Source organism: Ruegeria sp. YTSC004 (genome assembly GCF_059609805.1).
Window position 1 is genome coordinate 1 of sequence record NZ_JBXWMJ010000008.1, and the last position, 55169, is coordinate 55169.

The 55169-nt window shown below is 58.1% G+C and carries 59 protein-coding genes (1 of these 59 running past the window's edge); 35 read left to right on the forward strand and 24 right to left on the reverse strand.

The genetic code is table 11. The features are described from left to right. Window positions 1–110 precede the first annotated feature (110 nt). A complete protein-coding gene (locus AC2FFP_RS14670; RefSeq protein ID WP_496844705.1) occupies window positions 111–1310 on the reverse strand; it encodes a cytochrome-c peroxidase in 1200 nt (399 codons plus the stop codon). Window positions 1311–1394: 84 nt separating this feature from the next. On the opposite strand from AC2FFP_RS14670, the gene AC2FFP_RS14675 reads away from it, so the two are divergent. Beyond that, window positions 1395–1865, forward strand: a complete 471-nt coding sequence (locus tag AC2FFP_RS14675; protein ID WP_496844704.1) for a tetratricopeptide repeat protein — start codon at window positions 1395–1397, stop codon at window positions 1863–1865. 34 nt (window positions 1866–1899) lie between these two features. Here AC2FFP_RS14675 and AC2FFP_RS14680 read toward each other — a convergent pair whose 3' ends face one another. Genes AC2FFP_RS14680 through AC2FFP_RS14705 form a run of 6 tightly spaced genes read right to left on the reverse strand, consistent with a single transcriptional unit; the run spans window position 1900 to window position 7475 of the window. Further along, on the reverse strand, window positions 1900–2961 hold the full coding sequence (locus tag AC2FFP_RS14680; RefSeq protein ID WP_058272641.1) for a TRAP transporter substrate-binding protein: 1062 nt from the start codon (window positions 2959–2961) through the stop codon (window positions 1900–1902). A gap of 24 nt (window positions 2962–2985) precedes the next feature. Further along, window positions 2986–4275 (reverse strand): TRAP transporter large permease, encoded by a 1290-nt coding sequence (locus AC2FFP_RS14685; RefSeq protein WP_496768697.1) that lies wholly within the window; start codon window positions 4273–4275, stop codon window positions 2986–2988. Continuing rightward, a complete protein-coding gene (locus tag AC2FFP_RS14690) occupies window positions 4276–4863 on the reverse strand; it encodes a TRAP transporter small permease (RefSeq protein WP_170563750.1) in 588 nt (195 codons plus the stop codon). Window positions 4864–4915: 52 nt separating this feature from the next. After that, window positions 4916–5434 (reverse strand): flavin reductase family protein, encoded by a 519-nt coding sequence (locus AC2FFP_RS14695; protein ID WP_496739315.1) that lies wholly within the window; start codon window positions 5432–5434, stop codon window positions 4916–4918. Further along, window positions 5431–6321 (reverse strand): aldo/keto reductase, encoded by an 891-nt coding sequence (locus AC2FFP_RS14700; RefSeq protein ID WP_496881192.1) that lies wholly within the window; start codon window positions 6319–6321, stop codon window positions 5431–5433. Before AC2FFP_RS14700 ends, AC2FFP_RS14695 begins: the two co-directional genes overlap by 4 nt. Next, on the reverse strand, window positions 6321–7475 hold the full coding sequence (locus AC2FFP_RS14705; protein WP_496779480.1) for an LLM class flavin-dependent oxidoreductase: 1155 nt from the start codon (window positions 7473–7475) through the stop codon (window positions 6321–6323). Before AC2FFP_RS14705 ends, AC2FFP_RS14700 begins: the two co-directional genes overlap by 1 nt. A 106-nt stretch (window positions 7476–7581) precedes the next feature. Here AC2FFP_RS14705 and AC2FFP_RS14710 point away from each other — a divergent pair, with 106 nt between their 5' ends. From AC2FFP_RS14710 to AC2FFP_RS14730, 5 genes are all read left to right on the forward strand, one after another. Continuing rightward, complete coding sequence (locus AC2FFP_RS14710; RefSeq protein ID WP_496768690.1) at window positions 7582–8292, forward strand: GntR family transcriptional regulator; 711 nt, start codon at window positions 7582–7584, stop codon at window positions 8290–8292. 12 nt (window positions 8293–8304) lie between these two features. Next, window positions 8305–9402: a Gfo/Idh/MocA family protein gene (locus AC2FFP_RS14715; protein ID WP_496844702.1), complete on the forward strand. Its 1098-nt coding sequence runs from the start codon at window positions 8305–8307 to the stop codon at window positions 9400–9402. 159 nt (window positions 9403–9561) lie between these two features. Beyond that, complete coding sequence (locus tag AC2FFP_RS14720; RefSeq protein ID WP_496881193.1) at window positions 9562–10716, forward strand: phosphoserine transaminase; 1155 nt, start codon at window positions 9562–9564, stop codon at window positions 10714–10716. Between the two features lie 58 nt (window positions 10717–10774). Next, window positions 10775–12370, forward strand: a complete 1596-nt coding sequence (gene serA, locus AC2FFP_RS14725; RefSeq protein ID WP_496721900.1) for a phosphoglycerate dehydrogenase — start codon at window positions 10775–10777, stop codon at window positions 12368–12370. A 118-nt stretch (window positions 12371–12488) separates the two neighbouring features. After that, complete coding sequence (locus tag AC2FFP_RS14730; protein WP_496768683.1) at window positions 12489–13226, forward strand: metallophosphoesterase family protein; 738 nt, start codon at window positions 12489–12491, stop codon at window positions 13224–13226. Here AC2FFP_RS14730 and AC2FFP_RS14735 read toward each other — a convergent pair. The 3 genes from AC2FFP_RS14735 to AC2FFP_RS14745 all read right to left on the reverse strand — a co-directional run bounded on the left by AC2FFP_RS14735 (window position 13213) and on the right by AC2FFP_RS14745 (window position 16902). Beyond that, the gene (locus tag AC2FFP_RS14735; protein ID WP_496844699.1) at window positions 13213–14730 is read right to left on the reverse strand and encodes a malonate--CoA ligase; all 1518 of its coding nucleotides are present in this window, start codon (window positions 14728–14730) and stop codon (window positions 13213–13215) included. The two genes, AC2FFP_RS14730 and AC2FFP_RS14735, sit on opposite strands and share 14 nt — an antisense overlap. Before the next feature lie 82 nt (window positions 14731–14812). Beyond that, the gene (hutC, locus tag AC2FFP_RS14740) at window positions 14813–15517 is read right to left on the reverse strand and encodes a histidine utilization transcriptional repressor HutC (RefSeq protein ID WP_496768679.1); all 705 of its coding nucleotides are present in this window, start codon (window positions 15515–15517) and stop codon (window positions 14813–14815) included. Window positions 15518–15546: 29 nt separating this feature from the next. Next, window positions 15547–16902: a formimidoylglutamate deiminase gene (locus AC2FFP_RS14745; protein ID WP_496844697.1), complete on the reverse strand. Its 1356-nt coding sequence runs from the start codon at window positions 16900–16902 to the stop codon at window positions 15547–15549. 81 nt (window positions 16903–16983) lie between these two features. On the opposite strand from AC2FFP_RS14745, the gene hutI reads away from it, so the two are divergent. The 8 genes from hutI (at window position 16984) to AC2FFP_RS14785 (ending at window position 24298) form a co-directional block, all read left to right on the forward strand. Then, complete coding sequence (hutI, locus tag AC2FFP_RS14750) at window positions 16984–18189, forward strand: imidazolonepropionase (RefSeq protein ID WP_496768675.1); 1206 nt, start codon at window positions 16984–16986, stop codon at window positions 18187–18189. Next, window positions 18189–19724, forward strand: coding sequence for a histidine ammonia-lyase (hutH, locus tag AC2FFP_RS14755; RefSeq protein WP_496768673.1), 1536 nt, complete (start codon window positions 18189–18191; stop codon window positions 19722–19724). The genes hutI and hutH overlap by 1 nt, the downstream gene beginning before the upstream one ends. Continuing rightward, window positions 19724–20542 carry an N-formylglutamate deformylase gene (gene hutG / locus AC2FFP_RS14760; protein WP_496768671.1) on the forward strand — a complete coding sequence of 273 codons (819 nt, stop codon included), beginning with the start codon at window positions 19724–19726 and terminating at the stop codon, window positions 20540–20542. Before hutH ends, hutG begins: the two co-directional genes overlap by 1 nt. Continuing rightward, complete coding sequence (hutU, locus tag AC2FFP_RS14765; RefSeq protein ID WP_496768667.1) at window positions 20539–22221, forward strand: urocanate hydratase; 1683 nt, start codon at window positions 20539–20541, stop codon at window positions 22219–22221. The genes hutG and hutU overlap by 4 nt, the downstream gene beginning before the upstream one ends. 68 nt (window positions 22222–22289) lie before the next feature. Next, complete coding sequence (gene serB / locus AC2FFP_RS14770) at window positions 22290–23168, forward strand: phosphoserine phosphatase SerB (protein WP_496881194.1); 879 nt, start codon at window positions 22290–22292, stop codon at window positions 23166–23168. Between the two features lie 40 nt (window positions 23169–23208). After that, window positions 23209–23538 carry an ArsR/SmtB family transcription factor gene (locus AC2FFP_RS14775; RefSeq protein ID WP_282120371.1) on the forward strand — a complete coding sequence of 110 codons (330 nt, stop codon included), beginning with the start codon at window positions 23209–23211 and terminating at the stop codon, window positions 23536–23538. Continuing rightward, the gene (locus AC2FFP_RS14780; protein WP_282120370.1) at window positions 23526–23954 is read left to right on the forward strand and encodes an SRPBCC family protein; all 429 of its coding nucleotides are present in this window, start codon (window positions 23526–23528) and stop codon (window positions 23952–23954) included. Before AC2FFP_RS14775 ends, AC2FFP_RS14780 begins: the two co-directional genes overlap by 13 nt. A gap of 23 nt (window positions 23955–23977) precedes the next feature. Then, window positions 23978–24298 (forward strand): YciI family protein, encoded by a 321-nt coding sequence (locus AC2FFP_RS14785; protein ID WP_496768661.1) that lies wholly within the window; start codon window positions 23978–23980, stop codon window positions 24296–24298. A gap of 2 nt (window positions 24299–24300) precedes the next feature. On the opposite strand, the gene AC2FFP_RS14790 is transcribed toward AC2FFP_RS14785, so the two are convergent. Then, window positions 24301–25299: an asparaginase gene (locus AC2FFP_RS14790; RefSeq protein ID WP_496881195.1), complete on the reverse strand. Its 999-nt coding sequence runs from the start codon at window positions 25297–25299 to the stop codon at window positions 24301–24303. A gap of 178 nt (window positions 25300–25477) precedes the next feature. Here AC2FFP_RS14790 and AC2FFP_RS14795 point away from each other — a divergent pair, with 178 nt between their 5' ends. From AC2FFP_RS14795 to AC2FFP_RS14815, 5 genes are all read left to right on the forward strand, one after another. After that, entirely contained in the window at window positions 25478–26011 is a 534-nt protein-coding gene (locus tag AC2FFP_RS14795; protein WP_058272619.1) for an invasion associated locus B family protein, read from the forward strand. Window positions 26012–26184: 173 nt separating this feature from the next. Then, on the forward strand, window positions 26185–26352 hold the full coding sequence (locus AC2FFP_RS14800; RefSeq protein WP_496881196.1) for a hypothetical protein: 168 nt from the start codon (window positions 26185–26187) through the stop codon (window positions 26350–26352). A gap of 147 nt (window positions 26353–26499) precedes the next feature. Beyond that, complete coding sequence (locus AC2FFP_RS14805; RefSeq protein ID WP_496735532.1) at window positions 26500–26877, forward strand: lysozyme inhibitor LprI family protein; 378 nt, start codon at window positions 26500–26502, stop codon at window positions 26875–26877. A gap of 79 nt (window positions 26878–26956) precedes the next feature. Next, window positions 26957–28144, forward strand: a complete 1188-nt coding sequence (rlmN, locus tag AC2FFP_RS14810; RefSeq protein ID WP_496844691.1) for a dual-specificity RNA methyltransferase RlmN — start codon at window positions 26957–26959, stop codon at window positions 28142–28144. 232 nt (window positions 28145–28376) lie between these two features. Next, entirely contained in the window at window positions 28377–29003 is a 627-nt protein-coding gene (locus AC2FFP_RS14815; RefSeq protein WP_496881197.1) for a cytochrome P460 family protein, read from the forward strand. A gap of 7 nt (window positions 29004–29010) precedes the next feature. Here AC2FFP_RS14815 and AC2FFP_RS14820 read toward each other — a convergent pair whose 3' ends face one another. Together AC2FFP_RS14820 and AC2FFP_RS14825 are read right to left on the reverse strand one after the other, a co-directional pair. Further along, window positions 29011–29355, reverse strand: a complete 345-nt coding sequence (locus tag AC2FFP_RS14820; protein ID WP_496844688.1) for a hypothetical protein — start codon at window positions 29353–29355, stop codon at window positions 29011–29013. Continuing rightward, window positions 29352–30269: a DnaJ C-terminal domain-containing protein gene (locus AC2FFP_RS14825; RefSeq protein WP_496881198.1), complete on the reverse strand. Its 918-nt coding sequence runs from the start codon at window positions 30267–30269 to the stop codon at window positions 29352–29354. The genes AC2FFP_RS14820 and AC2FFP_RS14825 overlap by 4 nt, the downstream gene beginning before the upstream one ends. Before the next feature lie 152 nt (window positions 30270–30421). Between AC2FFP_RS14825 and AC2FFP_RS14830 the strand changes: the two genes are divergently transcribed. After that, window positions 30422–30811, forward strand: a complete 390-nt coding sequence (locus tag AC2FFP_RS14830; RefSeq protein ID WP_113791816.1) for a hypothetical protein — start codon at window positions 30422–30424, stop codon at window positions 30809–30811. Here AC2FFP_RS14830 and AC2FFP_RS14835 read toward each other — a convergent pair. Then, entirely contained in the window at window positions 30806–31906 is a 1101-nt protein-coding gene (locus tag AC2FFP_RS14835) for a cystathionine gamma-lyase (RefSeq protein ID WP_496779451.1), read from the reverse strand. The genes AC2FFP_RS14830 and AC2FFP_RS14835 overlap by 6 nt on opposite strands. Before the next feature lie 3 nt (window positions 31907–31909). Then, window positions 31910–32752 carry an LOG family protein gene (locus tag AC2FFP_RS14840; RefSeq protein ID WP_496768644.1) on the reverse strand — a complete coding sequence of 281 codons (843 nt, stop codon included), beginning with the start codon at window positions 32750–32752 and terminating at the stop codon, window positions 31910–31912. Between the two features lie 79 nt (window positions 32753–32831). Between AC2FFP_RS14840 and AC2FFP_RS14845 the strand changes: the two genes are divergently transcribed. From AC2FFP_RS14845 to dapD, 3 genes are all read left to right on the forward strand, one after another. Next, complete coding sequence (locus tag AC2FFP_RS14845) at window positions 32832–33749, forward strand: threonine/serine dehydratase (RefSeq protein ID WP_496881199.1); 918 nt, start codon at window positions 32832–32834, stop codon at window positions 33747–33749. Between the two features lie 44 nt (window positions 33750–33793). After that, window positions 33794–34393, forward strand: a complete 600-nt coding sequence (locus AC2FFP_RS14850) for a GntR family transcriptional regulator (RefSeq protein ID WP_058279708.1) — start codon at window positions 33794–33796, stop codon at window positions 34391–34393. 109 nt (window positions 34394–34502) lie between these two features. Then, window positions 34503–35330 (forward strand): 2,3,4,5-tetrahydropyridine-2,6-dicarboxylate N-succinyltransferase, encoded by an 828-nt coding sequence (gene dapD, locus AC2FFP_RS14855; RefSeq protein ID WP_496768641.1) that lies wholly within the window; start codon window positions 34503–34505, stop codon window positions 35328–35330. A gap of 57 nt (window positions 35331–35387) precedes the next feature. Here dapD and AC2FFP_RS14860 read toward each other — a convergent pair whose 3' ends face one another. After that, window positions 35388–35723 carry a cupin domain-containing protein gene (locus AC2FFP_RS14860; protein ID WP_496881200.1) on the reverse strand — a complete coding sequence of 112 codons (336 nt, stop codon included), beginning with the start codon at window positions 35721–35723 and terminating at the stop codon, window positions 35388–35390. Window positions 35724–35837: 114 nt separating this feature from the next. On the opposite strand from AC2FFP_RS14860, the gene AC2FFP_RS14865 reads away from it, so the two are divergent. Continuing rightward, window positions 35838–36182, forward strand: a complete 345-nt coding sequence (locus AC2FFP_RS14865; RefSeq protein WP_058279829.1) for a DUF8846 family protein — start codon at window positions 35838–35840, stop codon at window positions 36180–36182. Here the strand turns inward: AC2FFP_RS14865 and AC2FFP_RS14870 are convergent. After that, window positions 36179–37237 (reverse strand): transporter substrate-binding domain-containing protein, encoded by a 1059-nt coding sequence (locus AC2FFP_RS14870; RefSeq protein ID WP_496768639.1) that lies wholly within the window; start codon window positions 37235–37237, stop codon window positions 36179–36181. The genes AC2FFP_RS14865 and AC2FFP_RS14870 overlap by 4 nt on opposite strands. A gap of 209 nt (window positions 37238–37446) precedes the next feature. On the opposite strand from AC2FFP_RS14870, the gene dapE reads away from it, so the two are divergent. The 3 genes from dapE to rnr are packed head-to-tail and all read left to right on the forward strand — an operon-like array spanning window position 37447 to window position 41473. Then, entirely contained in the window at window positions 37447–38586 is a 1140-nt protein-coding gene (gene dapE, locus AC2FFP_RS14875) for a succinyl-diaminopimelate desuccinylase (RefSeq protein WP_496881201.1), read from the forward strand. 3 nt (window positions 38587–38589) lie between these two features. Continuing rightward, the gene (locus tag AC2FFP_RS14880) at window positions 38590–39165 is read left to right on the forward strand and encodes a TIGR04282 family arsenosugar biosynthesis glycosyltransferase (RefSeq protein WP_496768635.1); all 576 of its coding nucleotides are present in this window, start codon (window positions 38590–38592) and stop codon (window positions 39163–39165) included. Window positions 39166–39211: 46 nt separating this feature from the next. Then, entirely contained in the window at window positions 39212–41473 is a 2262-nt protein-coding gene (gene rnr / locus AC2FFP_RS14885) for a ribonuclease R (RefSeq protein WP_496844684.1), read from the forward strand. On the opposite strand, the gene AC2FFP_RS14890 is transcribed toward rnr, so the two are convergent. Beyond that, complete coding sequence (locus AC2FFP_RS14890) at window positions 41464–41850, reverse strand: DUF1801 domain-containing protein (protein WP_496881202.1); 387 nt, start codon at window positions 41848–41850, stop codon at window positions 41464–41466. The genes rnr and AC2FFP_RS14890 overlap by 10 nt on opposite strands. Then, complete coding sequence (locus AC2FFP_RS14895) at window positions 41837–42625, reverse strand: glutathione S-transferase family protein (protein WP_496844682.1); 789 nt, start codon at window positions 42623–42625, stop codon at window positions 41837–41839. Before AC2FFP_RS14895 ends, AC2FFP_RS14890 begins: the two co-directional genes overlap by 14 nt. A gap of 1 nt (window position 42626) precedes the next feature. Between AC2FFP_RS14895 and AC2FFP_RS14900 the strand changes: the two genes are divergently transcribed. The 3 genes from AC2FFP_RS14900 to AC2FFP_RS14910 all read left to right on the forward strand — a co-directional run bounded on the left by AC2FFP_RS14900 (window position 42627) and on the right by AC2FFP_RS14910 (window position 44702). Beyond that, a complete protein-coding gene (locus AC2FFP_RS14900; protein WP_496844680.1) occupies window positions 42627–43340 on the forward strand; it encodes a helix-turn-helix transcriptional regulator in 714 nt (237 codons plus the stop codon). A 71-nt stretch (window positions 43341–43411) separates the two neighbouring features. Further along, complete coding sequence (locus AC2FFP_RS14905; protein WP_496844710.1) at window positions 43412–43558, forward strand: hypothetical protein; 147 nt, start codon at window positions 43412–43414, stop codon at window positions 43556–43558. A gap of 10 nt (window positions 43559–43568) precedes the next feature. Then, window positions 43569–44702, forward strand: coding sequence for a lytic murein transglycosylase (locus tag AC2FFP_RS14910; RefSeq protein ID WP_496881203.1), 1134 nt, complete (start codon window positions 43569–43571; stop codon window positions 44700–44702). Between the two features lie 389 nt (window positions 44703–45091). Here AC2FFP_RS14910 and AC2FFP_RS14915 read toward each other — a convergent pair whose 3' ends face one another. Continuing rightward, window positions 45092–46489: an aspartate aminotransferase family protein gene (locus AC2FFP_RS14915; RefSeq protein ID WP_496881204.1), complete on the reverse strand. Its 1398-nt coding sequence runs from the start codon at window positions 46487–46489 to the stop codon at window positions 45092–45094. 76 nt (window positions 46490–46565) lie between these two features. Next, entirely contained in the window at window positions 46566–47249 is a 684-nt protein-coding gene (locus tag AC2FFP_RS14920) for a GntR family transcriptional regulator (RefSeq protein WP_496768621.1), read from the reverse strand. Between the two features lie 140 nt (window positions 47250–47389). Here AC2FFP_RS14920 and AC2FFP_RS14925 point away from each other — a divergent pair, with 140 nt between their 5' ends. From AC2FFP_RS14925 to AC2FFP_RS14945, 5 genes are all read left to right on the forward strand, one after another. Then, complete coding sequence (locus tag AC2FFP_RS14925) at window positions 47390–48475, forward strand: polyamine ABC transporter substrate-binding protein (RefSeq protein WP_113791802.1); 1086 nt, start codon at window positions 47390–47392, stop codon at window positions 48473–48475. Between the two features lie 69 nt (window positions 48476–48544). Continuing rightward, window positions 48545–49672 (forward strand): ABC transporter ATP-binding protein, encoded by a 1128-nt coding sequence (locus tag AC2FFP_RS14930; RefSeq protein WP_496881205.1) that lies wholly within the window; start codon window positions 48545–48547, stop codon window positions 49670–49672. Next, entirely contained in the window at window positions 49672–50562 is an 891-nt protein-coding gene (locus AC2FFP_RS14935) for an ABC transporter permease subunit (RefSeq protein ID WP_496881206.1), read from the forward strand. Before AC2FFP_RS14930 ends, AC2FFP_RS14935 begins: the two co-directional genes overlap by 1 nt. Continuing rightward, window positions 50559–51377, forward strand: coding sequence for an ABC transporter permease (locus tag AC2FFP_RS14940; protein WP_058272596.1), 819 nt, complete (start codon window positions 50559–50561; stop codon window positions 51375–51377). The genes AC2FFP_RS14935 and AC2FFP_RS14940 overlap by 4 nt, the downstream gene beginning before the upstream one ends. After that, entirely contained in the window at window positions 51374–52684 is a 1311-nt protein-coding gene (locus AC2FFP_RS14945) for an NAD(P)/FAD-dependent oxidoreductase (RefSeq protein ID WP_496768616.1), read from the forward strand. Before AC2FFP_RS14940 ends, AC2FFP_RS14945 begins: the two co-directional genes overlap by 4 nt. On the opposite strand, the gene AC2FFP_RS14950 is transcribed toward AC2FFP_RS14945, so the two are convergent. The 3 genes in view from AC2FFP_RS14950 to AC2FFP_RS14960 are tightly spaced (at most 54 nt apart) and all read right to left on the reverse strand, a layout consistent with a single transcriptional unit that may run on beyond the window. Further along, window positions 52681–53547: a phosphotransferase gene (locus tag AC2FFP_RS14950; protein WP_496726533.1), complete on the reverse strand. Its 867-nt coding sequence runs from the start codon at window positions 53545–53547 to the stop codon at window positions 52681–52683. The two genes, AC2FFP_RS14945 and AC2FFP_RS14950, sit on opposite strands and share 4 nt — an antisense overlap. 54 nt (window positions 53548–53601) lie before the next feature. After that, window positions 53602–54273, reverse strand: a complete 672-nt coding sequence (locus AC2FFP_RS14955; protein WP_496768614.1) for a flagellar hook capping FlgD N-terminal domain-containing protein — start codon at window positions 54271–54273, stop codon at window positions 53602–53604. Further along, on the reverse strand, window positions 54270–55169 hold the 3' portion of the coding sequence (locus tag AC2FFP_RS14960; protein WP_496881207.1) for a flagellar hook-length control protein FliK. Its footprint extends 306 nt past the window's final position; the window shows 900 of its 1206 coding nt (coding positions 307–1206); its start codon lies beyond the right edge, outside the window; its stop codon occupies window positions 54270–54272. The genes AC2FFP_RS14955 and AC2FFP_RS14960 overlap by 4 nt, the downstream gene beginning before the upstream one ends.

Genomic DNA, 55169 nt, shown 5'->3' on the forward strand with positions numbered 1-55169 from the left:
CGACAACGCATATGGCGACAGAAACCTAATCTGCACATGCCCCCCAATGGACGCATACGAAGAAGCCGCTGAGTAAATTTGGAGCCCCCGTTTCAAAGCGGGGGTTTATCCTAGGGTGTGAAGCCAACGGGCACGCCAAATGGCGGTGTGTCCACGCTGGTACCGGTAAGGGCATGCAGAAATTCGACGAGGCTGTTGATCTCATCTTCAGACAATTCCAGCGGGGTAATGTCGATTTTGCTGCGTACACGCTGCATTTCAAATCGGTCGTGCCGTACAAGGAAATCTGCCTTTTGTAGCCATGGTACGTTGGGCAGTGCTGCCGTCTCGGGTGTCCAATTTGCGAAACTTGCTACAGGGTCCAAATGATGGCGGATCATGCTTTCGAGATCCGGGAAGGCTCCGTTGTGGCCGTAAGGTGCGGTCAGGGCCACGTTGCGCAGCATCGGAGTGCGGAAGCGATAGGCATCCTCTAGCCGGTCACTTTCGCCCATACGTCCAACGTCCCTGACATAAGGGTCCCACTGCCGGGTGCGGCCGGGACCAAAGGGCGGCAGGGCCAGAGCGTGAAACTCCTGATCGGACATCAGCGGGCCAGAATGGCAGGCCGAACAACGGGCTTTGCCGTAGAATAAATCCATCCCATTCACTTGTTCCGGCGACAGGGCATTGGTGTCCCCGGCTAAATATCGATCAAACGGGCTGTCAGTGCTGCGCCATTCAATGGCCATGAAGGCGGCCAACGCGTTGGCGATCTGTGTGATCGAGATGTCTTCGGTCGTTTCAACATCATCATACGCGGCCATGATGGCCGGGCCGTAACGAGGATCGGTACGGACGCGTTTGGCCAATATTGGCCAGCCTTTGTCGATCCGGTCATGCACGGCCCCAGTGACCTGGTTCTCGGCCACGTTACCCGCCATTTCGAACTGCGAAGTCAGCGGGAAAAGCGCCTGCGCGGCCAGCAGTGAATTCAGCCCCTCGGGCAACCATTCCTGTGCAGGCGAGTTGAAGCCATTGCCATAATCATCCGAAATACTCAGGCGGCCATCGTGGAACAGGGTGTGAATGTCCTTTGCCCCAAGATTCCAAAGGCCCGGAGAATTTCGGGGGATACGTTTTCGAATCTTGTCGGCTCCGGTGCCCGGAGTGCGGTCGGGTCCCAAGCCTTGACCGCCTTCGCCAATGCCCAGCGACAATCCATCGGACGTGCCGAAATTCGGGTGATGGCAATGGGCGCAGGTGATGTTCCGATTGCCGGACAGGATCGGATCGTAAAACAGTTGATGACCGATGGTGGCCTGTTCCATATCAAAGGGGATGAAATCATCATCGGTCAGCGGGCGCGGTAAGTCCTGCGCCGCCGCCGCACCGACGAAAAGGAAAGCAGCCCCATGCGCGAGTTTGTATTTGCCCTTTGCTGTCTTGCGACCCCGGCGCTGGCCGAACTGGAGCAGGCCCGTGATATGATGGAGGCCGGCGCGTTCGAGGCCGCGCGCGAGGAGCTTTGGCCAGCCGCCCGATCGGGCAATGCCGAGGCAGAGGAACTGATTGGCGTGATGTACGGCCTTGGGCTGGGCGTCGAGCAAGACTATGAAAGGGCGTTTGAATGGTATTTGCGCGCCTCGATGAAAGGGCATCCGGGGGCGCAGTCCGGCGTTGGCTGGTACTATGAGTTGGGCCTTGGCATGCCCGCGCCTGATTTGGTGCGGGCTTATATGTGGTACACACTCAGCGCCATTGGCGGCGATCCCGATGCGGCAATCAGCCTTGAGGAAGTAGTCAAGAAAATGTCGCCGGAGCAGATCGAAAAAGCGCATGTTCTGGTCAACGACTACAAAGGGTGGATGTACCCGTTTCGGTAAAAGGGCCGGGCCATAAGGCCCGACCCACAATCGATTAATTCAGGTCCGCATCGCGCGACGCATTGATCTCGCCTTCGGCGATGGACACGGCCTCGGTCAGCGCGGCAAAGATCTCATCCCCACGGGCCACGTTGGACTGGAACCACTCGTAAACCGGTGTTGCTGCGTCTTTGAACGCGGCTTTCTGTTCGGGAGTTGGAACGTACAGATCACCACCACCTGCGACGAAATCTTCATAGGCCTGGATCGACTTGCGCTTGGGCGATGCAAAGGTCGCTTGCTGCAGGGCATAGAACCCATCCACCACAACACGGCGCAGTTCTTCGGGCATCTCCTGGAACTTGGCATTATTCATCCACCACAGTGCACCCATGTAGGCGTGGCCGTCCAGCGTGACGTATTGCAGGCCCGCATCCGGGAACTTCATGCCCATGATGTCGGTGATGCCGTTCTTGGATCCCTCAACAACGCCAGTCTGGAAACTGGTGAACAGTTCCGGCCACGGGATCGGGGTGGGCGACGCGCCCAGAGCCTTGACCAGTTCCTGAGGCAGGTCGGCGACCACGGTGCGGATTTTCAGGCCTTCCATGTCGGCAGGTTCTGCGATCCGGCGTTGCGTGTTCGCGAAGTTCCGCCAGCCACCGGTATTGCCGATGGTCATCAGGCGGATCGCACCGCCGGAATCCTCCAGCGCCATCTCGCGCATTGTGCGGGTGAAATCACCAGATAGTACACGCTCGGCCACGCGGTCATCCGCCATCAGGTAGGGCAGGTCGAGAACCTGCACATATGGGAAGATGCCCGACGCGCCACCAGAGGTGGAGATGTAGATGTCGATTGTGCCATCAGCCACACCCTGCAGGCATTCGGCGCCATTCGAACAGAGTTGCGTACCAATGAACAGCTCCACCTCGATCGCGCCGTTTGAGGCCGCTTCGACATAGTTCTTGAAGACGATCAGGCCGTCATAATCTTCATCGTTTTCATTAGAGTTTGCAGTCGCGCGCAGCGTGTAGTCAGCTGCAGTTGCCGCGATGGCGGTTGCGGCAACCAGCGATGTCGCTAAGGCTGCTGTTTTGATAAATCTTCCGAGCATGCGTTTCCTCCCTGTGATACTCAGTCAGTTTGCAAATCCCGTTATGCGTGGGATCGTCATGGATAGTGCGGGGATATAGGTGATCAGAAAGATCACTATGATTTCGACGGCCAGGAATGGCAGGATTGCCTTGGCGATGGTTTCAACTTTTTCGCGCGACACGGCGGCGGCCACAAACAGGACCAACCCCATAGGCGGTGTCGCAAGGCCCACGGTCAGGTTGACGCTCATGATGATGGCAAAGTGGATCGGATCGACGCCAAGGCTGGTAAAGATCGGGGCCAGGATCGGGCCAAGGATGATGATCGCGGGACCTGCGTCCAGGAACATGCCGACGACAAACAGCAACAGGTTGATCAGGAACAGAAGGATCAGTGGGTTTTCCGAAAGGCTGAGGATCAACTCGGCCAGTTGTTCAGGCGCATGGCTGAGGCTGACCACGGTTTTGAAGGCCATCGCCGCGCCGACCAGCAACAAAACGACGGCCGAGGTCAGACCCGCATTGCTGAGAATTTCAGGCACCTCTTTCAGCGTCAGCGTGCGCAGGACAAAAAAGCCGATGAGGAACGCATAGCCGACGGCGACCGCCGCGGCCTCGGTTGGGGTGAAGATACCACCCAGAATACCGCCCAGAATGATGACAGGCGTCAGCAGGGGGAAGAACGCTTTAAGGCTGGCCTGTCGGCGCTCGCCCCACGTGTATTTCCGGCTGGCGACGGGAAAGTCGTACTTGTCAGCCATAACCTTGATCATCAGCATCAGGCCGACGCCGACCATCACGCCGGGCACGATGCCGGCCAGAAACAGAGCGGCAACGCTTTCACCCATGACATAGGCATAGATGATCATAATACCCGAGGGCGGGATGATCGGGCCGATCACCGAACTGGCCGCCGTGATCGCGGCGGCGAACTTGCGGGTATAGCCCTGTTTTTCCATCGCTGGGATCAGCATTGAACCCAGCGCCGACGTATCGGCCACGGCTGAGCCTGACAGCCCGGCAAACAGGATCGAACTCAGCACATTTACATGCGCCAGACCGCCCCGAAAATGGCCCATCAGGGCTTGGCTGAACTCAACCAGACGGATTGTGATGCCGCCGCGGTTCATCAACTCTCCGGCCAGCATGAAGAAGGGGATGGCCATCAGCGGAAAGCTGTCCATGCCGTTATAGACATTGCGATAGAGCAGCGTGATGTCGTTGGTCTGACCGTTCAGCCATAGCAGAATGCCGGGCGCGGCCAGCAAAGCGAAAAAGACCGGCAGGCCGATCAGCAGGAACACCAGAAATGTGGGTAGGAACCATATCAACATTTATTCGGCCCCCACGGGTGCATCGGCAATCTCTGGCAGCAGATGTCCGCCGCCCAACAGGGTTACGACGGCGCGCAAGATCAGCTCGATATTGACTGAGATCAGCAGGATGACGCCAACCAGCAGCGATGCCATCATCCAGCTGCGCGGGATGCGATACCACTCGTCAAATCCAAAGGACGTTGGCAGATACAGCGCCGCTGTCGCGAATTTGCCGCCAAACCCGGTCACCTCGGACCAACCGATATTGACGGCGACCAGCAGTACGGCCAGCGAAACCAAAAGAAGCAGGATATTCAGGGTTTGCCCGATCCCACGCGGCAACATCAGGGGCACCATGTCGATGGCGACGAACCCGCCACGCCGAAATGCCGTAGGGGCCATCAGGCCAGTCATCCATAACATACAGAACCGCGCAGCCTCATCCGGCCAGGGCAGCGCGTTGCCCAGAACGTATCTGAAAAACACCTGGATCAGGATCGCGATCACCATAAGCGCAATCGCAACGACTCCAACCGCGCGGCCCAATCGCAGCACGGTTTCATTCACAAACGCGATCGGCGCAAGCACCGACGTCAATCCGCCCATGCGGATCCTCCCTTTTCAGCCGCGGGTTTCCACCGCGACAGTTATTCCGCGCTTACTGGTGCGCGAATTGGCCGAGCTTTCCGGCGTAGAAGGTCAATGCGTCTCCTTCCGCCATACTGGCACGCAGGACCTTTCCAATAACGATAACGTGGTCGCCAGCGTCGTGATAAGCGTGTTGCTCACATTCGAAACGGGCCAGACAATCGGGCAGTAGCGGGGTTCCGTTTTCACAGCGCTCGTGGTCGATGTCCTGAAGTGCGAACGCGTCTTTCGAGCATCCAAAGCAAAGCTCGGCCTGTTCTGCTGAAAGGACGTGAACACTGAAATGCCGTGCTTCTTGGAAATAACGGAACCGGCGCGAGTTGCGATCGCCTGCCCACATGACAAGTGGTGGGTCCAGCGAAAGGGACGAGAAACTGTTGGCGGTGATGCAGACCGGCCCGTCTGTGCTGTCGCAGGTGACAACGGTGACACCGGTGGCAAAACGACCAAATGCGTCGCGCAAGGTTCGGGTATCGTCCCTGTGGGGAACGAATGTGCGGGTCATGTCCTTTGAGATTGCATTCATCATGGTACCTCATGCCCCAGTGCCGCCTCATACAGGCGGTACCAGCTCTCGCGATCCAGATTGATTTTCAGCGCGTCAGAGATGCGCTTGATCCGGTCCAGATTGTTGGTGCCCAAGACCGGAAGAATGCCTGCAGGGTGGGCCAGAAGAAACGCCACCGCCACGGCGGCGCGATCCACGCCGAATTCCTCGGCGACTTCGTCCGCTACAACCCCGACCGGAGGGTTTCCAGCCATCAGCAACCCGCCACCCAAGGGTGACCACGCCATCACAGGCTGGCCATGCTGCTGATGAAACGCCAGATCACCGTTGGTGAAGGGGCCGATTTCGCCCAGAGAAATCTCGATCTGGTTGGTCACCAATTGGGTTTTCATCGCCGATTGCAGCAAGTTCCAGTCCCAAGGGCGGAAATTGGACACGCCAACCGCGCCGACCTTGCCATTGGCGACAACTTCGTCCAGCGCGGCACCTGTTTCGTGATGATCCATGAATGGATCGGGGCGGTGAATCAGCAGCAGGTCGATATGATTGATGGCCATTTCGGACAGCGATGTCTCAACCGATTTCAGGATATGCGCGCGCGAGGTGTCATAGTATTTGCACTTGGCGTCCGCATACCGACCCATCGGCGCGACGATGTCACATTTGGTGACGATTTCCATCCGCTGGCGTAGGCCTGGATTTGCGCGTAAGGCGTTGCCCAGAACAGCCTCGGCCGCGTAGCCGCCATAGATATCGGCCTGATCGAAGGTGGTGATGCCCTGATCCAGACAGGCCTGAATCTTGGCTTCGACATGACCCGTCGAAGTGTCGTCGTCGTCGCCCAGTCGCCACATGCCATAGACAAGGCGGCTCATATCCAGCGAGTCAGATAGTTTCACACGTTGCATCAGCGACGAACTCCGTTGCCCAGCGGCGTGGCCGGGGTATTTGCAGGGACCCTTCCGTAGGCTTCGGGAAGGGAACAGGTTTTCAGATTAGGCATAACACGGCTGCCAAAATGGCGAGCTTCGTCCATGTGTGGGTATCCCGAGAAGATGAAGGCGCGGATGCCCATCTTTTGATATTCCTCGATCTTGGACATGACCTGATCGGTCGATCCGACAAGAGCGGCACCGCACCCGGATCGCGCGCGGCCAACGCCGGTCCAAAGGCCGGGTTCGACATAGCCATACTCATCCGCCAGATCGCGGTTCTTGGCCTGATGCGCGACGCCCAGTGATGTCGAATCCAAAGCACGCTCACGGATGGCGCGACCGTATTCGTCATCCAGTTTCGAGACGATGTAGTCGGCGTATTCCTGCGCTTCGACCTCGGTATCGCGGACGATCATGTGCACGCGCAGGCCGTAATCGAGTGTGCGGTTGTAGTTCTCGGCAACCGCGTGGACGGCTTTCATCCGTTCGGCCAGTTGATCCTTGGTTTCGGGCCACATCAGGTAGACGTCGCAATGCTCGCCACACAGATCCAGAGCGGATGGGGAATAACCACCGAAATACAGCAGTGGGCCACCTGTCTGATATGGCTTCGCCGGGTCGGTTGTGAGCCCTGAGAAGTTATAGACCTCACCGGCATGATTGATCTCGTCCTGTGTCCACGCCTGTTTCAGGATTTCCACCACTTCGCGCGAACGCTGATAGCGATAGGCGCTGTCGGCTTTCTCGCCGGGGAAATCGGACGAGATGATATTGACCGTTAGCCGTCCCTGCAGCATGTGATCCAGTGTCGCGATAGTGCGGGCCAGCATGATGGGTTGCATCTCGCCGCAACGCACAGCGGCCAACATGTTGATCTTGTCGGTGATCGGCGCGCAGCCGGCGACAAAGCTCAACGTGTCTTGCCCCACCTGATAGGACGACGGGCAGAGGATATTTCTGAACCCTTGCGCCTCGGCCTCTTTCACGATGCCCGAGCAGTGGTCCCAGCTGGATCGCAGATCACCGTCGGGCATTCCAAGAAACTGGTAGTCGTCCGAGCACAGCGCCGCAAACCACGAAACCTCGGCCGCATCCAGATCGGGTGAGGTGATGGGGACGATGGTCATCTGATTCGTTCTCCAAGCGACTGTGACTTTCCTCTTGCGTAGCAATCACATTGATGTAGATCAATGGTGTATCAATTTTTCCTGCGACCGAGTGAAGCGCCAAAAGATGTCGTCAGCCAACCGAAACCCGAACGCCCTGCCGGTTTATGTTCAGATTGCCGAGCTTTTGATCCGCGACATCGCTGCCGGTCGCCTGATCGATGGCGAGCGCTTGCCGCCCGAACGAGACCTTGCTGCGGAATTGAAAGTTTCAGTCGGTACTCTGCGAAAATCGCTCGCCGAGCTTGAGAAAAAGGGGATGCTGGAGCGTATTCAGGGTTCGGGCAATTATGTACGCGAGACCGGAACGCAGAACAGCGTCTATGCAATGTTTCGTTTGGAATTGCCCGAGGGTGGCGGGTTGCCGCGGGCGGATATCCTGTCAGTTGACCATCTGAACAAGCCCGCAGATTTGCCGCGATTTGGTTCGTCGGACATGGGCTCGCGGGTGCGCCGAATGCGCTACCTGAATGATACAATTATCGCGGTTGAAGAAATCTGGCTGGATGAGTCTGCTGGTTTGATTGATCGACAGCTGCTGTCTGACTCGCTTTATCGGTACTACCAGCACCAGTTGGGGTTCTGGATCACGCGTGCTGAAGACAGGGTTTCCCTCGGGACGTTGCCGGGTTGGACGCCGCCTGATTTCACCAGGCCAGCCGGAGATACGGTTGGCTACATCGAACGGTTCAGCTGGTCGGAAAAACCCGAACCGGTTGAGTTTTCAAAAACATGGTTCGACCCGGATCGAGCCACCTATGTCCAACGACTGAAGTAAAAGGAACTGCGCATGACCCGGACCATTCACTACGGGCTGATCGGATGCGGTATGATGGGGCAGGAACACCTGCACAATATTGCCCTGCTGGACGACACGCGCGTTTCAGCGATCTTTGAGCCTGACGCTGAGATGGCGAAGGCTGCTCAGGCGATTGCGCCTGACGCGATGATGGTGTCTTCGGTCGAAGAATTGCTTGCGGTCGACGATCTGGACTGCGTCGTCATCGTTAGCCCCAACCACCTGCATGTGGATCAGATCGAAGAGATTGCCCGGACGCGCCCGTTGCCGTTGTTGGTAGAGAAACCTCTTTTCACAGATCCGGTGGATGCGGTGCGGCTTGAGGCGCTGCAGCGTGATTATCCGCACCCGATCTGGGTTGCGATGGAATACCGCTATATGCCGCCCATTGCTGCGCTGATTGCAGAGGCTGAGGCCACGGGCGGCGTTAAGATGCTGTCGATCCGCGAGCATCGGTTTCCGTTTCTGGAAAAAGTCGGGAACTGGAACCGGTTCAACCGGAATACCGGCGGAACATTTGTCGAGAAGTGCTGCCATTTCTTCGACCTGATGCGTTTGATCCTGCAATCCGATCCGGTTCGCGTTACAGCCAGCGGCGGGCAGGCGGTTAACCATCTGGATGAGGATTATGAGGGCGAAACGCCCGATATCCTTGACCATGGCTATGTCATCGTGGACTTCGCCTCGGGCGCGCGTGCGATGCTAGAGCTGTGCATGTTTGCGGAAGGGTCCCGATATCAGGAGGAAATCTCGGCCGTTGGGCCGGACGCCAAGATCGAAGCGTTGGTGCCAGGGCCGGGGCGGTTCTGGCCGGAACATCTTGGCACGCCGCCGGTCCCGCAGATCATCGTCAGCCCACGTGCCCCAAAAGGTCCGGTCACCAAAGAGATCCCCGTCGATCCGCGCCTGTTGGCCGCCGGGGACCACAATGGTTCGACTTTCTACCAACATCAGGGGTTCTTAGCTGTGCTACGAGGCGAAAAGGCACAACCTGACGTGACTCTGAACGATGGCCTTTGGGCCGTGCGCATCGGTTTGGCAGCGCAACAGGCATTGGAAACCGGAGAAACAGTGCGCCTCTCGTCTTGATGCCGATAGGAAACCTGCGTTCCAGATACGCACATAATCGGGTGTCGTTTTTGGCACCCGATGCGTCTTTTCCGCTTGCTGAGCGTTTTGCGACGCAATAGCTCTGTCCGTGGGACACCCCTCCCCAACGAGGGGCGTGTATCTGGAAGGGTAATACACATGAGCACTGAACAACCGGCGACGCGGCCGGCCAATCCGCGTTTTTCCTCGGGCCCCTGCGCCAAACCCCCCACATTTGATCTGACCAAATTGGCCGATGCCGCGCTGGGCCGGTCGCACCGTGCCGCCGTCGGCAAGGACAAGCTGAAGGCGGCCATCGAAGGCACGCGCGAAGTGCTGGGCATTCCGGCAGACTACAAGATCGGTATCGTTCCCGCTTCGGACACTGGTGCGGTTGAGATGGCTCTGTGGTCGTTGCTGGGCGAACGCAAGGTTGAGATGCTGGCCTGGGAAAGCTTTGGCTCTGGCTGGGTGACCGACGTAGTCAAGCAGCTGAAGATCGACGCCGAGGTGAAGACGGCGGATTATGGTCAGCTCGTTGATCTGGCCTCGGTTGATTTTGCCAATGACGTTGTCTTTACATGGAACGGCACCACCTCGGGCGTCCGGGTTCCCAATGGCGACTGGATCGCGGATGATCGTCAGGGCCTGACGATCTGTGACGCAACCTCGGCCGCGTTTGCGATGGACCTACCGTGGGATAAGCTGGATGTGACTACGTTCAGCTGGCAAAAAGTGTTGGGTGGTGAAGCGGCGCACGGGATGTTGATCCTGAGCCCCCGCGCGGTGGAGCGGCTGGAGAGCTACACCCCCTCATGGCCGCTGCCCAAGATTTTCCGCCTGACCAAGGGCGGCAAGCTGATCGACGGTATCTTTACCGGTGCAACGATCAACACGCCCTCGATGTTGGCGGTTGAAGATTACCTTTTTGCGCTGGACTGGGCACGTTCGGTTGGTGGCCTGCAGGGCCTGATCGCCCGTGCGAATGCCAATGCCGGTGCGGTTCACGCGTTCTGCGACCAAAACGACTGGATCGCCAATCTGGCAGAGGATGCGGCGACACAGTCGAACACTTCGGTCTGCCTGAAGTTCACCGACACACGCATTCAGGACGGTGCGACATTCGCCAAAGCTGTGGCCAAGCGGCTTGAGGCTGAGAATATCGCATTGGATATCGGCGCCTACCGAGACGCACCCGCAGGCCTGCGCATCTGGTGCGGTGGCACGGTTGAAACCTCGGATATCGAGGCGATGTTGCCCTGGCTGGCATGGGCCTTTGAGGCCGAGATCGCGGCGCAGACAGAAGCCGCCTGACCCTTTTTACCGGGCCGTCTCAGGCCCGGATTTTTCATGACATTCAAGGACCACAAACATGGCCCCCAAAGTACTCGTATCCGACAAACTCAGCGAAACCGCCGTGCAGATATTCCGCGACCGCGGCATCGACGTGGATTTCATGCCCGATCTGGGCAAGGACAAGGACAAGCTGGCCGAGCTGATTGGCCAATATGATGGTCTGGCTATCCGCTCGGCCACAAAGGTCACGCCGACGCTGTTGGAAAAAGCCGACAATCTGAAGGTCATCGGCCGCGCCGGTATCGGCACCGACAATGTCGATAAGGATGCCGCGTCGAAAAAGGGTGTGATCGTCATGAACACGCCGTTTGGCAACATGATCACCACCGCCGAACACGCAATTGCGATGATGTTCGCCGTTGCGCGTCAAATCCCCGAGGCCAGCACGTCGACCCATGCAGGCAAATGGGAAAAGTCCAAATTCATGGGCATTGAGCTGACCAACAAGACCCTCGGCGTTATTGGCGCGGGCAACATTGGCGGTATTGTCTGTGAACGCGCGCTGGGCCTGAAAATGAAGGTCGTCGCCTACGATCCCTTTCTTGGCGAAGAGAAAGCCGCCAAGATGGGCGTCGAAAAGGTCGAGCTGGACGAATTGCTGGCCCGCGCCGATTTCATCACACTGCACGTGCCGCTGACCGACCAGACGCGCAATATCCTGAGCCGTGAAAATCTGGCCAAGACCAAGCCAGGTGTGCGCATCGTCAACTGCGCCCGTGGTGGTCTGGTCGACGAAGAGGCGCTGGCCGAGATGCTGCAATCCGGCCATGTCGCAGGGGCCGCGTTTGATGTGTTCAAAGAAGAACCGGCAAAGGACAACCCGCTGTTCAACTTGCCGAACGTCGTTTGCACGCCACACCTTGGCGCAGCAACGACCGAGGCACAGGAAAATGTTGCCCTGCAGGTGGCTGAACAGATCTCGAACTATCTGCTGACTGGCGCGGTGGAAAACGCGCTGAACATGCCCAGCGTCACTGCCGAAGAGGCCAAGGTCATGGGTCCATGGATCAAGCTGGCCGGTCACCTTGGCAGCTTCATTGGTCAGATGACCGATGAGCCGGTCAAAGCCATCAACATCCTGTATGACGGTGTCGCGGCTGAGATGAACCTGGCTGCCCTGAACTGCGCCGTGGTTGCCGGGATCATGAAAAAGTTCAACCCGGAAGTGAACATGGTGTCGGCCCCGGTTGTAGCGAAAGAGCGCGGGATTCAGCTATCGACCACCAATCAGGACAAGACCGGTGTCTTTGACGGCTACATCAAGGTGACTGTGGTAACCGACAAGCGCGAACGCTCAATCGGGGGTACGGTTTTCAGCGATGGGAAACCACGCTTTATCCAGATCAAAGGCATCAATATCGACGCAGAGGTCGGTGCCCATATGCTCTATACCACCAACGAAGACGTTCCGGGTATCATCGGCGCGCTGGGTCAGACCATGGGCGAGAACAACGTAAACATCGCTAACTTTACGCTGGGCCGAGCCGAGGCTGGTGGCGAGGCGATTGCGCTCCTTTATGTGGATGAACCGGTTCCCGCCGAAGCGCGCGCGAAACTGGCGGAAACTGGGTTGTTCACTCAGATCAAGCCGCTGGAATTTGACGTGGCCTGAGTTTTGGCCCGAAGATTGTGACCATAGCGATGCCCGTGCAAAATTTGTGCGGGCATTGTCTTTTTTCTGCAACCGAGTTGTTGCACAAAGTGTCTGACATATTCCAAGAGGCAACGTTTTGAGCATCCCAATTTACGCGGTCGGCGATATCCATGGGCAACTGGGCATGCTGCAAAACGCGCTATCCCTTATCGAGGCGGATGGCGGGCCGGGTGCGCGGGTTGTCTTTCTGGGGGACTACGTGGATCGTGGCCCGAACAGCCGCGAGGTGCTGGATCTGCTGATCGAAGGCCAACGCGCCGGGCGAAACTGGGTTATGGTCAAAGGCAACCACGACCGAATGATGGTCCGTTTCGTGCAGGATTGCGAGATTGCAGACAAGCAGTTGCCGATTACTTTGAACTGGCTGAATCCCCGGCTTGGTGGTCAGGAGACGCTGGCATCTTACGGTGTCGAGGTCACGGACAATGACCGGATCTTTCAGGTTCACGAACGGGCCTGCGCCGCTGTGCCGCCGGCACATCTAGACTTTATCAATGCTCTGCCGACCTTTCATCAAGAGGGCGAGCTTTTGTTCGTTCACGCTGGCATCCGGCCTGGTGTCCCTTTGGCGCAGCAATCCGAGGATGATCTGGTTTGGATACGCCAGGAGTTCCTGCACGATGCACGTACGTACCCCTGGCTGATTGTGCATGGGCATACTCCGGTGGACCGGGCCGAGCATTGCGGAAATCGAGTCAATCTGGACGCAGGGGCCGGTTATTGTCGACCACTGGCCACAGCTGTGTTCGAAGGGCGTCAGTGCTGGTTGCTGACGGACGCCGGTCGGGTCCTGTTAGAGCCTAATCCGCAGTAAACATATCTTTGTAAAGCTCGCGCAAGGCGTTCTTTTGCACTTTCCCCATGGTGTTTCGGGGCAGTTCATTCAGCACAATCAGTTTGCTGGGATGTTTGAACCGCGCCAGTTGGTTCTGAACGCTGGCCATGATGGCATCAAGGTCAAGCGCTCGGCCCGGTTCTGCAACCAGAATACCCAGAACGGTTTCGCCGAAGTCAGCGTGTGGTACGCCAATCACGGCGCTTTCAAGCACGCCGGGCTGGCCATCCAGAACCAGCTCGACCTCCTTGGGGTAGATGTTGAACCCGCCCGAAATGATCAGGTCCTTGCAGCGACCCACGATGTGTACGTAACCATCCACGTCCACGCGTCCGAGATCACCGGTGATAAAGAACCCGTCTTCGCGCAATTCCGCAGCGGTTTTTTCGGGCATTTGCCAATAACCTTCGAAGACGTTTGGTCCGCGCACTTCGATCATTCCTATCTCGTCTTGCGGTAATGCCTCGCCGGTTTCAGGGTTGGTTACCTTTAGTTCGACACCCGGCAGCGGGAACCCGACAGTTCCTGCGCGACGTTCACCGTCATACGGGTTCGAGGTGTTCATATTGGTTTCCGTCATACCATAGCGTTCAAGGATGCGGTGTCCGGTTCGGTCTTCGAACCGTTCATGCGTTTCGGCCAGCAGCGGGGCTGAACCCGAGATGAACAGCCTCATGTGCTGCGCCAGATCACCGGTGAACCGATCATCCGCCAGCAATCGGGTATAGAAGGTCGGCACGCCCATTATCGAGGTCGCATTGGGCATCAGGCGCAGAATGTCATCCAGATCAAACTTCGGCAAAAAGATCATCGATCCGCCCGAGGCCAGAATAACGTTCGTCGCTACAAACAGCCCATGGGTATGAAAGATCGGCAAGGCGTGCAGCAGCACATCATCCTGCGTAAACCGCCATTCGTCCACCAGGGTCTCGGCGTTGGACAGCAGGTTGGCTTGAGTCAGCATCGCACCTTTGGAGCGCCCGGTCGTGCCAGACGTATATAGGAACGCGGCAAGATCATTCTCTGTCCGCTTAACCGGTCCGAAAGCAGGAAGCATGCCCAAAGCCCGCCGCATCAGACTGCCCGAGCCGTCAGCGTTGAGCGTCTCTAACCTTGCGTTTTGCGCCTCGGCGATGGGCGTCAGTTCCGCTTGTTTGGCGGCATCGCAAACCACCAGCGCAGCCCCACTGTTTTCGATGAAATAGCTAAGCTCGCCGGATGTGTAGGCCGTGTTCAACGGCAAAAAAATCAATCCGGTTTGGGCGCAAGCCGCGTAGAGCGCCAGCGCTTCTGGTGACTTTTCCACCTGAACAGCAACTCGGTCTCCGGGCTCAAGCTCGTACCCGTTCAACGCGTTTGCTATGCGCGACGCCATGTCCAGAAAGGCTGCATGGGTAATGGTTTGGCCGTCAGGCAGGTGAAGAAACGGCGTATCCTTGCCCGCATGGATACCAAACAACCGATCATAGAGCGGGTTACCCATCCCATACTTCCTTCTCGCAGGACCAGATTGCCCCGAATCTGGCGTGGATTAGAGGCACGGTAAAGCGGAAATCGTGGTCAACTCAGAACTGAGTGGTCATTCGGTACCCCGCGGCGAAGTACATCTTTGCAAAGGTGACAGGCTGGCCCTCAAGCCATGTGATCCGCTCGCCCGTAAACACCGGCTCACCTATGGGCAGGTCCAGGAACGCGGCCACCGATTCATCGGCGCGACTGGCCAGGAAGCTCAGCTCGACATTGGTGAAGGGAACGGTCTGTATAAGCCATTCATTCGGGCCTATTGAGGCGAAGTCCGCATTCACCACCTGCGGAACCGAGTCTATGACGATCCATCTGTCTTCGTACTGAAAAGGTGTGTTGCCGTTAAAGTGCATGCAGCGCACGTGCATCACGTGTTGGTCCGGTTTTAGCGCCAGTCTTGCGGACAGCCAATCGGGCGCTTGCCCGGCAACTGACGAGACCAGCGCGTAACGATAGACTCCGCCCAACGCCTCAACCTCGTCCCGCACTTTGGGGATCGTGAATCGGGCCTGCCTTTGCGGCGCGCTTAGAACCCGTGTACCGGCTTTGCGGCGACGCTCCAGAAATCCTTCGTCCGCCAGCTCTCGCATTGCGCGGTTCACGGTCGTTCTGGTGCACGAGAATTCGACGGCAAGATCCTGTTCGTTGGGCAGCAGCGTATCCGGCTGCCACTCACCAGACCGAATGCGCGCCAGTACGGTTTCCTTGATGTCCCTGTAGCTGGTGGTTTCGTTCGGTTGGGTCATGGTGCCTCTGGTTACCTGAATAGGTTCGTTTAGACGTCGGCCAATAGATCAGCAATCGCCGACCGGTACGAGGGAACGATCCGGTCCCGATCGATGTGGAGGCCTTGTTGCACCATGTGACGCCCCGCTGACCAAAGATCCGTCACCAACCCGTCCGGGGCTGCAAAGCACAGCCCGTCAAGCACCTGTTCGTCAGTCAGTGCGCAGATCGTGGGGTGAGATCGGTCGATCGCAACAAGGTCGGCCAGCTTGCCGACTGCGATTTCCCCGGCATTTCGTCCCAATGCCTGCGCGCCCCCTTGTGCGGCCCCTGTATACAACGCCTGACCGACTGAGCCTTCATTTTTGACCAAAACCGTCCGCGCATGGTCCCGCAGGCGTTGGGAATATTCCAAAGTCCGCAGTTCCTCAGGCAGAGAAATCCTCACGTTAGAGTCTGATCCCACGCCAAAGCGACCACCTTCTTCGACATAAACTGCACCGTTGAAAATACCGTCGCCTAAATTCGCCTCGGTAATCGGGCACAACCCGGCTACGGCGCCCGAGCGCGCAACGGCGCGCGTTTCGGCATCGGTCATATGAGTTGCGTGGATAAGGCACCACCGGTCATCGACGTCGACATGGTCCAGCAGCCACTCGACCGGCCGCTGTCCCAGCGCGGCCTCAACATCGGCCACTTCCTTTAGCTGTTCGGCGATGTGGATGTGGACGGGACCATCAGAAGTGGCATTCAGAAGCTCGCGCAAATCGTCAGGCGATGTTGCCCGCAGAGAATGCGGGGCGATACCGATCACAGAATCCGCATGCGGTAGGGCCAAACGGCATTCCTCGACCAGGTTCAGAAACTGATCCACAGAATTGCCAAAGCGCAGCTGACCGCCAGCCAAGGGTTGTTGTTCGACACCGCCGTAGGTGTAGAGAACCGGAAGGTGCGTCAGCCCGATTCCAGTTTGGGTGGCTGCGGCAAATATGCGCTGGCTCAGTTCCGACACGTGGTCGTAGCGCCCGCCGCCCGGCTGATGATGGACATAGTGAAACTCACCGACCGAGGAATATCCGGCCTCTTGCATCTCCAAATAGACCAAAGCGGCAATGGCCTCTACGTGATCCGGCGTCAATCTGTCCAGGAACCGGTACATCAAGGTGCGCCAGGTCCAAAAGCTCTCGCGCCCGGCGGCGCGCACTTCTGTCATACCGGCCATCGCGCGCTGAAAGGCGTGGCTGTGCAGGTTTCCCAAGGCTGGCAGCAAGACATCAACCTGTGTGTCTCCGGATCGCGCGGTCGCTTGTGTTTCCAGGCTTTGGATCTGACCGCGCGCGATTTCTACCCGCAAGTTACTGACCCAATGAGAGCCTAATAACGCCGTTTTTGCGTGGATGGTCATCGCATTTCCATTTTGTGTAGACTTTAAACTTTTATACGTATACGAAAAATCTAACGACAAAGGGAGCCCAAAAGAATCGATATGGCCAAAAAATCTGTCCTTTTGGGCACGCGGGTGGCGACCATGGACGATGGTGCCGAGCGCTATGGAATGGTTCAGGACGCGGCCCTTGCCGTTGAAGGTGAGAAAATTACCTGGATTGGACCACGGAATGCGCTGCCTGCCGACTATTCTGACTGGCCGACCGTGGACTATGGCGACCGGCTGATAACGCCGGCGCCAATCGACGCCCACACCCATGTCGTCTTTGGTGGCAACAGGGCGGTCGAGTTCGAAATGCGTCTGAATGGTGCCTCATATGAAGAGATCGCGCGCGCAGGTGGTGGAATTCTGTCGACGGTCACAGCGACCCGTTCGGCCAGCGAAGAGGCCCTGTTAGAGGATGCCCTGACCCGAGTGGACGCCCTGTTGGCCGAGGGCGTGTCGTGCATCGAGGTCAAGTCGGGCTATGGTCTGGACACCGACACAGAACTCAAGATGCTGCGCGCCGCGCGCCGGATCGGCGAAGTGCGCCCGGTGCGAGTGAAAACAAGTTTTCTAGGAGCACATGCGGTACCGCCTGAGTTTCAGGGTCGCGCCGATGCCTACCTTCGCGATGTGTGCATTCCGACTCTGCGTTTGGCGCATGACGAGGGCCTGGTGGATGCCGTTGATGGCTTTTGCGAGGGGATCGCCTTTGATCCGTCTCAGATCGCTAAGGTCTTTGATGTGGCGAAAGAATTGAACCTTCCTGTCAAGTTGCATGCAGAGCAGCTTTCGAACCTCGGAGGGGCAGCCCTGGCGGCTTCGTACGGGGCGTTGTCGGCAGATCATATCGAATATCTGGACGAGGCTGGCGTGGCCGCCATGGCACAAGCCGGAACCGTGGGCGTGCTGCTGCCGGGGGCGTTCTATACGCTGCACGAAACGCAGGCGCCGCCGGTTGAACTGCTGCGCCAGTATGGGGTGCCGATTGCGCTGGCGACGGATTGCAACCCCGGCTCGTCCCCTCTGACGTCGCTTCTGCTGACCATGAATATGGCGTGCACCTTGTTCCGCCTGACGCCGGAAGAGGCATTGGCTGGCGTGACCCGCAATGCGGCGCAAGCCTTGGGCCTGACCGACACTGGCACAATAACTGAAGGCAAACGCGCGGACCTGACGGTATGGGACATCACGCACCCAGCCGAGCTGTCCTATCGGATCGGCTTCAACCCCCTGCACACTCGTATTTTCGGAGGTTTGTGATGAAGACCCTGTCGCTTGTGCCCGGTCAGGTTACGCTGTCGGATCTGTCCGAAGTGTATTGGTCGCAGCCCGCAGTATCGCTGGATGACGGGTGCAAACCCAAGGTGGAGGCTGCAGCCAATCGCATTCTCGAAGCTGCGGCCGGGGAAGACCCGGTTTATGGTGTTAACACCGGGTTCGGAAAGCTGGCCAGCCACAAGATCGCGGCCAAGGATACTTCGACCCTTCAGCGCAACCTGATCCTTAGCCATTGCTGCGGCGTTGGTTCGGCCGTGCCACGCCGTGTAACCCGGCTGATGATGACGCTAAAGCTGTTGTCTTTCGGACGCGGAGCATCGGGCGTGCGTTGGGAGCTGATCGACCTGTTGCAGCAGATGCTGGCCAAGGGCGTGACCCCGGTTATTCCCGCGCAGGGGTCGGTCGGGGCCTCGGGCGATCTTGCGCCCCTGGCACATATGACAGCCGTAGTCATCGGCGAAGGTGAAGCCGAGGTTGACGGAACCATCCTGCCGGGAGGGAAAGCGCTAAAATCAGTTGGATTAGAGCCTGTTCAACTCGGTCCAAAGGAAGGGCTTGCCTTCATCAACGGCACGCAATTCTCGACTGCTTTTGCGCTGGCCGGTTTGTTCGAAGCCTGGCGTGCAGCGCAAAGCGCGCTGGTCATCTCGGCCCTGTCGACGGATGCGATCATGGGGTCGACCGCGCCCTTGCAGCCCGAAATCCATACCCTGCGTGGGCACCGCGGCCAGACCGAAGCCGCCAGCGCCATGCGTGCCACACTGGCCGGGTCCGAGATCCGCGAAAGCCACCGGGACGGCGATACGCGCGTTCAGGACCCATATTGCATCCGATGCCAGCCGCAGGTCACCGGTGCGGCCATGGACGTCATGCGCCAAGCAGCCACCACGCTTGAGATCGAGGCGAACGCGGCCACCGATAACCCGCTGGTTCTGACTGAGGCGGGTGCCATCGTTTCAGGCGGAAATTTTCATGCCGAACCTGTCGGCTTTTCTGCAGACATGATTGCGCTGGCAGTGTCCGAGGTCGGCGCGATTGCGCAGCGGCGCATTGCCTTGATGGTCGACCCGACGCTCAGCTTTGATCTGCCGCCGTTCCTGACGCCTGATCCCGGATTGAACTCGGGCCTGATGATTGCCGAAGTCACGACCGCCGCCTTGATGAGCGAGAACAAACACCTTGCCAATCCTTGCGTGACCGACAGCACACCGACCTCGGCCAACCAGGAGGATCACGTGTCGATGGCTGCACATGGTGCGCGGCGTCTGACGCGGATGGTCGAAAACCTGAACTACATTCTTGGTGTTGAGTTGCTTTGCGCCGCTCAGGGGGTGGAGTTCCGCGCACCGCTGGCAACCAGCGGACCATTGCAACGCGTCATGCACAGAGTACGGGCAGAGATACCAACACTGAACGAAGACCGCTATTTGGCACCCGATCTGGAAACATCCAAGTGCTTGGTGGCTGAGGGTGACATCCTTGGGGCAGTGGGTGCCCAGATGCCGGGGCTGTTCTGATGCAGGTGTTCAGCGTGCAGCGCGGGGACGGTCCCATTGTGCTGGGCCAGCCTCATGGCGGAACTTATGTGCCAGACGAAATAAAGGCCCGCCTGAATGACAACGGGCGCGGTTTGGCCGATACCGACTGGCACATAAACAGGCTCTATGAAGGAATATTGGACGATATCACGGTCGTGCAGTCGCATGTTCATCGCTATGTCATCGACGCCAATCGTGATCCATTCGGAGCCTCGCTATATCCCGGCCAGAATACCACCACCCTTGTGCCTCTGACCGATTTCGATGGGCAGCAGATCTGGAATGACGGGCAATCTCCGTCCGAGGATGAAGTCGAAGATCGACGGCGCAAATATCACGCACCTTATCACGCTGCCCTGCTGGACGAACTGAGCCGCGTTCGGGATCGGCACGGTGTGGCGATTCTGTTTGACTGCCACTCGATCCGGTCACTGATCCCGTTTCTGTTCGAAGGCGAATTGCCGGTGTTCAACACTGGAACCAATGATGGGCTGACGTGCGACACGGCCATTGAGCAAGCCGTGCACGACGTGGCGAGCAAGGCCGAAGGTTTCACTTCGGTCCTGAATGGCCGGTTTCGCGGTGGATGGACCACCCGCCACTATGGTCGCCCTTCTGATGGCATACACGCCATCCAGATGGAGATCGCGCAGCGGGCTTACATGGACGAGACACCCCCGTGGACATGGCGCGAGGACCGCGCTGCGAACTTGCGCCCTCATTTGACAACTATGCTGACCCGCCTCAACGATCTTGCCCACTCGGGCGCATTGACCAGACAAGGAGCCCAGAAATGAGCGATCCGCGCAAAAACACCCGCGACATCTATCCACCGACCGGCCCCGAGTTGAACGCCAAAAGCTGGGTGACCGAGGCCCCGCTGCGGATGCTGATGAACAATCTGCACCCAGATGTGGCCGAGAACCCGCATGAGCTGGTCGTCTATGGTGGCATCGGACGCGCGGCCCGCACGTGGGAAGATTTCGACACTATTGTTGACGGTCTGAAGGATTTGGAGGAAGACGAAACGCTGATCGTCCAGTCCGGCAAACCGGTCGCGATCATCCGCACGCACAAGGATGCGCCGCGGGTGCTAATCGCCAATTCCAACCTCGTCCCACATTGGGCGACCTGGGATCACTTCAACGAGCTCGATAAGAAGGGCCTGATGATGTACGGCCAGATGACCGCTGGCTCGTGGATCTATATTGGGACGCAGGGTATCGTTCAGGGCACCTATGAGACCTTTGCCGAAGCGGGGCGTCAGCACTACGACGGTGACCTGACGGGCAAGTGGATTCTGACCGGAGGTCTGGGTGGAATGGGCGGCGCGCAACCGTTGGCGGCTGTGTTTGCAGGGGCCAGTTGTTTGGCAGTTGAGTGCAACCCGGACAGCATCGATTTCCGTCTGCGGACAAAATACCTCGACGAGAAAGCCGAGACGCTGGACGAAGCGTTGGAGATGATCGACCGCTGGACCAAGGCGGGCGAAGCGAAGTCGGTTGGTCTGCTGGGCAATGCGGCAGAGGTTTTCCCCGAGATCTATGCTCGGATGCAGGCGGGCGGGATGCGTCCTGATATCGTCACCGACCAAACCAGCGCGCATGATCCGATTAACGGTTATCTGCCATTGGGCTGGACCATGGGAGAGTGGCGCGAGAAGCGTGAAACAGACCCTAAAGAAGTAGAAAAGGCCGCTCGTGCCTCGATGAAGCAGCATGTCGCGGCGATGGTGGATTTCTGGAACGCGGACGTTCCGACGCTGGATTACGGCAATAACATCCGGCAGGTCGCTCAGGATGAGGGGCTTGAGAACGCCTTTGCTTTCCCCGGCTTTGTACCCGCCTATATCCGCCCGCTGTTTTGTAAAGGCATCGGCCCGTTCCGCTGGTGTGCTCTGTCGGGCGACCCCGAGGACATCTACAAAACCGATGCCAAGATGAAGGAACTGTTCCCCGAGAATGAGCACCTGCATCGCTGGATCGACATGGCGCAAGAGCGGATCGCGTTTCAGGGTCTACCTGCGCGTATCTGCTGGATAGGGCTTGGCGACCGACACCGCGCTGGGCTGGCGTTCAATGAGATGGTCGCCAATGGCGAGCTGAAGGCGCCGGTCGTGATTGGACGTGACCATCTGGACTCGGGATCGGTGGCCAGCCCCAACCGCGAGACTGAAGCGATGCTTGACGGCTCGGACGCCGTGAGCGACTGGCCGTTGCTGAATGCGCTGATCAACACAGCCAGTGGGGCGACGTGGGTCTCGCTGCACCATGGCGGCGGTGTCGGAATGGGCTTCAGCCAACACGCGGGTGTGGTGATCTGTGCTGATGGCACCGAAGATGCCGCCCGGCGGTTGGAGCGGGTTCTTTGGAATGACCCGGCCTCGGGCGTTTGGCGTCACGCGGATGCGGGGTACGACATTGCCAAGGATTGCGCGCGGGCCAATGGGCTGCGCCTGCCGGGTATTTTGGGCTAGTTCGAAACTGTGTCTGGCGAAAATGCTGCACCTGCGATATTCGCAGGTGAGCTTGCCGGAGATCAAACATGTACGTTGCCACCCTGTTGACCAACCCCAACGCGCCGACGCTGGAGTTGTCGCTGGTCGAGTCATTGCGGAATGCATGGGGCGGCGACGAAATCGTGTGGCTCAGCCCGGATGAAACTGCAGAGTTTTCCCTGACCGAAATGCCGGGCAACCGGTGGGATGTCTGGGTGGACCTTCAGAAAATGGGCGTGGATATGGTTGTCCAACAGTCTGAGGGCCGCCGTAAGAAGATGCTGTTGGCCGATATGGACAGCACCATGATCCAACAGGAATGCATCGACGAACTTGCGGATGAGGCCGGCGTCGGCGAACGCGTCAAGGACATTACCGCACGTGCGATGAATGGCGAGTTGGACTTTGAAGGCGCGCTGACCGAGCGGGTTGGCCTGCTGAAAGGTCTGGATGAGGCGGTGATCGGCAAAGTACTGGACGAACGCATCACTCTGATGCCGGGCGGCAAGGAACTGGTCGCGACGATGCGCCAGAACGGAGGCTATGCCGCCTTGGTCTCGGGCGGGTTCACGGCGTTTACCGCGAAAGTGGCCGAGGTGCTGGGCTTTCATGAGAACCGCGCCAACACTCTGCTGGCCCAAGACGGAAAACTGACCGGGGATGTGGCGCGACCCATTCTGGGGCGACAAGCCAAGGTGGATGCCTTGGAGCAGATCACCGCGCGACTGGGCTTGCGTGAAGAAGACGTTATTGCCATAGGCGACGGGGCCAACGATCTGGGGATGCTGCAACGCGCGGGAACAGGGGTGGCCCTGCATGCCAAGCCCACGGTTGCCGAGCAATGCGAGGTTCGGATCAACCATGGCGATCTGACGGCATTGCTGTACGTTCAGGGCTATAGCCGCTCGGAACTTGTGTCCGGTTAAAGGTCTTCCCTTTATTTAACGTACATGTTAAATAAAGGCTATGAACACTCTGATAAACGCTTTTTCTGCTTTGTCCGATTCCACTCGGTTTTCGATCGTTGAGCAACTGATGCAGGACGGAGAGTTGCCTGCCGGTGACCTGATCCAAGGGCGCGGAATGTCGGGCGCAGCGATTTCGCGCCATCTGAAAGTGCTGCGCGAGGCCGGATTGGTGCAACAGCGCGTCCACGGCACCCAGCGGATGTATTCTATCCAGCCCGACGGGCTGCGGGCGATTGCGGAATGGACGATCTCAAAACGTCAGTTCTGGGAAAACAGCCTCGATCGTCTGGGCGACCTGATTGAAAGGGAAAACTCATGGCCGACCTGAAACTGGAACGTGAATTCCCGACCACACCAGAAAACCTGTTTGCCTGGATCAGCGATGGGGCGAAACTGTTGCAGTGGTGGGGGCCCGAAGGGGTGCATGTGCCCGAGCATGACCTGAATTTCTCACGCACGGGGCCTTGGTATTCAATAATGAAGAATGCAGAAGGCCAGACATTCAAAGTGTCCGGTCATGTCACCCATGTTGATCCGCCCAATTCGGTTGGGTTCACTTGGGCCTGGCATGACGATCAGGACCAGCGCGGGCCGGAAAGTCACGTGACGTTTTCGGTCGTTGCGACCGAAAACGGGGCGCGGTTGGTTCTGGACCACCGCGAACTGGCAGATGCCGAGGCCGCAGCAAACCACAACATGGGCTGGACATCATCGCTGGCCAAGCTTGAGGCGCAGTTTGGATAAGTTTTCATTAGGGAGGAAATAAAATGCCACAATATTTGTTTGTCTATCACGGCGGAACTACACCAACCGACCCTGCCGAAGTCGAAGCAACTATGGCCGCCTGGGGCGCATGGTTTCAAGGCATGGGTGAGGCGCTGGACATACCCGGCAATCCGGTTGGTCAATCCTATACGGTCAGCAACGGAAGCGTCGTCGACAATGGCGGCGCAAACCCGGCATCCGGCTTTACGGTTGTAAAGGCCGAGAGCATTGATGCTGCGACCGAAATGGCCAAGGGCTGTCCCATGGTGGTCAACGGTTCAGGCTCGGTCGAGGTGGCCGAGGTGCATGAAATCGAAATGTAACCTTAGCCGGGGAACCCCGGCGCAGGCCTGATTACGCCGCATTCCAGCCCGCGACGGCTGTATTGCGTGGCATTCATGAATTTGCGGGTGGCCGGGTGATCGGCCTCCAGCACACCAAGGCTTACCAGAATCGCGGCGATTGCGCATTCGCTGGCGCGGGTGGTGCCATCAGTGATTTTCAGCGCAACACCCATTCGTTTTTCCGGGATGATGGCAATGAACACCGCCTCAGCCCCTGTTTTGATTGCAGCGCGGCCATCCATAGCGCGCATCAGTTCTGTACAGGCGCGGCTTTCGCCCGCCACCAGTTCGGGGTGCTTGATCATGGCCGCCGTAAGCTGTTGCGCTGCGTCGCTGGCACGGTCCGACCGGTCAGCGGCCGAGGCAAACCACGCCATCGAACGCGCCAGTCCCACCAGTGATGTCGCAAAGTTCGGGGCCGAACATCCATCGATTCCATAGGCAGGACTGGTTTCTCCAGTGGTATCTTCCAGCGCGGACAGGCAGGCTTGCTGTACGGGGTGGTCGATCTCAAGGTATTCCGGTCCCGCGCCCATGTGCAGTGCGACCGTCAGAAACCCGCAATGTTTGCCCGAGCAATTGTTGTGGATCTGGCAGGGCGTGTCATCGGCAATTATCAGCCCGTCGCGCGCGGCCATGTCTTGCGGTTCTTGCGGACCGCAGCGCAGATCGTGTTCGGTCAAGCCCAAGTGATCCAGCCAGGCAGTAACCCTGTCGGTATGGATATGTGCGCCGCTATGCGAGGCACAGGCGAGGGCCAGATGCTCGGAGTTCAGGCCATATTTGGCGGCTGCACCCGATGTGATCAGCGGCAGCCCCTGGATCATTTTTGCAGAAGACCGAGGGTAAATCACCGCGTCCGGATCGCCCCAACTGCGTACGATATGACCGCTGTCGTCGCAGATCACTGCGTGGCCCAGATGCAGGCTTTCCAACAAGGGGCCTCGCCATAGTTCTGTCATTGGTACCGGCTGCGTCATCTGGCCCCTCCATTATATGCGCAAAAATCTGCCAATCGCCCTTTCGCCTGTGGCGAAACCTGCGTTAGTGTGTGTATGTCGACAATCATCGGAATACGCAACTTACAGACGAACCGACAGAGTTCGTATGCGGTCTCGATGGGTATGAGGTATTAGGTCGAGCTAGGAGGCTGGACAGATGGGATTAAAACTCGTCCGCACAATTGCGGGTCTGTGCGTGGCAGGAATGGCCACAACCGCAATCGCTCAGCAGGCGACCAGCACCAATCGGGTTGCTGCGAAGACCGACTGGAGCGTTTTTGTGGAGAAAGATCCCACAGAGTGCTGGAGCGTATCCGCGCCCAAAGAGACTGTGAACACCAAAGGCGGACGCGTGGTTTCGGTGCGCCGCAGCGACATCCTGTTGTTCGTGTTCTACCGCCCGAATGCCGAAGTCAAAGGTCAGGTGACCTTTACCGGCGGCTATCCTTTCGCGGCAGGATCGACGGTCACCCTTGAGATTGACGGCACCGAGTTCGCTTTGATCACCGAAGGTGAATGGGCCTGGCCGGCAACCGAAGGCGAAGACCTGAAGGTCGTCGCAGCGATGAAGCGCGGCACCGAGGCCGTTCTGACCGCCCGGTCCGAGCGCGGAACCCAGACCAAAGACACGTTCTCGCTGTTGGGTTTCAGTGCTGCGATCGAAGACGCCGAAAAGCGCTGCACCCAATAAGCAAGGACAACAGGTTTACGCAGCCCCGTCATTTGGCGGGGCTTTTTCGTGGGCGATCATACGTGTGATCTGAAATTTACGCTACGTCCACCCCTCCCCAATTTGATCCGCATCAAGGCAAGCGATCCATTTTTCTGAACCAATTAGTTCAAATATATGGAAGGAGCTTATCCATGCTGAACAAACCTCTTGCTGCCATGTTGGTGGTCGCCGCCGTATTTCTGAGCGCATGTGAAAAAAACAACGAAACCTATCCGGTTTCTGGCGAGCAATGCGGCCCGAAAGATCCCGTGCAAACTTTGGACGCGGATGATTGCGACATCCTGCCAGCAGGGATCTGATATGTTTACCTGATCTGATTCCTCGCAATCGCAATGCAGATAGTTCGGTCGCATCGGTTTGGCCTTTGCGGCCGACTTGCAATTGGGACTATGGCGCAACGCGTGCTACGGTGGCCTCATACAAGGATTCATATGTGGAAACGGATAATGCGTTACGTCTTGATTGCAGTGCTTTTCTCTTCGACCGCGTGGGCAGATCCCAGCCTGGAATGTTTCGACGCAGGTTCGCAGGTCGAAATCGGAGCCTGCGTTGGGGAGATGGAGAAACGCGTGAATATGGCTGTTGAGGCAAGCTATGGCTTCGCCATGCAGTCCGCAGTTGAGTTGGACGAGGTCACAGACCGTGTGGTCGCACAACCGGCACTTGAGGCGGCACAAGAGGCTTGGGGCAGGTATCGCGACGCGCAATGTGAAGCAGTGGGTGCTTCATACGGCGGCGGCTCTGGCACCGGTATCGCCATTGCATCCTGCCGCGTCGATCTGGGCCGGGCGCGCGCGGATGAATTGCTGCGCATGGCAAATTAAATGATACGAATTCTTTTGATCTTTGCGCGCGATCCTATATAGAGGCGCATCCCAAGCCCGAATTCGTTGAGATAGCAACATGTCGCCCAAAGCGCCGATCACTCAAGATGTCATGACCATCCCCCGCAAATTGCCCGAGGGGAAGATCAACCTTGTCGGGTTGACCCGTGATCAGTTGCGTGACGCTCTGATCGAACATGGCACGCCGGAAAAGCAGGCCAAGATGCGGACCGGGCAGATCTGGCAGTGGATCTATCAATGGGGCGTGCGCGATTTTGCCGAGATGACCAACCTCGCCAAAGCGTATCGTGCGCAACTGGCTGAGAAATTCGTTGTGGAAATCCCCGAAGTCGTGACACGGCAGGTGTCCGAAGACGGCACGCGCAAGTACCTGTGCCGCATCGCGGGTGGCCATGAGGTCGAGGTTGTCTACATCCCCGAAGAGGATCGCGGGACGCTGTGTATCTCGTCTCAGGTTGGCTGCACGCTTACCTGTTCCTTCTGCCATACGGGCACGCAGAAACTGGTGCGCAACCTGACGGCGGCGGAAATCGTCGGTCAGGTGATGATGGCCCGCGACGATCTGGACGAATGGCCGACCCCTGGTGCGCCAAAGGACGAAACACGCCTGCTGTCGAACATCGTTCTGATGGGCATGGGTGAGCCGCTTTATAACTTCGAAAACGTGCGCGACGCGATGAAGATCGCCATGGATCCCGAAGGGATTTCCCTGTCGCGCCGTCGGATCACCCTGTCGACGTCCGGCGTGGTGCCGGAAATTGCGCGCACAGCTGACGAGATCGGCTGTTTGCTGGCGATCTCGTTCCACGCGACAACGGATGAAACCCGCGATTTTCTGGTGCCCATCAACAAGCGCTGGAACATCCAAGAACTGCTGCAGGCATTGGCAAATTATCCCAAGGTGTCCAATTCCGAGCGGATTACTTTTGAATACGTGATGCTGGATGGTGTGAATGATAGCGACGAAGATGCGCATCGCCTGATCGACCACATCAAAAGCCACAACATTCCCGCCAAGATCAACCTGATTCCGTTCAACGAATGGCCCGGCGCGCCTTACAAGCGCAGCTCGAATAACCGCATTCGGGCGTTTGCGAACATTATTTATCAGGCAGGCTATGCCTCTCCCATTCGCAAAACACGTGGCGAGGACATCATGGCGGCATGTGGTCAGTTGAAATCGGCCACAGAGCGCGCGCGCAAGTCGCGGAAGCAGATCGAAGCCGAAGCGGGATTGCAAAGCTAACACACCCAGCTTTCGTGCAAACTACGCCAAGAAATTAATGTTCTGGCCGCTGTTATTTGTATGCAAAATTTGATATGTTTTGGGGGCTGAAACCGGCTGCCTAGGCTTCACACTTGCGCACAAAGCAGTGAGAGTCGCATTCCGGTCGTGGCGCGTTTGTTCATGGCCGCTATCATTTTAGACGAAACTTGCGGCGTTCAGGCGAACCTTTTGAACCAGGTGGGCCAAATAAATGTTTGTACGATTTTCAAGACTGTTTCCGACATCTCTTGCGGCTTTGTTTGTGGTGGGGCTTGCTGCGCATCAGGTTGGCGCTCAATCCAGTGGTGAGGATGCTCACCTTGCCATTGAAAATCCTGCCGAGCTGTCCAAAGAAGAAGCCTTGGGCATCTACAAGTCCCTGCAGCGCCGGATGGAGCGTGGCTATGCCGCCGCGCAGTTGGATTTGTTGATGAATTATCAGGCATGGCCGCTGTTCAACGACGCGCCTTACATCTCGGCAACCCATGGGCAGCGCTATGTGAACAGCTATGCCAACCGCATGGCGCACAACTATGGCACTTTGGCCGAGGGTGAAAAGCTGCCGAAGGGGTCAGTGCTGGCCAAGGACAGTGTCACGGTCACCGACGAGGGCAACGTCCATCCCGGTGCCCTGTTCGTGATGGAAAAACTGGCACAAGGTACCAGCCCGGAAACAGCGGACTGGCGTTACATCATGGTGATGCCGGATGGGTCCCTGTTTGGTGACACGATGGGCGCGCGTTCGGACGCTGTCGTCTATTGCCATGATTGTCACGAAGCGGTGGCTGATCGGGATTACACGTTCTTTGTTCCCGAAGAGTATGTCGTCGGCAACTAAGCGCGGGTCACTTGCGACCGAACCGCGCCGCACCGATCACCTCGATCAATGTCTGACGCACCGGCTCCGGTTGCGTTTCTACCGCATTCAGAACCTCGCGTAACTCGGCCCGAAGGCCGTGCATCTGGTCGATCAGTGAGATCATCATCGACAGCGCATCAGGCTCCATCTCGTATTGGTCGTGCAGCTCGCATGCCAGCTCCAGCCGCGCAACGTCAAGGGTGTGATACACCAGTCCCTGCTCGGTTTGCTCGGGAATGACGATCTCGGCAGCCAGGTATTCGGTCAGGCGGGTCGAGGTCAGGCGGGTGACGGTTGCGATCAGCTGCTCCTCGGTCAGGGTGCGGGTCATGACGGCATTCCTTTCCGCGGATCATAGCTGTGGGTTTCGCGCCATGTCTCCATGAATTGCTTCAGATCATCATCAATTTGGTCCGGCATGTACACGGTCAGTTCGATCAACTGATCCCCGCGATCAGACGAGCCGCGCTTCTTAACTCCCTTGCCACGCAAGCGCAGGGTTTTACCGCTGCTGGTTCCAGCCGGGACACTGACATTGACGCCACCGTCAATCGTGGGGGCAGGAACCTTGCCACCCAGAATGGCCTCATCGATCGTGATCGGTAGTGTGATATGAATATCGTCGCCCTTGCGATCAAAGACCGGATGCTTTGCCACTGACACAGTGACCAAAGCATCGCCGGGCGGGCCTTCGCCAAAACCCGGATCGCCTTTGCCGCGCAGGCGGATGGTTTGTCCATCGGTGATGCCCGCAGGAATCTTCACCTCGATCCGGTCACCATCTGGCAGCGTCAGCTTTTGGCTGGCGCCGAACACCGCGTCCAGAAAACTGATCTGCAGATTGTAAGCGCGATTGTGCCCCGGTGCGTGAAATTCGTGCGTGCGCTGCTGGTATCCTCCGCGGCCCCGCATGAATTCGGCAAAGATGTCTGACATGTCATCGGGGTCTGCTGCGCGCCCACGATAAGGATTCCCGGCGGCCTCGGCATATTCGCGATAATACTGCTGCTGGGGACGTTCCTGACCCGAGGCATCAATCTCACCACTATCGTACCGCGCGCGCGTGTCCGGGTCTTTCAATAGGTCATAGGCCGACGCCGCGTCTTTGAACTTGGCCTCTGCCTCGGCATCCCCGGGCTTGAGATCCGGGTGGCATTCTTTTGCAATGCGCCGATATGCCTTTTTGATCTCGGCGGCGCTGGCGTCTTTGGCGACGCCAAGGATGGTATAGGGATCGTCGCTCATCTCACCTCTCGCGGGTCGGTCTGAACAGGATGAATGTGTTTTATCATGCGATTTCAATGACCCAAAAGGAAGTGGCTTTTGAAACCGCTCGCAAATTCCTTCGGGTCTGTTAACATCTGCATGTTTCTAACTGATCACTCACGGAGAACCCCATGACGCGCAGAATAAAATCCGCACTGGCCCTGTTGGCCGGGAATGCCATCGGGTTGTTGCTTGCAACGCTGTTGTTGTCGGGGTTTGCGATCAAGCCGATTTCATTCATCGTCGTGGTGATCGTGTTCACACTGGTGCAGGTGGTGGCCGAGCCGCTGATCCTGAAACTGGGTGAGAAAAAAGCCCCCTCGATCAAAGGTGGGATTGCCTTGATCGTGACGTTCGTCGGCCTGTTGGTGACCGATCTGATTACGGCCGGGTTGACCGTTGGCGGCGTTGCCAACCTGTTGGCGGCGACTCTGCTGGTTTGGCTAGGCGCACTGATCGCCAGCATTGTGCTGCCGATCTATGTGTTCACCGAACTGCGCGAGCCTAAGAAGAAATCATAACGCGTTCAGGCAGGTTTCCATCGCCTGCCACAGTTCATCCGTTGGTTCGCAACCTATTGAAAGACGAATAAAGGCTGGATCGACATCATCGCCCCAGCGTGCGCGTCGTTCGGCAGAACTGTGAACACCGCCGAACGATGTGGCCGGTCGCAGCATCGGGCAGGTGTTGATGAAAGTTTCGGCCTTTTCCTCGGTCTCTAACGTGATCGACAACAAGAACCCGAACCGGGACGTCTGCGCTTTGGCCAGAGCATAGGACGGGTCATCCGACAGGCCGGGATAGCGGATCTGTTTCACGGCCTCATGTTCTGCCAACCGTTCCGCGAGCACTTGCGCCGATGCACACATCCGGTCGAAACGAACGTCCAGCGTTTCCAACCCGCGATGCAGCAGCCATGCCTCATGCGGGCCGGGGATCGCGCCGGAAACGCGCCGCCATTCTTCGACCCGTTCCATGATCTGCGCGTTGCGGCTGGCGACATGACCCATTAGCAGGTCCGAATGTCCGCCCATTGCCTTGGTATCCGAAGCGACCACCACGTCGATGCCCAAATCCAACGGGCGTTGACCCAATGGGGTCATCGTTGTGTTGTCGGCAATCGTGAGACCGCCCGCCGCGCGAACGGCAGTGGCGATCGCGGGCAGGTCCATCATATCCAGACCGGGGTTCGAGGGGCTTTCCAAAAAGACCACGTCAAACCCGTCGAACCCGCCTTCTGCGAACGCCGTCGTCGGACGCTCAGTAACGGAGACGCTCAGATTGGATAGGAACCGATCGGCCAGCAATCGTGTGACATAATACCCGTCCGAGGGGATCAGGATATGGGACCCGGCTTTGACCGTCGCGAACAAAGCGGCAGAAATCGCCCCCATGCCTGACGGAAAGGACAGACAGGGCGCGTCTTCCAGATGCGCCAACACATGTTCCAGATGCACCCATGTCGGGTTGTCGACCCGTCCATAAGTCGGATGCCCGTCCGGTGCGCCGGGCAGATGGTACATGCTGCTTTGCGTCAGCGGCAGGGCCACCGGATCGCCCTTGTTCAGCGCGTTCCCGCGCAGGTGCAACATCTCACCGGTCTTTGGCGGCTTCATGTCTCAGCGCCCCGGAATTTCATCGCGGGGTGGGGCCGGTTCCCAGTTTTCAATAATATCGACCGCCTCTTGCGCGGTATCCACGAAGCGGAACAGGTCGAGATCCTCGTCCGAGATCGTGCCCGCATCGGCCAGCGCCTCCCAGTTGATGACTTTCTCCCAGAACTCACGGCCAAACAGCAGGAAGGGCACACGCTCCATCCGGCCAGTCTGGATCAGGGTCAGGGATTCGAACAACTCGTCCATGGTGCCGAACCCGCCGGGGAAGATCGTGATCGCGCGGGCGCGCATCAGGAAATGCATCTTGCGAATGGCGAAATAGTGGAAGTTGAAGCTGAGATCCGGCGTCACATATTCATTGGGCGCCTGCTCATGCGGCAACACGATGTTCAGACCTATCGAGCAACCGCCCGCATCCTGCGCGCCACGGTTTCCAGCCTCCATCACGCCGGGGCCACCACCGGTGACAATAACGTTTTCCCGGCAACCGGTTTCGTTGGACTTTTCGGTCATCAGGCGGGCAAACTCACGCGCTTCGTCATAGTATTTTGACAATCCCGCCAATGTATCCGTCCGCGCGGTGTGTTTTTGCGCGGGTTCCGGAATGCGCGCGCCACCGAACATGACGATGGTCGAGGTGATCTCGCGCTCGGTCATGATCATCTCGGGCTTCAGCAATTCCAGCTGCAAACGCACGGGGCGCAGCTCATCCCGGCACAGGAAATCATCGTCGGCAAAGGCAAGGCGATAGGCGGGTGAGCGCGTCTGCGGCGTGTCCGGCACCTCGCTCGCGGTCGAGCGGTCAGTCTGGGCGTCGCGGAAAGGGCTGAGGCGGTCTTCTCTCATGGGTGATGGTTCCCTGCTTGCGTGTTCATAAAACAGCTATAGGGTTCGCGGGCAGAGTGCCAGTCACGGAAGAACAAGAATGAATTGGAAGAGTGAAGTTTCAGCCGCAGCCAACCGGATCGATGGCTATGCGCAGGTGACACCGGTGATTGAAATCCGCGTGCCCGGATTGGATCATTCGGTCGAAATGAAGCTGGAGCACATGCAGCATACTGGCAGCTTCAAGGCGCGTGGGGCGTTCAATACGCTGCTCAGTTTGGACGTGCCCGAGGCTGGCGTTGTGGCAGCATCTGGCGGCAATCACGGTGCGGCGGCGGCGTATGCGGCACAAACGTTGGGATATCCGGCCAAGATTTTCGTGCCAGACCTTGCCGGACCATCCAAGATCGCCCTGATTGAACAGACGGGCGCAGATCTGACAGTTGTACAGGGTGAATACGCTAACGCGCTGAGCGAGGCCAAAGCGCATGAGGCAGCAACCGGGGCGATGCAAATCCACGCCTATGATGCACCGGCAACCGTAGCAGGGCAGGGCACGTGTTTTGCCGAATGGGAGGCACAGGGACTGCAGGCTGACACCATTCTGGTTGCTGTGGGCGGCGGTGGCTTGATTGGCGGGGCTTTGGGTTGGTTTGATGGCGCTCGGAAAGTCGTAGCAGTCGAACCGGAAACCTCCTGCGCGCTGAACGCGGCGCTGCAGGCGGGTGAACCGGTGGATGTCTCGGTCTCGGGGATAGCAGCCAACGCGCTGGGCGCGCGGCGGATCGGAGGGATTTGTTTCGATCTTGCGCAGGGAATGACATCTGTTCTTGTCTCAGACGAGGCGATTGCAGCCGCGCAAAAGGCGCTGTGGCGGAACCATCGCGTATTGGTCGAACCGGCCGGTGCGACCGCGTTGGCGGCTTTGACCTCAGGTGTTTACAAGCCAGAACCGGACGAACGCGTGGCGGTTCTGGTTTGCGGGGGAAATATTGCCCCGGACCCGCTGATGGGGTGAATTATCGACTTGTGGAAGGTGGTTAAGGATTTTATCGATAATCTATGACCACTACGATCGCCGACACAATTTACCAAAATCTTAGACAGAAGATTATCACCGGTGAACTGCTTGCCGGTGAAAAGTTGCGTCAGGATCACATCGCGCGAGCCTTTGAGACCAGTCATGTACCGGTGCGTGAGGCTTTGCTACGTCTGGAAGCGCACGGGTTGGCCCAAAGTGAGCCGCGCCGCGGTATGCGTGTTTCGGCGCTGGACCCGGCAGAAGTGCGCGAAGTGGTTGAAATGCGTGTCGCGCTTGAATCCCTGGCCTTGCAGCATTCGGTACAGAATATGACGCCTGGCGCGCTCAAAGAGGCGGATGACGCTCGGATCGCCTGTGATGCTGCGCAAACGATGCCCGAGTGGGAAGCGTGCAACCGTACCTTTCATCGCTCGATCCTGACGCCGTGCGGGTTGCCACGCCTGCTGCATGCAATCGATGACCTTCATATCGCCGGCGCGCGCCACCTGTTTGCCCATTGGCGTCCCAAGTGGGTACACCGTGCGGATGGTGATCACGCAGCCATCGTTCAGGCGCTCAAGCGCAAGGACGCGGCCACGGCGACGGCCATTCTGACCCGCCATATCCGCCGCGCCAGCTGAACACAGGTCAAGCTAGCCGCAAATCGTACCTTCTGCGTCGCATTGCACCGCGAGATGCAGTTGCGTATAGGCCAAACAAACGTGAACAGATTCTGCAGGGAGCCATCCGATGTCCAACGCGCAACTGGAAACCGCTATCGAAGCCGCCTGGGAGGCGCGCGACACCATCACGCCCGCCACCACCGGCGAACAACGTGAAGCGATCGAAGACACACTGAACGCGCTGGACAGCGGCACGTTGCGGGTTGCTGAAAAGCTGGAGAGCGGCGATTGGCATGTGAACCAGTGGGCCAAGAAGGCGGTTCTGCTTGGCTTCCGCATCAAGGATATGGAAATCCAGACCGGTGGTCCGCAGGACGGCGGCTGGTGGGACAAGGTGGACAGCAAGTTCGCCGGTTGGGGTGAAAACCAGTGGCGTGCCGCTGGTTTCCGCGCGGTGCCGAACTGTGTCGTCCGTAAATCCGCCTATGTCGCACCCGGCGTGGTTCTGATGCCGTCCTTCGTGAACCTGGGCGCCTATGTCGACGAAGGCACCATGGTCGACACTTGGGCCACCGTTGGTTCCTGCGCGCAGATTGGTAAAAACGTACACCTGTCAGGCGGTGTTGGCATCGGCGGAGTTTTGGAGCCAATGCAAGCTGGCCCGACCATCATCGAAGACAATTGCTTTATCGGCGCACGCTCGGAAGTGGTCGAAGGCTGCATCGTGCGCGAAGGCTCGGTTTTGGGAATGGGCGTCTTTATCGGCAAATCCACAAAGATCGTGGATCGCGAAACCGGCGAAGTCACTTATGGCGAAGTGCCGCCCTATTCGGTTGTTGTCGCGGGCTCGATGCCATCCAAGAACAACGTCAACCTGTATTGCGCCGTGATCGTAAAGCGCGTGGACGAGAAGACCCGTTCGAAAACCGGGATCAACGAACTGCTGCGCGACTAAATCAAGTGCGGATTTGAAACGGGGCTGTAGCGTATCTCGCTGCAGCCCTTTTTTTGTTTATCCTTTGACTGGATAGCGGTCGGGTTCCTCAAACACGTCGATCACGCGGCTTCCGGCTTTGATTTTCCCGCCGTGTTCAACACCAGACGGGATCGAGTAACTGTCGCCGGGGCGATAGGTCTTAGTTTCTCCGCCTATTGTCAGTTCAACCTCGCCCTCGACCACCGTGCCCCATTGCGCCTTGTGTGAATGCGGTGGCAGTTCGAAATCTTTTAGGAAGGAGAAGAACGCAACCAAACCCGCATCTGATCGGACGACGGCGGTCTGAACCACATCCTCGGGGAATGGCACGTCGAGGCTTGGGAAGTCTGTGATGAAATCTGGGTAGGCCATGAAAAATCCTTTGCATTTTTAAATGGGTTTTCGCGGGTACTATGGACGCGCTTGCAGCTTCCCGCAATTCCCGGCTGCTTGACCGCGGACAGACGCGCAGCTATGGCCCCCTGCATGGAAAAGCAAAAGAAACCGTCCCGTCAGCAAGTTTATACATTGCTCGTTCAGATTGGCCGCAAAGAAGGCGACGGCTTGCCCGAAGGCGCGACCGGAGCGGCGCTGATGTGTTTTGCCAGCGGTGTGGATGAGGCCGAGGCCGTGCGTGAAACCGTTGCGATTCTGAAGCAGGCCGACACCGCGCCACTGGACGTCACCGGCTATGGAACTCTGGCCGAGCGTGAGGCGCAGGGGCACGACATCGACCCGGACGAACGCGACCTGATGCAGCGGGCCTTGGACGAAAACGCCGTTATCGTGGCGCAAATGACGCCGTTTTTCGGGGATGAAGAACCGGCTTAGTTCCGGACCCCGAACCATTTGCGATAAATCTCGTCATAGGTGCCGTCTTCGCGCAGCGCCAACAGGGCCTGGTTCACGTCCTCGACCAATGGTGATCCGGTCGGGAACGCGATCCCGTAATTCTCTCGCAGAAAAACACCGCCAGTCATCGATGCGATCCGACGTCCTTCATGCGCCGCGTAATAGGACAGGATCGGCGCGTCAAAGACAACGGCGTCCAACTCCTTATCTTGGAATGCGGTCAGCACATCATCCAGGTTTTCATAACCGGAAAACTCGATCTCGCGTCGGTTCAGGAAGTTTGCGGCAGTCGAGTTCGAGATTGTGCCCACCTGTTTGCCATAAAGATCGTTGACCGAGTTCACGTTGCCGCTGATGGCATCCACGGTCATGACCGACGTGATCCGCGCCGTGAAAACCGATACGATGAACAGTGAGGACACAACCAGAACCACGCCCAGCAACCGTCCGAACGGAGTGCGCGGCATGCGTTCCTCGAACCCGCCGTTGACCACAAGATTCAGCGCCCACCAGAATGACGGGAACCATGCCTCATTCAGCTTACGGTCGAAATAGGGCTGGGCCCGACGCTCAAACCCCCACATCAGCATCCCGCCGCCAAGCAGGATCGCAAAGGCCAGTCCGATGGCGATGAACAATTCAACGGACAGCAAAGCGTGCAGCAGCGATGGTCTGCGCGCTGCATCCGATGGCACCATGATCTGCAGACCGGCCTCGAATATGGGCTGGCTGAAATCCATCTGCGTTTCACGCGCAGCCGTGATCGAGATGTTGGCCACAGCCAGGTCCGCGGTTCCATCCTGCACAGCACCCAGCATATCGCTGAAGGCCTCGACCCTGGTGACCGAGTAGTCCCAATTCAGTGCCTCGGACAAGGCTTGTAGCAGGTCCATTGAAAAACCGGTTTGAGCCCCGTCCTCGACATAGGAAAACGGGGGGCGGGTCACGGTCGTGACCGAAAGCGTCTGCGCCTGGCTTTGCTGTGCAAGAACGGCGAAAGTCAGGCAGATCCAAACGAGAAGCGCACGTATCATCGTCAATTCACCTGTTTCGCGGCCCTCTAACGCAGATTTGAAAGGCACGGCAAGGTGGCCGCAAGGTAAACCGCCATGTTTTATTGGGGTGTCATTTCAAGACTCGCGAAAAAAAGCGCCCGGAATCCGGTGGCGAGGGGTTGGCAATTGGTCCAATTCGTTGAATCTGTGCACGATCCCGCGATTGAACCAACCAAAAGGGCCCAGAAATGACAGATCCGGTGAAGTTGACGGCGGACCTGATCCGTTGCCCATCAGTCACACCTGAGGAAGGTGGCGCGCTTGTGTTGTTGGAGAAGCTTCTGTCCGACGCAGGCTTCGACTGCACCCGCGCGGACCGGGGCGATGTCAGCAATTTGTACGCGCGCTGGGGGCCGATAGCCCATCCGCGCAGCTTTGGGTTCAACGGGCATACTGACGTTGTCCCAGTGGGTGACGAAGCAGCCTGGACGATGCCCCCGTTCGGTGCAGAAATCCGCGAAGGTGTGATGTATGGGCGCGGGGCCACAGACATGAAATCCGGCGTGGCGGCCTTTGCGGCGGCCGCTGTGGATTTCGTGCGCGACTCCCCCCCGAACGGGGCGATTATTCTTGCGATCACGGGCGATGAAGAGGCGGACGCAGTGGATGGCACTACGGCACTGCTTGATTACATGTCCAAGGCCGGAGAACGCATGTCTGCCTGTTTGGTGGGTGAGCCGACATGCCCAAACACAATGGGCGAGATGATGAAAATCGGGCGGCGTGGTTCGATGACCGCCTGGTTCACGGCGACCGGTGAGCAGGGGCATTCGGCCTATCCGCACCGGGCCAAAAACCCTCTGCCCGCCATGGCGCGTTTGATGCATCAGCTGGCCAGCCACGAACTGGATCAGGGATCGGACCATTTCGATGCCTCAACCCTGGCCGTTGTGAGTATTGACACGGGCAACGCAGCTACCAACGTGATCCCGGCGCAATGTACCGGCGCCGTGAATATCCGCTTTAACGATCTGCACTCGGGCGCCAGCATCAGTGAGTGGTTGCAGGCCGAAGCCAAAGCCGTGGCTGAAACCTACGATGTCGCGATCGACGTCCGGATCAAGATCTCAGGCGAGAGCTTTTTGACCCCGCCCGGCCCCCTGTCTGATCTGGTCGCGAAAGCGGTCGAGACCGAAATCGGTGTGCGCCCCGAGATGTCGACAACAGGTGGCACATCTGATGCGCGGTTTGTCAAAGACCATTGCCCAGTGGTTGAGTTCGGCCTTGTTGGCCGAACGATGCATCAGGTCGATGAATGCGTCGAGGTGGCGCAGATTGAACAGCTCAAGGCGATCTACACGCGTATCCTTCAGGACTATTTCGCCTGAACCATGCAGCGCACATTGGTCATCATGGTGAAAGAACCCCGCCCGGGTCGGGTCAAGACACGGTTGGGGCGCGACATCGGCATGGTTGGTGCCGCGTGGTGGTTCCGCCATCAGACACGCGCGCTGATCCGGCGATTGCGGGACCCACGCTGGCAGATTGTGCTTGCCGTTGCCCCGGATCGCGAAGGTCTGACCAGCCGCATCTGGCCTGTTGACCTGCCCCGCGCGGCGCAAGGGCACGGCGATCTGGGCGATCGTATGGGGCGTATGCTACGCGGGATGCCACATGGACCGGTCTGTCTGATCGGCGCTGATATTCCCGGGATCACATCGCAGCATGTCGCACGGGCCTTCAAGGAATTGGGGCGTTCGCAATTCGTTTTTGGCCCTGCGCCGGACGGAGGCTATTGGCTGGTAGGGGCCCAACGATACGGGGCGTTGCCGAACAACTTGTTTCGCAATGTGCGCTGGTCTACCGAAACCGCCCTGGCCGACACTCTGGCTTCGGTTCCGGGGTGTCGTGTCGGATTGCTGGACCATCTGCGCGATGTTGACACGGTGGCAGACCTGAACCCCTGAGCTTTTTGATCATGACGCCGTCGCATACCCATGATAGGCCGGAAGTATGACTCGGATACCCACCAAGCAGGAGGTCCTCGATTGGATCTCGGCGAACCCCACCCTGACCTCGAAACGCGATATCGCTAAAGCCTTTGGTATCAAGGGCGCGGACCGGATCGATCTGAAACGCATTCTGAAAGAGCTAGAGGCCGAGGGGCATCTGGAAAAGCGCAAGCGCAGCTATCGCGACCCGGACCGCCTGCCACCGGTCAGCGTGCTGCAGGTGAAGGCTCCGAATGCGGATGGCGACCTGTTCGCGCGGCCCTTGGAATGGCATGGCGAAGGGGTCGAGCCGATCATTCTGCTCATCACCCGTGCCAGCGATCCTGCGCTGGGCGAGGGCGACCGCATTCTGGCCCGCCTCACGGTTGTGCATGAAGAAGACCACAATTACGAAGCACGCCTGATCCGACGTGTCGGGACGAACCCGCGCAAGATCGTGGGCATCTTTCGCAAAGGTGCGGAAGGCGGACGGATCGTGCCCATCGACAAAGCCGGTCAGACCGAATGGCTGGTTGCTGATGGGGCCGTATTGGGTGCCAAGGATGGAGAATTGGTCGAGGCTGAACAGGCTGGGCCAAAGAACCGAATGGGCCTGCCGCGCGCGCGCATTGTGGAACGGCTGGGCGATCCGTCTGCACCCAAGGCCGTTTCGCTGATCGCCATCCACCAGCATGGCATTCCGGATGATTTCCCCGACAAGGTGATTGACGAAGCTGACAAGGCCAAACCCGTGGGGCTGAAAGGCCGCGAAGATCTGCGGGACATGCCGCTGCTGACCATCGATCCGTCAGATGCGCGGGATCATGACGATGCCTGTTACGCCCATGCCGACGATGACCCCAAGAACCCTGGCGGGCATGTGATCTGGGTCGCCATCGCCGACGTCGCCGCCTATGTGCAGCCCGGTACCGCGCTGGATCGTGAGGCGCGCAAGCGCGGCAACTCCAGCTACTTCCCGGATCGGGTGGTGCCAATGCTGCCGGATCGCCTCTCTGGAGACCTGTGTTCGCTGCACGAAGGCGTTCCGCGCGCCTGTATCGCTGTTCGAATGCAGATCGATGCGGATGGAAACAAGATTGGTCATCGCTTTGTACGTGGTCTGATGCGCTCGGCCGCGTCGCTGCACTATGCCGAGGTGCAAGACGCAATAGACGGCAATATCAACGACCGCACAGGACCTTTGTTAGAGCCTGTCTTGAAACCGCTCTATTCCGCTTATGCCTCGCTCAAGAAAGCGCGGGCGGAACGGCAACCGCTGGAGCTGGATTTGCCCGAACGCAAGATCGTTCTCAGCGACACGGGCGAGGTTCAAAGTGTGGCCTTCCGTGACCGGCTAGATGCGCACAAGCTGATCGAGGAGTTTATGATCCTCGCCAATGTCGCCGCCGCCGAGACCCTGATCGCCAAACGCCGCCCGCTGCTGTTCCGCGTCCATGAAGAGCCGGCACCTGAGAAACTGGAAAGCCTTCGTGAAACAGCTCAGGCCGCCGGTCTGAACTTGGCCAAAGGGCAGGTGCTGCAGACACGCCACCTGAATGCGCTGTTGAACGCGGCCGCCGGGACCGAGGATGCAGAGCTGATCAACCTGACCACCCTTAGGTCGATGGCGCAGGCCTATTACAACCCCGAGAATTTTGGCCATTTCGGGTTGGCATTGCGCAACTACGCGCATTTCACCTCTCCAATCCGCCGCTATGCCGATTTGATCGTGCACCGAGCGCTGATCACGGCGCATGGCTGGGGTGACGACGGGTTGACCGAGGATGAAATCGCGCGCCTGGATGAAACGGCCACGCATATCTCGGACACCGAACGCCGCTCAATGATGGCCGAGCGAGATACGACGGATCGCTACCTTGCCGCCTATCTGAGCGAGCGTGTGGGCAATGAATTCTCAGGCCGTATCAGTGGCATTGCCCGGTTTGGCGCATTTGTGAAGATGGATGAAACCGGTGCGGATGGGCTGGTCCCCGTCCGATCACTGGGGCGCGAGTTTTTCCATTTCGACCGCGAAGCGGGAACACTGATGGGATCAGACACCGGTTTGATCATCGCCATCGGCCAGCGTGTCACCGTGCGCCTGACCGAAGCCACGCCGGTTACCGGAGGGCTAGAGCTGGAGCTGCTGTCTATCGATGATCAGGCCCTACCGCGGGGACGGGGCGGACCCACCAAGCGGGGTGCACGGCGCAAGGCAGTCAGCACCAAGCGCAAGAAGGACAAGATCAAGCGCAAGGTCGAGCGCAAACGCCGTCAAAGGTGATACGTTAGCGCCCGAGCAATCAGCCAGCCGTGGCGGGTTTCGTCGATCTGATCCGGGTCATCAAACAAGATGGCCCGATTGCCATCGATCCGATCTTCGCCCGGAAAGGCGGTGCTGAAATCGCCCATCAGCCGGCTTTGACAATGCACGAACAGTGCAAAGGATGCCGCTTTGTGCCCGCCCAGCCGGATGGTTGACCCTTTGGGCGCCAGGTAGGCGGGTTGACCCCACCGCAGTACTTCATTCAATGGCTGGGCTTTAGGCAAAGTCCCGGCTGTTGAAAACACCAGTTCACGCAAAGCAATCACGCCCGAACGCGTATATTCGGGGAATGCTTCAAAGGCGGCCTGAACGGCGGGATCATTAAATGGTGTCATGCAGCGGTATCGCCTGTTCCATTCGGTCGATGTAATCGTTGAGCAGCCTATCCTGTTTGATCCGCCGGGTCAGCGGGGTTTCCGCTGGTGTCGCGCGCATTGCGGCCAGCATTGGCCCAACGCTCATATCTGCCGAGGTCGGCTTGTCACCCAGAAGGTAGGGTGATTGCCACAGATAGGCGGATACCGCTTCAAGGTCCCGCTCTAGCCGATCCCGTCGCTCGACAGGTGAGAAACGGGCGACACCCTGGAACCCCAGGCCCTGAACAACCTTTTTCCGGATGGAGTTCGAAACAGGTGTGCGGATCAAAGCGGGAATGACCGAAAAGAAAGTGTCGCGCAGAATTGGCCAGACCTCGTCATTGGCCCATCTGTCCATCACGACCTGAAAATAGATATGTTCCTCTGCCATGCGGATCAGCGTCCGTGCCTGCGCCTTTTGTATGTCGCTTAGCCCAGCGTCGAAGTTTGCGCCCTGCGCCTCAAGCCAATCGCGGATCAGGTCGCTGTCCGGGACAAGACGCTCTGGCGTGCGCAGAACCGGCAGTTTCTGATGGGGCATCTTGCGGGGGTCCAACATATCAGACCGCTGCCAACGCTGGCCCGCGTGTTCCAGCATGTAAGCAGCCTTGACGCAAAAGGGGCTGGCGCTGAACAGGCCAAAGGCCGAAGGGTAAATCATAAGGGTCAACATCGGAGGCTCCAAATTCGGGATGCCCGAGGAATAGCTTTGCCTGATGACAGTTTCTGTCATCAGGTTTAGATTAATCTGCACTATGTCCCGAACCGCCCGCCTGTTCCAATTGATGCAAGCCTTGCGCTCTGGTCCTTCGCCGAAGACGTCCCGGCAACTGGCGCAGGATCTGGGCGTCTCGCCGCGCACCGTCCATCGCGACATTGAGTCGTTACGCGGGCTTGGGGCGGTGATCGACGGTGAGGCCGGTTTTGGCTTTACCCTGATCGAAGACGCAACACTGCCGCCGCTTGGATTCACAGATGATGAGCTTGAAGCGCTGGTGTTGGGGTTGCGAGAGGTTCAGGCCATTGGCGACCCCGGTTTAGCGGATGCGGCGGGCAATGCGTTACGAAAACTTCAGGGACGCCTACCCCAGCGTCAGTCGCACCGCCTGACCCATGCCGTGTTGACAGCGACGCGGTTTGATCGCCCGGCCAAGCCCACCATCACGGTCGGGGACTTGCGACAAGCCACGTGGGATGAGCGCACGATCGAGTTCGCCTACACGGACGCCAAGGGCGATGACACCCGTCGTAAGGTGAACCCACTGAGTATCGTCTATATGGATCGCTCCAACGTTCTGATTTCCTGGTGCCATCTGAGGCAGGATTTCCGCGTCTTTCGGCTGGACCGGATACGCGAAATGTCCGTGACAGATGAAAGCTTTAGGCCGAACCGTATCCCTTTGTTACGCGAGGCCCTTGCCAAGATCCGCGCACAGCACAAAGCAAAAGATCGCGAAGGGTCAAGCTGAACGCTTTGGAAAATTCCAATTCTGCGGTATTCTGAGGTTGAGCAGAAACCAGGAAAATTCGGAATGCGTAAATGCATAAGTGGCGTTATGACCGCCGCATTATGGGCATCCATCGTGCAGGCGGAATCTATCAATACTCTGGGCGGATCACAGGCCATACAGCTGGCGTCAGCTGGCGTGGCGATATCCATCCGGCCAGTTTTACGACCCTCAGCTAAGGAGTACCGGGTGTCGACGGAAGGAAACGCGCGGTTCCAGGCGTGGCTTGGAGCATTTCGTGAACGGGCGTCCGAGCAGGGGATATCAGCCTCAACACTGGACAGGTCGCTGGCAGGTTTGACCTACGATAAGGACGTGATCAGGCGCGACCGCAACCAGGCAGAGTTTTCGAAACCCCTTTGGGAGTATTTGGATTCTGCCGTCTCGGACACGCGCATCAGAAACGGCCGGGCGGGGTTGGAGAGCCATCGCGACGCACTAACCCGCATCGAAGCCATGTACGGCGTCGAAAAAGAGGTTGTGACAGCGATTTGGGGGCTTGAGACCTCGTTCGGGACCTATCGGGGCAGTGATCACACGATCCGATCACTGGCGACATTGGCGTTTGACGCACGACGCGCGCAGTTTTTCGAAACCCAGTTGATCGCCGCATTGCAGATCATTCAGGCGGGCGACGTCAGCCCGCGCAATATGGTGGGTAGCTGGGCTGGGGCGATGGGGCATACGCAGTTCATGCCAACCTCATTTCTGGACCACGCAGTTGATTTCGACGGGGATGGGCGTCGCGATATCTGGTCGGACGATCCAACCGATGCGCTGGCCTCGGCCGCCGCCTATCTGGCGCGGCATGGGTGGACCAAGGGGCAGCCGTGGGGCGTTGAGGTGACCCTGCCCAAAGGGTTCGACTATTCCACCGCAAGGCGGGATCACACATTGATGCCCTCACAATGGACCGCACGTGGCGTGGTGGCGGCGAGTGGCGCCCACATTTCGGATCACGGACAAGCGGCAATTCTGTTACCCGCCGGAGGGCGGGGCGTCGCGCTGATGATCTTCGACAATTTCAAGGTGATTGAGGAATACAACGGTGCCGACGCCTATGTGATCGGGATAGGACACCTGTCTGACCGTCTTGCAGGACGGGGGGCGTTCCAAACCGAATGGCCGCGTGGTGACCGGGTGTTGAGTTTCACCGAGAAAAAGGAATTGCAATCCCGCCTGACCGAGGCTGGCTTTGATACCCAAGGCGTCGACGGGCGCACAGGGCCAAACACAGTCAAAGCTGTTCGGGCTTATCAATTGGCGCAGGGGTTGCTGCCAGACGGATACGCCAGTCTGAACCTCTTGGAAGCGTTGCGGTGACAATGTAGGGGCGTTGATCTATTGCCTGGGTATGCACTGCGGATACTCTCTCAGGTATTGGCTGTGCAACCTCCCGACTACCGGCACTCACTACGATAGACGGGAGGTGGACCCAGCAGAAGAGCGGGTCGCGACGCCGGTAGAGGTAATACAATTAACCGAGTCGCATTCGCATACTTGAATCTGAATTACATCAAATCAAGATATTTATCGCGCGATAAATTTTTGGTTGTCGCGCGATACAAAATTACTTCTTTTTACCGCTCGATTTGATCGAAACTAGTTGTGTTCAGGAATTGAGCTGTATCGATTGACGGGCAATTGCGACTCAGAAAGTGGGAAGGGGCGCATCCAGTGCGCCCCTTAAACCTGAATAGTAGCAATTTGGGCTATGACGCCGCCTTCATCAGACCCTGCGCGATGATCTCGGCCTGCGCCTCGTCCAGTGACTTGTGAATCCGCACGAACATCTCGTCGATTTCCGCAGGGGTCAGGACCAGCGGGGGTGAGATGATCATCCGGTCACCCACATGGCGCATGATCAGGTTGTTGGCAAAACAGCGGTCGCGGCAGATGTAGCCGACCGTACCGGGCTCGGACGCGAATTTGGCGCGGCTGGCCTTGTCCGGCGTCAACGCGATCGAGGCCATCATGCCGACGATCTTGGCCTCACCGACGAGTGGATGATCAGCCAGGGCCTCCCACTTCTCTTTCAGATAGGGGGCGGCCACGTCGCGGACGTGGTCGACGATGCCTTCTTCTTCGAGGATGCGCAGATTCTCTAGCGCGACAGCCGCCGCAACCGGGTGGCCGGAATAGGTATAGCCGTGATTGAACTCGGTGCCGCCGATCACCTCGGCAATCTCGTCATTCACGATGGATCCACCGATGGGCGCGTAACCCGAGCTGAGTCCCTTGGCGATTGTCATGATATGCGGTTTGATACCAACGGTTTCGGACCCGAACCAGTTGCCTGTGCGTCCAAAGCCGCAGATCACCTCATCGGCGATCAACAGGATATCGTATTTGTCGCAAATGCGCTGGATCTCGGGCCAGTAGGTATCGGGGGCAACGATCACCCCGCCCGCACCCTGCACGGGTTCGGCAATAAAGGCTGCGACACGGTCTTCGCCCAGTTCCAGAATGGCTTCTTCCAGCTCACGCGCGCGGGCTAGGCCAAATTCTTCCGGCGCCATGTCGCCGCCTTCGGCCCACCAGTTCGGCTGGTTGATGTGGTGGATGTTCGGGATTGGGATGCCGCCTTGCGCATGCATGCCCGCCATACCGCCTAGCGAGGCGGAACCGACAGAGGACCCGTGATAGGCATTGTGGCGGCTGATGATGATGTTCTTGTCGGGCTGACCCTTCTCAGCCCAATAGGTGCGAACCAGACGAATGTTGGTGTCATTTGCCTCGGACCCGCCCGCCGCGAAGAACACGTGGTTCAGATCCCCCGGCGCCAGTTCCGCAATCTTGGCAGCCAAAGCGATGGCCGGAATATGGGTCGTTTTGAAGAACGTGTTGTAATAGGGCAGTTCACGCATCTGACGGGCCGCAACGTCGGCCAGCTCATCGCGACCGTAACCGATATTGACGCACCAAAGACCCGCCATGGCGTCCAGAATCTCTTCGCCTTCGCTATCGGTCAGGTACACGCCTTTGGCACGAGTGATGACACGCGCACCTTCCTCGCCCAATGATCCGTTGGCCGAAAACGGGTGCATATGATGCGCCGCATCCAGCGCCTGCAATTCGGCGGTTGGCATGTGATTGGTGATGGTCGACATCAGAGAATCTCCTGCAAAAGGCGGTTACCTGTCACAATATGATCAAATTTTTTGCTGTCAATCGAATCGACGTGAATCAGGCGCGGATCAAAGCGTCCGACATCAATTCCATACCCTGCTCAATGTCCTGAGCGGTTGCTTTCGCCACCTTTTCCGCATCTTTCGCCCGCAAGCTTGCGATGATGTCCTTGTGCCGATCCGGCAGGCTATGTGTTCCGAATCGTCCGCAAACAACGCGTAGTGAGGGGCCGAACCGCAGCCAAAGCCTCTCGGCTAGATCGTTGAGAATTGGAGCATCCGCATGCGCATATAACGTTTCATGAAACTGGTGGTTTAAGCGCAGGTAACCACTGACGTCGCCGTCTGTGATGGTCTGATCCAATCGCTGATCAAGCTTCTCGAGCTGGTCGATATCAGCAGGTTTTAGATTCGCGGTTGCCCGCCTGGAAAGCTCTGATTCTATTGATATTCTGGCAAAAATCATCTGCTCGACATCGGTACCCGACAGTAACGGCACGCTGACCCGTCGATTGCCCTGAAACACCAGCGCGCCGTCCGAAATCAGCCGCCGGATCGCCTCGCGGACGGGGGTCATTCCAACCCCAAGCGATTCGGTCAAACCTTGTATCGTGACGGGTTGTCCCGGGACCAGATCACCGTACATGATCTGCGATCTCAGGGTTTGGTACACCTGTTCATGAGCCGGTCTTTTACCCTCATCCACATTCGGGCCAGATGCTTTATTTTTGATCAAATCCAATTAGTTTACCCTGTTTCGCGTGGTGTCGACTTGCCAGACGCCTGACCTCGTGAAACCATACGATGGATCGGGGAAAAACGCAAAACTTGATCAAATCAAAAAAAACGGGAAAATACCCGTACACTTGCAGGGAGAGAAATATGTCAATCAAAACGCTGACAATGACAGCGATTGTCGCGCTGGGGACTTCGGCGGCTTTTGCCGAAGAGGTGCGCGTCTATAACTGGTCCGACTATATCGACGAGGATCTGCTGAAGAAATTTGAAGAAGAGACAGGGCTGACCCTGATCTACGACGTGTTCGACAGCAATGAGGTTCTGGAAACCAAGATGCTTGCCGGTGGATCAGGCTATGACGTAGTTGTGCCGTCGGGCACGTTTCTACAGCGTCAGATTCAGGCTGGCGCCTTTCAGGAACTGGACGAAGCAAAGCTGTCGAATTCAGGAAACCTATGGGACGTGATTCAGGAACGTACCGCAGGCTATGACCCGAACAACGCCTATTCGATCAACTACATGTGGGGGACGACCGGCCTCGGCGTTAACGTTGGTAAGGTTAAGGAAGTGCTAGGCGATGACGTGGCTCTGAACAGCATGGACTTGGTTCTGAAACCAGAGAATATGGAAAAGCTGGCCTCGTGCGGCGTCCATTTCCTGGACGCTCCGGCCGAGATTATTCCGATGGTGCTGCAGTATATCGGTGAAGATCCGGACAGCCATGACACCGATGTGATCGGTAAAGCCGAAGAAGTTCTGGCTGGCGTTCGCCCGCATATCCAGAAATTCCACAGCTCGGAATACATCAACGCGCTGGCAAATGGCGATATCTGCGTAGCTGTCGGTTGGTCAGGTGACATCCTGCAAGCGCGGGATCGCGCGGCCGAGGCCGAAAATGGCGTGGAAATTGAATACCACCCATTCGCTGAAGGTTCGCTGATGTGGTTCGACCAGATGGCCATCCCGGCGGATGCTCCGAACCCGGAAGGCGCACACCAGTTCTTGAACTTCATTCTGGACGCCAACAACATGGCTGCCGCATCGAACTATGTGTACTATGCCAATGGCAACAAGGCTTCTCAGGAGTTCCTTGAGGAAGACGTGATTGGTGATCAGGCAATCTATCCGAGTGATGCCACGATGCAGAATCTCTACATCACGACGCCTTATCCCGTCAAAACGCAGCGGAGCGTGACCCGCCTGTGGACCAAAATCAAATCGGGCACCTGAACCGAAGTATCTGAGCAAGGCGGCCCGACCGCCTTGCCCTTTCAATCAGACCGTCGAACGGGGGCCGCCTTGAACACAAACGTCTTTGCGCCGTGGGAAGATCCACAGGCGAAACCATTGATCCAATTCCAGAATGTGACCAAGCGTTTTGGCGGATTCACGGCGATCGACAACCTGTCACTGGACATCTTCGAACAGGAATTCTTTGCTTTGCTCGGTCCATCCGGTTGCGGCAAAACGACCATGATGAGGATGCTGGCAGGGTTTGAAAAACCTACCGAAGGGCACATCATGCTGGGCGGGCAGGACATCGACCCGATCCCGCCAAACAAACGGGCTGTGAACATGATGTTCCAGTCTTATGCGCTGTTTCCTCACCTCAGTATCTGGGAGAATATCGCCTTCGGTTTGCGCCGGGACAGCATGCCCAAGAGGGATCTTGAAGACCGCGTGGAAGAGATGTTGCGCCTGACCCGGCTTGAGCAATTCGCCCGCCGTAAACCGCACCAGATTTCGGGTGGCCAACGGCAACGGGTCGCGCTGGCACGGTCACTGGCCAAAGCGCCAAAACTGCTGTTGCTGGACGAACCCTTGGGTGCGCTGGACAAAAAACTGCGGCAGGACACCCAGTTCGAGCTGATGGACATTCAGGAAAAGACCGGCACCACCTTTGTGATCGTGACCCATGATCAGGAAGAGGCGATGACTGTCGCCAGCCGCGTCGCCGTGATGGATCAAGGCAAGTTGATGCAGGTATCGACGCCGGACAGGATCTATGAAAACCCCAACTCAGTCTATGTCGCTGACTTTATCGGGGATGTGAATATCATCGAAGGTCGGGCGACCGCGAACGGCGATGAAGCCTATCAGATCGACTGGGCCGAGGGGCAATCCCCGCTGACCGCAACCTCGTCGACAGAATTCTCGAACGGGCAAAGCTGCCATCTGGCGATCCGCCCCGAAAAGGTGACGATCTCGGCCGACCGCCCGGCGGATGCCATCAATGCGGTACAGGGCAAGGTGCTTGACATCGCCTATCTGGGCAATTTGTCCACCTATTACGTGGAACTGCCAAATGGCACGATCATCAAGGCGCAATCGGCCAACACGCGCCGAATCTCGCGCCGTTCGTTTACATGGGAAGACCCGGTCTGGCTGTCATGGACGGCAACGGCTGCGGTTTTGTTGGCAAACTGATGCGCCGCGCCCTTCTGATCGCTATTCCATATGTCTGGCTGCTGGCCCTGTTTCTGATACCGTTTTTTATCGTTCTGAAGATTTCGCTGTCGGATGTCGAGCTGGCGATCCCGCCATATACGCCGACTCTGGATCTGTCGCAGGGTTGGGCTGGGATAACCGACTTTTTCAGCCAGCTGGATTTCGAAAACTTCGTCTGGCTGACCGAAGATGACCTTTACTGGAAAGCCTACCTGTCCAGCGTCAAGATCGCTCTGATCTCGACGGTTCTGACGTTGCTGGTGGGTTATCCGATTGCCTATGGGATGGCCCGCGCGCCAGCCGAATGGCGTCCGACACTGATGATGCTGGTGATCCTGCCGTTCTGGACTTCGTTCCTGATCCGCGTTTACGCGTGGATGGGAATTCTCAGCAATGAAGGCTATCTGAACCAGATTTTGTTGTGGCTGGGTATCATTTCGACCCCGCTGACCATTTTGAACACCAATACTGCCGTCTACATTGGTATCGTCTACACCTATTTGCCCTTCATGATCCTGCCGATTTATTCGTCGTTGGAGCGCATGGATGAATCCCTGATCGAAGCAGCAGAAGATCTGGGCTGTTCCCGTCTGAAGGCGTTCTGGCTGGTGACAATACCGCTGTCGCGCCCCGGTATCATCGCCGGCTGTTTCCTGGTGATGATCCCGGTGATCGGTGAATTCGTGATCCCGTCGCTGTTGGGCGGGTCCAGCACGCTGATGATCGGCAAGGTGCTGTGGGAAGAGTTCTTCTCGAACCGCGATTGGCCGGTGGCCAGTGCCGTTGCCGTTGTGTTGTTGCTGATCCTCGTGATTCCGATTGTGCTGTTCCAGCGCAACCAGCAGAAACAGACGGAGGCCGAGCAATGAACAGGCTGAGTTGGTTCAACGCGGTGTCTCTGACACTGGGCTTTGCGTTCCTCTACATCCCGATGGTCATCCTGATCATCTTCAGCTTCAACGAAAGCAAGCTGGTCACAGTATGGGCGGGGTTCTCGACCAAATGGTACGGTGAGCTTGCCCAGAACGAGGCATTTCTGAACGCGGCCTGGGTGACGATACGGGTTGCGGTGTTCTCATCCACATTGGCCACCGTTCTTGGCACCGCTGCCGCATATGTTCTGGTCCGTGGCGGGCGGTTTTTTGGCAGGACACTGTTTTCCGGAATGATTTACGCGCCTCTGGTAATGCCCGAAGTGATCACCGGCCTGTCGTTGCTGCTGCTGTTTATCGGCATTGGGCTGGACAGGGGCATTCTGACCATCGTTCTGGCCCACACAACCTTTTCGATGTGCTTTGTGTCGGTCGTCGTGTCCTCGCGCCTTGTGACATTTGACAAGTCGCTGGAAGAGGCCGCTTTGGATCTGGGATGTTCGCCAGCGCAGGCGTTCCGTCTTGTGACACTGCCGATCATTGCGCCCGCGGTGATTTCAGGCTGGCTGCTGGCTTTTACCCTATCGCTGGACGATCTGGTTATCGCGTCCTTTACCTCGGGCCCGTCGGCGACAACGCTGCCGATCAAGATATTCTCGGCCGTGCGTCTGGGCGTCAGCCCCGAGATCAACGCGCTGTCTACCATCATGATTGCAGTCGTCACGGTTGGCGTTATCACCGCCTCGCTGGTGACGAAACGCGCAATGGTTCGGCAAAAGCAGGATGAACTTGCCGCTGCGCGCACCGAATGAAGCGTCTTTTTCCGGACTACACCTATGGGCCTGGACCCCTTCAGAACTGCTGGTGGGATCAGACAATTTCGGCACCTGATTGGCCGACCCATAAAGGTGATCTGAACGTTGACGTCGCAATCGTCGGCGGCGGTTTCACGGGGCTTTCGGCAGCCCTGCATCTGGCCGAGGCAGGTGTGAAAGTTGCGGTTCTTGAGGCCGCAACCCCGGGGTGGGGTGCCTCGGGCCGGAATGGCGGATTTTGCTGTCTCGGAGGGTCCAAGCTAAGCCATGGGTCTTTGGTCCGTGGGTTTGGCGCTGAGGCTGCGCAGTCCTACGAACAAGCGGAAGAAGATGCTGTTCAGCTTGTCGCGGATTTGCTGGAACAGCATCAGATCGACGCCGATACCCATTCGAAAGGGGAAACCCAACTGGCCCATTCGGCACGGGCGATGGAAAAGCTACGTCGTAACGCAGAAGCATCAGGTGTCTTGCACGGTTCTGGTGACCTGCAACACCTGGGTCTGGGCGGTTCCTTTCATGGTGCCTATACAAATCCGGTTGGTTTCGCTCTTAACCCTCGAAAGTACCTGTTTGGCTTGGCAGGTGCGGCCCAGGCGCGGGGCGTACAGCTTTTCCAGAAATCGCCAGTTGAAACCATCAGGAAAGCTCAGGCCGGGTTCGATATTGAATCCGGATCAGGTCAAATCCGCGCCACGAATGTTCTGATTTGTACGAACGGATACTCCAGCGAGGATATGCCGCCCTGGTTGTCGGGACGCTACATGCCCACGCAATCCACGGTTCTGGTGACCCGGCCCCTGACAGACGCTGAGTTGCAAGCGCAGGGGTGGACCTCGGAGCAGATGTGTTATGACACCCGAAACCTGCTGCACTATTTCCGCCTGATGCCTGATCGGAGGTTCCTGTTCGGCATGCGCGGAGGGTTACAGTCGTCCCCTCGGGCCGAGGCCGCCATTCGCCGGACAATGCGTCGGGACTTTCAGGCCATGTTTCCGGAATGGAAAGAAGTGGATGTGACCCATATGTGGTCCGGAATGGTGTGCCTGTCGCGCAAGCTGACGCCTTATGTCGGGCCGGTTCCCGATCAACCCGGAATGTTTGCCGCCTTTGCCTATCACGGGAACGGCGTTGCCATGGGGACGTATTGCGGGCGCGCCCTTGCCCGCCTGGTTTTGGATAAACAGACCGAGTTGCCCGCGCCGATTGCACAGCCGCCGGGACGGTTTCCTCTTGGGTTCTGGCGGCGCGCCTTGATGCCGCCCGCCTATGCTGCGATGGCAATCGCGGATCGGTTATCGCTCTAAAGCGCGGCGACTTCCAGTTCGAGCGTTTGGGCATAATCTGCAGCCCCGTTTTCGATGCGCCACAAACAGTAGGCAGCCATGCGCCATGCAAACCACGGGCGCAAATCCCGGTATCGCGCGACAGTTTCATCGTGACCATATGCTGCCAGAAACCGCTCTTCCTCGGTCACGCTCAGGGGTGCGCCGCGGTAAAGCCGTTGCATGGCTGGGGACAGGAACATCGCAATGTCCTCGCACGGATCGCCCCAAGCCGGGCACTGCCAGTCGATCAGGGTTATGCCGGTCGCCGCGACAAGGATGTTTCCGGCCACGGTATCGCCATGGATCAGGCATGTGTGTGCGGTCGCGGGCACATGGCCTTTGGGGCGCAGCTGCGCGAGCCGTGCTCGTGTATCAGAGGTGCAGACGCTTAGAATACGCTCGGCATGTTCAGCCAGGTCCCGACTGCCATTGCAGCCATCCGGCGCTTGGACCGAAACATCAAGCCTGTGTAGTTCACTCAGCAAACCAGCGACACTCTCAGGCCTTTCTTGCCACGGTGATCCGGGAGCGTGATCGTAGAACACCCAATGGCCTGTATCATGTGTTCCTGTCGCACGCAGGCGAGGAACAAATCCGGTTGGCTCAAGGGTGCGTAAGCATAGCGCTTCGAGTTCCGGGTCGTTGCGAAACAGCGGATTGCGCGGTGTTGCGCGATACAGCTTCAGAACCTTGTCACCGCTGCCACCCAGTACTTTCCAGACCTGATTTGTTCGCCCGCCATACAACGTTTGAAACTCTGCGCCGGGCTGAACAAAGTCACGGGCGCGCAGATCGTCGACCAGATCAGAAGGGGGGCGGGTTGGGGCAGGCAGGAGTTTCACCAATGCAGTTAGCGAGTCGAATCTGCCAAGGTTTGAACTGTCTTGCCCGGCAGATCAAGTTCCGGCTCTGACCCCGGTTACCGTCGTAGCAGCGACAACCTTCCCGCTTTCGAGGGTCAGCATAACCTGATTGTCCGTAACCTGAGCTTCGACAACTTCGCCATAGGTCTCTGCCAGCTGTGTCGATAACAGCTCGTCGCCATCATAACTTTCCAGTGTGGCCGAGTAACTCCCCGCCGCCAGAGGCTGCCCATCGCTTCCCTGACCAGTCCAAACCGTTCTATCGTCGGTCGTGGAAACAGCCACACGATCGACAACGGCTCCGTCACTGTCGCGGATGACTATGACCGCCTTGTCAGCATCTGGTGAGGGTGTGGCAAACAGCGTCAAAGGCTCGCCCTCATATTGGAAAGCCGCGGGCGCTCGCACGTCCATCCCGATCCATTTGCCGAGTTTGTCCAGATTTGCGCCACCCAGCGCCTGTCCAAGTGTCGCCAACAAATCATTTGTCTGAACCTGTTGTTCGACCATCGAGAATTGCGCCAGTTGCGATGCATATTCCGAGGCATCCAACGGTTTCAACGGGTCCTGATTCTGGGCCTGTACGGTCAGCATTGTCAGGAATGTCTCAAAGTCCGATGCCAGACCTGTTTGCTTTGACGCGTCTTGGGTTTGAACTGTGGCTGACGGTTGGGCGTTGGATTGGGTCGGGGTAATCAATTTCACAACCTCATGTCGATGCGGCCAACGGGGCCGGTTTTGGGAATGGGTGGCGCGTTTGAAGAGGAATCGGTGAGTTGCGCGGTCTCAGCAGGCGATCCTTCCTGGTGGCCGGCCTGATTCTGTTCGGCGTCTCCGGATGTCCCGAGGTCAAATGACAGATCGCCTAAGCCAAAATTTTTGAACTCTTCCTCCAACACCGCCAAATGACGGCGCATCATCTCGAGGGTTTCCGGGCGCTCGGCGGAAATTGTCAGATGCAATCCGTCATCGCGGCCGTTCAACATGATGGACACCCGCCCCAGTTCTTCGGGGTTCAGCGCGATTTCAACGGAACCGGATTTCGGCTGTGTGGTGATGACGGCAGCCATTTGCCCGGCGACGGCGCGCGCTGTCTCGGCCCGGGCAGTCTGTGCCATGGCTTGTGTAAAAGTTACCGGATCCCGCCCCGCCGAAACGGGCGAATCTGCCCTGAGGGCGTGAACGTCTTCGACCTCGTGAAATGCTGGCGCGTCAGTCTGAGCACGGGTTTTTTCCGGCGCGAACATCTGCAATTGAGCGATGCTTGGTGCGCGATCCGGGTTGGTCGTTTGTTGAGGTGCAAGATTGCTTTGCGGCGGATGTTGCGTTTCATGCCGGTGCCGCTCTGGATGAACGGTCCGGTCTGCGGTCTCTTTTCGGGATACGCCCACAGGTTGCAACGCAAAAGCCGCAAGGTCCACCTTTCCCCGCGCAGCAATTGGTTGTGACGCAGGGCTCAAAGCCGCGCTGTGCCGAAAATCCGGGGTGACTATGCGCGAATCATTGATGCCTGCATCCAGTCTATCGACCTTGTTGGATAGGCCGGTTTGCTCGGTTTCAGGCACTTTCGGACTGCGCGGGTCGGTTAACGCAGCTGACAC

Excerpts from the sequence above, each read along its gene's own strand:
- AC2FFP_RS14670 (WP_496844705.1), bottom strand. The coding sequence starts at position 1,310 with ATGGAACAGGCCACCATCGGTCATCAACTGTTTTACGATCCGATCCTG.
- AC2FFP_RS14675 (WP_496844704.1), top strand. The coding sequence starts at position 1,395 with ATGCGCGAGTTTGTATTTGCCCTTTGCTGTCTTGCGACCCCGGCGCTG.
- AC2FFP_RS14680 (WP_058272641.1), bottom strand. The coding sequence starts at position 2,961 with ATGCTCGGAAGATTTATCAAAACAGCAGCCTTAGCGACATCGCTGGTT.
- AC2FFP_RS14685 (WP_496768697.1), bottom strand. The coding sequence starts at position 4,275 with ATGTTGATATGGTTCCTACCCACATTTCTGGTGTTCCTGCTGATCGGC.
- AC2FFP_RS14690 (WP_170563750.1), bottom strand. The coding sequence starts at position 4,863 with ATGGGCGGATTGACGTCGGTGCTTGCGCCGATCGCGTTTGTGAATGAA.
- AC2FFP_RS14695 (WP_496739315.1), bottom strand. The coding sequence starts at position 5,434 with ATGATGAATGCAATCTCAAAGGACATGACCCGCACATTCGTTCCCCAC.
- AC2FFP_RS14700 (WP_496881192.1), bottom strand. The coding sequence starts at position 6,321 with ATGCAACGTGTGAAACTATCTGACTCGCTGGATATGAGCCGCCTTGTC.
- AC2FFP_RS14705 (WP_496779480.1), bottom strand. The coding sequence starts at position 7,475 with ATGACCATCGTCCCCATCACCTCACCCGATCTGGATGCGGCCGAGGTT.
- AC2FFP_RS14710 (WP_496768690.1), top strand. The coding sequence starts at position 7,582 with ATGTCGTCAGCCAACCGAAACCCGAACGCCCTGCCGGTTTATGTTCAG.
- AC2FFP_RS14715 (WP_496844702.1), top strand. The coding sequence starts at position 8,305 with ATGACCCGGACCATTCACTACGGGCTGATCGGATGCGGTATGATGGGG.
- AC2FFP_RS14720 (WP_496881193.1), top strand. The coding sequence starts at position 9,562 with ATGAGCACTGAACAACCGGCGACGCGGCCGGCCAATCCGCGTTTTTCC.
- serA (WP_496721900.1), top strand. The coding sequence starts at position 10,775 with ATGGCCCCCAAAGTACTCGTATCCGACAAACTCAGCGAAACCGCCGTG.
- AC2FFP_RS14735 (WP_496844699.1), bottom strand. The coding sequence starts at position 14,730 with ATGGGTAACCCGCTCTATGATCGGTTGTTTGGTATCCATGCGGGCAAG.
- hutC (WP_496768679.1), bottom strand. The coding sequence starts at position 15,517 with ATGACCCAACCGAACGAAACCACCAGCTACAGGGACATCAAGGAAACC.
- AC2FFP_RS14745 (WP_496844697.1), bottom strand. The coding sequence starts at position 16,902 with ATGACCATCCACGCAAAAACGGCGTTATTAGGCTCTCATTGGGTCAGT.
- hutI (WP_496768675.1), top strand. The coding sequence starts at position 16,984 with ATGGCCAAAAAATCTGTCCTTTTGGGCACGCGGGTGGCGACCATGGAC.
- hutH (WP_496768673.1), top strand. The coding sequence starts at position 18,189 with ATGAAGACCCTGTCGCTTGTGCCCGGTCAGGTTACGCTGTCGGATCTG.
- hutG (WP_496768671.1), top strand. The coding sequence starts at position 19,724 with ATGCAGGTGTTCAGCGTGCAGCGCGGGGACGGTCCCATTGTGCTGGGC.
- hutU (WP_496768667.1), top strand. The coding sequence starts at position 20,539 with ATGAGCGATCCGCGCAAAAACACCCGCGACATCTATCCACCGACCGGC.
- serB (WP_496881194.1), top strand. The coding sequence starts at position 22,290 with ATGTACGTTGCCACCCTGTTGACCAACCCCAACGCGCCGACGCTGGAG.
- AC2FFP_RS14775 (WP_282120371.1), top strand. The coding sequence starts at position 23,209 with ATGAACACTCTGATAAACGCTTTTTCTGCTTTGTCCGATTCCACTCGG.
- AC2FFP_RS14780 (WP_282120370.1), top strand. The coding sequence starts at position 23,526 with ATGGCCGACCTGAAACTGGAACGTGAATTCCCGACCACACCAGAAAAC.
- AC2FFP_RS14785 (WP_496768661.1), top strand. The coding sequence starts at position 23,978 with ATGCCACAATATTTGTTTGTCTATCACGGCGGAACTACACCAACCGAC.
- AC2FFP_RS14790 (WP_496881195.1), bottom strand. The coding sequence starts at position 25,299 with ATGACGCAGCCGGTACCAATGACAGAACTATGGCGAGGCCCCTTGTTG.
- AC2FFP_RS14795 (WP_058272619.1), top strand. The coding sequence starts at position 25,478 with ATGGGATTAAAACTCGTCCGCACAATTGCGGGTCTGTGCGTGGCAGGA.
- AC2FFP_RS14800 (WP_496881196.1), top strand. The coding sequence starts at position 26,185 with ATGCTGAACAAACCTCTTGCTGCCATGTTGGTGGTCGCCGCCGTATTT.
- AC2FFP_RS14805 (WP_496735532.1), top strand. The coding sequence starts at position 26,500 with ATGCGTTACGTCTTGATTGCAGTGCTTTTCTCTTCGACCGCGTGGGCA.
- rlmN (WP_496844691.1), top strand. The coding sequence starts at position 26,957 with ATGTCGCCCAAAGCGCCGATCACTCAAGATGTCATGACCATCCCCCGC.
- AC2FFP_RS14815 (WP_496881197.1), top strand. The coding sequence starts at position 28,377 with ATGTTTGTACGATTTTCAAGACTGTTTCCGACATCTCTTGCGGCTTTG.
- AC2FFP_RS14820 (WP_496844688.1), bottom strand. The coding sequence starts at position 29,355 with ATGACCCGCACCCTGACCGAGGAGCAGCTGATCGCAACCGTCACCCGC.
- AC2FFP_RS14825 (WP_496881198.1), bottom strand. The coding sequence starts at position 30,269 with ATGAGCGACGATCCCTATACCATCCTTGGCGTCGCCAAAGACGCCAGC.
- AC2FFP_RS14830 (WP_113791816.1), top strand. The coding sequence starts at position 30,422 with ATGACGCGCAGAATAAAATCCGCACTGGCCCTGTTGGCCGGGAATGCC.
- AC2FFP_RS14835 (WP_496779451.1), bottom strand. The coding sequence starts at position 31,906 with ATGAAGCCGCCAAAGACCGGTGAGATGTTGCACCTGCGCGGGAACGCG.
- AC2FFP_RS14840 (WP_496768644.1), bottom strand. The coding sequence starts at position 32,752 with ATGAGAGAAGACCGCCTCAGCCCTTTCCGCGACGCCCAGACTGACCGC.
- AC2FFP_RS14845 (WP_496881199.1), top strand. The coding sequence starts at position 32,832 with ATGAATTGGAAGAGTGAAGTTTCAGCCGCAGCCAACCGGATCGATGGC.
- AC2FFP_RS14850 (WP_058279708.1), top strand. The coding sequence starts at position 33,794 with ATGACCACTACGATCGCCGACACAATTTACCAAAATCTTAGACAGAAG.
- dapD (WP_496768641.1), top strand. The coding sequence starts at position 34,503 with ATGTCCAACGCGCAACTGGAAACCGCTATCGAAGCCGCCTGGGAGGCG.
- AC2FFP_RS14860 (WP_496881200.1), bottom strand. The coding sequence starts at position 35,723 with ATGGCCTACCCAGATTTCATCACAGACTTCCCAAGCCTCGACGTGCCA.
- AC2FFP_RS14865 (WP_058279829.1), top strand. The coding sequence starts at position 35,838 with ATGGAAAAGCAAAAGAAACCGTCCCGTCAGCAAGTTTATACATTGCTC.
- AC2FFP_RS14870 (WP_496768639.1), bottom strand. The coding sequence starts at position 37,237 with ATGATACGTGCGCTTCTCGTTTGGATCTGCCTGACTTTCGCCGTTCTT.
- dapE (WP_496881201.1), top strand. The coding sequence starts at position 37,447 with ATGACAGATCCGGTGAAGTTGACGGCGGACCTGATCCGTTGCCCATCA.
- AC2FFP_RS14880 (WP_496768635.1), top strand. The coding sequence starts at position 38,590 with ATGCAGCGCACATTGGTCATCATGGTGAAAGAACCCCGCCCGGGTCGG.
- rnr (WP_496844684.1), top strand. The coding sequence starts at position 39,212 with ATGACTCGGATACCCACCAAGCAGGAGGTCCTCGATTGGATCTCGGCG.
- AC2FFP_RS14890 (WP_496881202.1), bottom strand. The coding sequence starts at position 41,850 with ATGACACCATTTAATGATCCCGCCGTTCAGGCCGCCTTTGAAGCATTC.
- AC2FFP_RS14900 (WP_496844680.1), top strand. The coding sequence starts at position 42,627 with ATGTCCCGAACCGCCCGCCTGTTCCAATTGATGCAAGCCTTGCGCTCT.
- AC2FFP_RS14905 (WP_496844710.1), top strand. The coding sequence starts at position 43,412 with ATGCATAAGTGGCGTTATGACCGCCGCATTATGGGCATCCATCGTGCA.
- AC2FFP_RS14915 (WP_496881204.1), bottom strand. The coding sequence starts at position 46,489 with ATGTCGACCATCACCAATCACATGCCAACCGCCGAATTGCAGGCGCTG.
- AC2FFP_RS14925 (WP_113791802.1), top strand. The coding sequence starts at position 47,390 with ATGTCAATCAAAACGCTGACAATGACAGCGATTGTCGCGCTGGGGACT.
- AC2FFP_RS14935 (WP_496881206.1), top strand. The coding sequence starts at position 49,672 with ATGCGCCGCGCCCTTCTGATCGCTATTCCATATGTCTGGCTGCTGGCC.
- AC2FFP_RS14940 (WP_058272596.1), top strand. The coding sequence starts at position 50,559 with ATGAACAGGCTGAGTTGGTTCAACGCGGTGTCTCTGACACTGGGCTTT.
- AC2FFP_RS14945 (WP_496768616.1), top strand. The coding sequence starts at position 51,374 with ATGAAGCGTCTTTTTCCGGACTACACCTATGGGCCTGGACCCCTTCAG.